We start from the raw sequence: 57671 nt of genomic DNA, 5'->3' as shown, positions 1-57671 counted from the left end.
AATTACTCGCTGACTGGTGTAGGTTTGGTTGCTGGCGCAGTTGACTGGTTAACTGCCGCATGACCGCCTGCCGAACCTTTTCCAGAGAACGGATAGGCAGGACGAACCCAATCACTGTGTCGGGCAGGTTCCGCGTGGTATGCCGGCGCCGGTGCTTTAGTCATTGGCGCTGTTGCATGGAACTTATAGCGAGGCTGCTCAGCAACGGTGGCTGCTTTTGTTACACTCGATACAGGTTCTTCCACAATCAGCTGCGCGCTGGTTGCGTTAACCGGTTCATCCTGAGCGCGCTGTGGCGCGCTGGTTTCCTGGACTGCGGAAACCGCCGGAGTAGAAACAGGTTCTGCCACATCTGCTTTCTCGGTTGCATCAGCGATGCTATCTGCCTGTTTGTTTTCTGCAACTGCTTCCGTAGCGACATCGTCAGCCACGACAGTTTCAGTCACTACAGCTTCAGCTACTGTGCTTTCAGTTGCAACAGGTTCAACGATCTGTGTGTCTTCCGCAGTCAGAGCAGTATCAGCAACCTTTGCTTCCTCAACGGCACTTACGGCAACCGCAGCGATAGCATCGTCGATAGCAGTGTTCTCGGTAACGGGCTCGACGACGGTTTCTTCGCCTGTAGCACTTACCTCGACATTTGCGACATTGCTATCCTGAATCACGTCGGCAGATTGTGCTGTCGCGGTTACAACAGCGTCTTCCTGAGTGACGGCTTCAGCAATCGCCACGTTTTCCACTGCGTTGGATTCCGCTGTATCGGCCTGTGTCGCCACTGTGGCTTCAACGACGGCAGGTAACAGCGGTGTTTCAATCGCTGCAACGTTTTCGCCCTGCGGTTGACCTTCAGCCAGCTGTGTCTGTGCAAGAGGATAGCTGACCCACACTTTTCCTGATGCCATTTCCGGTGATGCGGCGGCAAATTCCAACTGCATCGGAGACTGAGACGGGTAACGCTCATCACGATAGCGACGACGACGTTGACCGCTGACGCGCAGATGACGCGGCGAGCGACGTGAACGACGTGGCATACCGCCATTCTCGGCGTTGGCACGATTCGCGTCGTTTGGTTCGTTATCGATCTCGTTATTGTCTACCGCAGCATCGTTTGGCTTGACGTAAGATTGAACCTGCTCAGATGGAACAGCGGCAGGTGCTGTGCTATCGGAGAGGGTATCCGGCTGAGCGTCGGACTGAACGCGTACTTTCTGCGTCAGTTGGCGGCGTTGGCGACGCGGCATAACCTGAACCGGTTTATCCTGCTCGGCTGCGTTGTCATCGGAATCATCAACCGCTGGCTGAACTTTTGCCTCATTAGAAGCCTGACGGCGTTCGTCCTGACGACGACGCTGGCGCTCAGCACGTGGTTCACGGCGCGGCTGTTCTTCTGAACTGGTTTTCTCCGCGTTTTCTGCAACCACTTCCTCGTTCTGTCGCTTATTACGGCGCTGCTCATCACGCTGTTCACGATTGTCACGATTGTCACGATTGTCACGAGAACCACGATCGCGGCGATTATTACCCTGACGGCGTGAATTACGACGCTCAGAACGCTGGCCTTCAGCAGATTTCTCTTCTTCGGCCTTCTTCTCGTCAACGCTATCCGCTGCTTTTACCGCAGGTTCAGAAGCAAAGGCGCTTTTTAAGGCGCTGAAGAAACGGCTGATGAGGCCTGGTTGAGCGACTTCCGCTGGTTTCGCTGCAGCAGGCGCTGCTTTGGTTACCGACGGTGCGGTTTCCGCTGGCATTTCTGCCATGGTAAACGTTGCTAAAGCAGGTTGTTCTGGCTGTTTACGCTCAATCGTCTGTTCGTCTTGCTGTTGCTGTGTTTCCGTTTCCAAACGCTGAGGCAGCAGATAGCTGAGCGTTGGCTTTTCTTCGCCTTTACGGACGCGAACAACGGAGTAGTGCGGTGTTTGCATGCCGTCGTGTGGCACGATGACCGCACGCACGCCGCCTTGACGTTTCTCAATGGCGTTAACGGCATCACGCTTCTCGTTCAGCAGATAAGAAGCAATCTGGACTGGGACAATCGCGTGGACTTCTTTGGTATTTTCTTTCAGTGCTTCTTCTTCAATCAGGCGAAGAATGGACAGCGAAAGTGATTCATTGTCACGAATCGTCCCTGTACCGCTACAGCGTGGACAGACGTGATGGCTGGATTCACCCAGTGACGGACTCAGGCGCTGACGCGACATTTCCAACAGGCCGAAGCGGGAAATGCGGCCAATCTGAATACGTGCACGATCCTGACGTACGGAATCACGTAGGCGGTTTTCCACTTCACGCTGGTGACGAACCGGAGTCATATCGATGAAGTCGATAACGATCAGGCCACCGAGGTCACGCAGGCGCAATTGGCGAGCAATTTCGTCTGCGGCTTCAAGGTTGGTGTTAAATGCGGTTTCTTCAATATCACCACCGCGCGTTGCACGAGCGGAGTTGATATCAATTGCCGTCAGCGCTTCAGTGGTATCGATAACGATAGAACCGCCGGACGGCAGGCGAACCTCGCGCTGGAAAGCCGATTCGATCTGCGACTCAATCTGGTAATGGCTGAAAAGCGGGATTTCACCACTGTACAGTTTGATTTTGCTGCTGAAATCAGGACGGCCCAGCGCAGAAATGTGTTCTTTCGCCAGGTCGAGAATTTTGGGGTTATCAATCAGAATTTCGCCAATGTCCGGGCGCAGATAGTCACGGAAAGCGCGGACAATTACGTTACTTTCCTGATGGATCAGGAACGGTGCTGGGCGGCCTTCGGCGGCTTTTTTGATCGCGTCCCAGTGTTTCAGACGGAAAGCCAGATCCCATTGCAGGGCCTCTGCGGATTTGCCCACACCCGCAGTGCGAACAATGAGACCCATGCCATCAGGCAGTTGCAGCGAACCCAGCGCTTCTTTGAGCTCGGTGCGATCGTCGCCTTCAATGCGGCGGGAAATTCCACCGGCGCGCGGGTTATTCGGCATTAAGACCAGATAGCTACCCGCCAGGCTGATAAAGGTGGTCAGCGCTGCGCCTTTGTTGCCACGTTCTTCTTTGTCTACCTGAACAATGACTTCCTGACCTTCACGTAACACGTCTTTAATGTTAGGACGACCATGGGAAGCATAGTTGCTGGGGAAGTATTCGCGGGCGATTTCTTTAAGAGGGAGGAAACCATGTCTTTCTGCGCCGTAATCAACAAAAGCCGCTTCAAGACTGGGTTCGATACGAGTGATTTTACCTTTGTAGATATTTGCTTTCTTCTGCTCATGACCCGGACTTTCGATATCCAAATCATACAGCCGTTGACCATCAACCAAGGCAACACGCAACTCTTCCTGCTGAGTTGCGTTAATTAACATTCTTTTCATCTTCAACTTACTCGTTATTTTTACTTGCATTATTGATAGAGCTGCGGACAAAAGAACCGCATGACCGGAGTGAACCGATGGCCTCGTGGCTTATCGCAGGGACGTCAACCTCCCGGTTGTCGCCTGCATAGAGACGCATGTTTCGGTAGCCTGTGTTTCCTGATGGAAAACAGCGCATTTACTGAGGGAACAGCTTCTGAATAATGTCGCCAGATCTGATTCCATTTGCCGGCCAAGCTGCAATCCGCAGCCCGCTAACTGCTTGATTTCGCATTACGTCTTACGCCATTGCTGCGTGTGTGCGTCATCAGGCAAATTTAATAATTTCGCAATTTCCCCTTGTTTTATCGGAAATCCGCGTGGGAAACGCAAAAGCATTATTCCACTGCTGATACCGTTATAGCAAGGTGACTTTGCCTGTCTGTATAAAGATAGTTCTGTCGTGATCACCAAAACGGGCAGGGTTTGATGCTACAACGCAATTCACCCGTCACTTACCCGCGTTACTTACCCGATAGTGCAACAATATCTTCATAAGTCAGACACACAGTTAAGCACAGAAAAAGAAGTGGCGCTATCGGGTTGCTCTATTTAGAATCGCGCATCATGAAAACAGATAATCCTTCAGTACAATTTGTGACGATCTCCGCAGATGAAGCGGGGCAGCGCGTCGATAACTTTTTGCATACCCACTTAAAGGGTGTGCCTAAAAGCATGGTTTACCGTATCTTGCGTAAAGGCGAGGTAAGGATAAATAAGAAACGGGTCAAGCCTGAGTATAAATTGCTCGACGGCGATGTCATTCGTATTCCGCCTGTTCGGCAGGCAGAACGTGATGAAACGCCTGTTTCTGCGAGTCTTGGTAAAGTGGCGGCGTTGGCCGAGTGCATTATTTACGAAGATGACTACCTGCTGGTGCTGAATAAGCCCTCGGGTACCGCCGTGCATGGCGGAAGCGGTCTGAGCTTCGGCGTGATTGAAGGGCTACGTGCTTTACGCCCGGAAGCGCGTTTTCTGGAGCTGGTACACCGCCTCGATCGCGATACGTCAGGCGTTTTGCTGGTAGCAAAAAAACGCTCGGCTTTGCGTTCTCTGCATGAACAGCTGCGGCTAAAAGGCATGCAAAAAGATTACCTGGCGTTGGTTCGCGGACAATGGCAGTCCCACTGTAAGGTTGTTCAGGCGCCGCTGTTGAAAAACATTCTGCAAAGCGGTGAGCGCGTTGTGCGAGTTAACAGCGAAGGCAAGCCGTCGGAAACGCGCTTTAAGGTAGAAGAGCGTTTTGAGCATGCGACTCTGGTGAGAGCGAGCCCTGTCACCGGACGTACGCATCAAATTCGTGTGCATACTCAGTATGCTGGGCATCCGATAGCATTTGACGACCGTTACGGCGATCGCGAATTCGATGAACAACTGGCGGATACCGGGTTAAAACGTCTGTTCCTGCATGCGCAGGCGCTGCGTTTTGAGCACCCAAATACCGGCGAGACGTTGAGAATTGAAGCGCCATTGGATAGCGGACTGCGTCGCTGTCTTCAGGCGCTGCGCAAGACAAAAGCATAACGACGCGTACACCCTGTACGCCTTTATCTGTCGGGATAGCGCGTCATCGTGCTATCCCGATTTGTATTACGCTGTCAAAGGATTAACGCCTTCCTTTTGTAGCATCCGAATCAGCGCGATCAGCGGCAACCCAATGAGCGTATTAGGATCGCGCCCGGATAATCGCTCAAAAAGGGCAATGCCCAGTCCTTCGCTTTTGAAACTGCCCGCGCAGTTCCACGGCTGCTCTTTCTCCAGATAGCCGTCAATTTCCTTTTCCGTTAGCGTCCTAAAATGCACATCAAATGGCTCTGCGATGCTCTGTATTTCCTGAGTCGCACTATTGAAAAGCGCTAAACCGGTAAAAAAGGAAACGCATTTCCCACTGGCCTGCTGTAACTGTCGTGTTGCATTACCCTTATTATGGGGTTTGCCCGTGATGGCATTCCCCAGAACGCAAACCTGATCGGAGCCGATAATCAGGTGGTTGGGGTAGTACGTGGCCAACGCTCGGGCTTTGCTTTCAGCAAGGCGGATCACGAGATCGACGGCGTTTTCATCAGGGTGCGGGGTTTCATCGATGTCTGGCGACGCGCAAATAAAAGGGATCGCCAGCTTTTCCAATAAGGCCCGGCGATACGGTGAGGTTGAGGCAAGAACGATCTGCTGCATAATTTTTTGATAAACCGTAGCGTAATGATGAAAGGCATTTTAAACTGTGCGCCGCTCTGGAAGCGAATATTGGTGAAAGGTGGTGCATCACTGCCTTTTTCTTTGACTCTATGTCGTTACGACGTTAATATGCGCGCCCTATGCAAAAGGTAAAATTACCCTTAACCCTTGATGCGGTCCGCACTGCTCAGAAGCGTTTAGATTACGTTGGTGTCTATTCGCCGGAACAAGTAGAGCGTGTAGCCGAATCAGTGGTGAGTGTGGATAGTGATGTTCAGGCCTCTTTATCTTTCAATATTGATAATCAGCGTCTGGCAGTGATTGACGGTAACGCCGATGTTACGGTCACACTGATGTGTCAACGTTGCGGAAAGCCGTTTGAACATCAAGTCCATGCGACATTCTGTTTTAGCCCGGTCGTCAATGATGAGCAGGCCGAAGCGTTACCGGAAGCGTATGAGCCGATCGGCGTTGATGAGTTTGGCGAAGTCGATCTGCTGGCAATGATTGAAGATGAAATTATTCTGATGTTGCCTATCGCCCCGGTGCATGATTCTGAACACTGTGAAGTGTCCGAAGCGGACATGGTGTTTGGCCAACTGCCTGAAGAGGCGGAAAAACCAAATCCGTTTGCCGTATTAGCCAGTTTAAAGCGTAAGTAATTAAGGAGTAAGGTCCATGGCCGTACAACAAAACAAACCTAGCCGTTCCAAACGTGGTATGCGTCGTTCACACGATGCGCTGACTACCTCTTCTGTATCCGTAGATAAAGTTTCTGGCGAAACTCACCTGCGTCACCACATCACTGCGGATGGTTACTACCGCGGTCGCAAGGTCATTGCTAAGTAATTCTTGCGAATTATTTGCAAGGCAATACCTTGACACGCCTAACTCTGGCGTTAGATGCGATGGGCGGGGATTTTGGTCCCTGCGTAACAGTGCCTGCTGCATTGCAGGCACTGGCTTCTAATCCAGCTCTCAATTTGTTATTAGTCGGCGATCCTGCTGCGATTACACCATTACTTGCCAAAGTCGATTCTGATTTACTTTCCCGCTTAGAGGTTGTTCCGGCGGAGTCGGTTATTGCTAGTGATGCGAGGCCGTCGCAGGCTATTCGTGCGAGCCGTGGTACCTCAATGCGCATAGCGCTTGAGTTGATTAAAGACGGCAGGGCACAAGCCTGTGTGAGCGCAGGCAACACGGGTGCGCTTATGGGGCTGGCTAAGCTCCTGATTAAGCCACTTGACGGTATTGAACGGCCTGCATTGGTATCGGTCTTACCACACCAGCAGCACGGAAAGACCGTCGTGTTGGATCTGGGGGCGAATGTTGATTGCGATAGCACGATGCTGGTTCAGTTTGCCGTGATGGGTTCAGTGATGGCGGAAGAAGTGCTGGAACTGAAGAACCCTCGGGTCGCGTTGTTGAATATTGGTGAAGAAGAAAGCAAAGGGCTGAGCACTATCCGTGAAGCAGCGGCACAGCTAAAAGAGGCACCATCAATAAATTATATCGGTTATCTGGAAGGCAACGACCTGTTGACCGGGAAAACGGATGTGATGGTCTGTGACGGCTTTGTGGGTAATGTCACACTGAAAACGGTGGAAGGCGTGGTAAGGATGTTTCTGTCACTGCTGAAATCGCCAGCCTCAGGCCCAGGGCAAAAACAAAAGCGGTCCTGGTGGTTGAAATGGCTGGGACGTTTGTTACAAAAGCGCTTATCAAAGCGTTTCGGCCATTTGAACCCCGATCAATATAATGGCGCATGCCTGCTAGGATTGCGGGGAACTGTAATCAAAAGCCATGGTGCAGCAAACCAGAGAGCGTTTGCGGTTGCTATTGAACAGGCAATGCAGACGGTACGGCGGCAGCTTCCCGACCGGATTGCCGCCCGTCTAGAAGCGGTATTACCCAAGAGTGACTAAGCGTACATGTATACAAAAATAATCGGAACGGGCAGTTACCTGCCTGAACAAATCAGGACGAACGCTGATTTAGAAAAGATGGTGGAAACGACGGACGAATGGATCGTCACACGTACTGGAATCCGTGAGCGCCGAATTGCTGCGCCGGATGAAAACGTTGCGACCATGGGATACCGTGCCGCGCAGAAAGCGCTGGAAATGGCAAATGTCGATCCTTCTGAAGTCGGTCTTCTGATTGTTGCGACAACATCATCGAGCCATGCTTTCCCGAGTTCTGCCTGCCAGATTCAGCAGCTGTTAGGGATCAAAGATACAATTGCCTTCGATCTGGCCGCTGCCTGTGCCGGTTTTACCTATGCACTGAGCGTTGCCGATCAATACGTTAAAAATGGTGCGGTGAAATACGCACTGGTGATCGGTTCCGATACGCTGTCTCGGACATTGGATCCTGAAGATCGCGGCACGCTGATTTTATTCGGTGATGGCGCAGGCGCGGTACTGTTAACGCCATCAGAGCAGCCGGGTATTCTTTCTACTCATCTGCATGCCGATGGTCGCTATGGCGAACTGCTGGCGCTGCCGCATCAGGATCGTAACCATACGGATACACCTGCTTACCTGACGATGGCGGGTAACGAAGTCTTTAAAGTGGCCGTGACTGAACTGGCGCATATCGTTGAGGAAACGCTGCAAGCGGCTCAACTGGACAAAAGTGAATTAGACTGGCTGGTGCCTCATCAGGCTAACCTGCGAATCATCAGCGCCACGGCGAAAAAGCTGGGTATGGGGATGGACAAGGTGGTTGTGACGCTGGATCGTCATGGTAATACCTCCGCGGCCTCTGTACCTTCAGCGCTGGATGAAGCCGTGCGCGATGGGCGTATTAAACCAGGGCAACTGGTGCTGCTTGAAGCCTTCGGTGGCGGTTTTACCTGGGGTTCCGCGCTGGTTCGTTTTTAATTAAACAGGATTGTGATATGACGCAATTTGCAATGGTGTTTCCCGGTCAGGGATCGCAGACGGTAGGTATGTTGGCTGAACTTGCGGCAGAACACCCCATCGTCACTGAAACGTTTGCTCAGGCTTCTGAAGCGTTAGGTTATGACTTATGGCAGCTCACCCAGCAAGGGCCAGCTGAAGAGTTGAATAAGACCTGGCAGACGCAGCCTGCGTTACTGACCGCTTCTGTTGCTATCTGGCGTGTCTGGCAGCAGCAGGGAGGAAAAACGCCTGCTCTGATGTCTGGTCATAGCCTTGGTGAATATTCCGCACTGGTTTGTGCTGGCGTTCTGGATTTCCAACAGGCTGTCCGTTTGGTTGAACTGCGTGGCAAGCTGATGCAGGAAGCGGTACCGGAAGGAACGGGCGCGATGTATGCCATTATCGGGCTTGATAACGACGCTATTGCCAAAGCGTGTGAAGAATCTGCGCAGGGGCAGGTGGTCTCTCCGGTAAACTTCAACTCACCGGGTCAGGTGGTGATTGCGGGCAATAAAGACGCCGTTGAGCGTGCTGGTGCAGCGTGTAAAGCAGCGGGTGCGAAGCGTGCACTGCCGCTGCCTGTCAGCGTCCCGTCACACTGTGCGCTGATGGAGCCAGCCGCGAAGAAACTCGCGGTTGCGCTGGAGTCCGTGGCGTTTAATGCTCCGGTCATCCCGGTTGTCAATAATGTTGATGCAAGCATCGAAACAACACCGGAAGCGATTCGCGATGCGCTGGTACGCCAGCTGTATTGCCCAGTGCGCTGGACGGACTGTGTTGAATTTATGGCCTCTCAGGGCGTTGAGTCACTGTTAGAAGTCGGGCCAGGTAAAGTATTGACTGGCTTAACCAAACGAATCGTCGATACCCTGACAGCAGCTGCGGTGAACGATCCTGCTTCTCTATCAGCGGCGATTGAGAAATAAGAACGGAGAAGACAATGAGTTTTGAGGGGAAAATTGCACTGGTTACCGGTGCAAGCCGTGGTATAGGGCGTGCCATCGCCGAGACGCTGGTTGCCCGCGGGGCAAAAGTCATTGGTACCGCAACCAGCGAGAAAGGTGCAGAGGCGATTAGCAGCTGGCTGGGTGATAACGGTAAAGGTTATATGCTGAATGTTGCTGATGCAGCATCAGTAGAAAGCGTATTGGCAGAAATTCGCGCGGAATTCGGGGAAGTTGATATTCTTATCAATAACGCTGGTATCACGCGTGATAACCTTCTGATGCGTATGAAAGATGATGAGTGGCACGATATTCTGGATACCAATTTGACGTCGGTATTCCGTCTGTCTAAAGCAGTAATGCGTGCCATGATGAAGAAACGTTTTGGCCGTATCATTACCATTGGTTCTGTTGTGGGAACGATGGGTAATGCAGGACAAGCTAACTACGCGGCAGCGAAGGCGGGGCTGATTGGGTTCAGCAAATCCCTCGCGCGTGAAGTGGCTTCTCGTGGTATTACGGTTAACGTCGTCGCGCCTGGATTTATCGAAACAGATATGACTCAGGCATTGACAGAAGAACAGCGAGCAGGCATTTTGACGCAGGTTCCAGCTAACCGACTCGGTGATGCTAAAGAAATCGCCAGTGCTGTTGTATTTTTAGCCTCTGATGAAGCTGCTTACATTACTGGCGAAACATTGCATGTCAATGGCGGCATGTATATGATCTAAAAAGCTCGAAAACTATTTGCATTATTTGCGGTGATAACCGCAAAATAGCACAAAATCGTGGTTCGACCAGCCGAGATTTTGTTGCATCTTTTCAAACATTTTATACACTACGAAAACCATCGCGAAAGCGAGTTTTGATAGGAAATTTAAGAGTATGAGCACTATCGAAGAACGCGTTAAGAAAATCATCGTTGAACAGCTTGGTGTTAAGCAGGAAGAAGTCGTAAACAATGCTTCTTTCGTTGATGACCTCGGCGCTGATTCTCTTGACACTGTTGAGCTGGTAATGGCTCTGGAAGAAGAATTTGATACTGAGATTCCAGACGAAGAAGCTGAAAAAATCACGACTGTTCAGGCAGCCATTGATTTCATTCAGGCTAACCAGCAGTAAGCGAACATATCTAGGCGGTCATTCGACCGCCTAAGTTTTTTTGTCCCGCAGTGTCTTTTTTTCCCTCCCTGGAGGATAAGCGTGTCTAAGCGTCGAGTAGTTGTGACCGGACTGGGCATGTTATCTCCTGTCGGCAATACAGTTGAGTCTACCTGGAGTGCTCTTCTTGCCGGTCAGAGTGGTATCAGCCTGATCGACCATTTCGATACTAGTGCCTATGCAACGCGTTTTGCTGGCTTAGTAAAGGATTTTAATTCTGAGGAATTCATTTCGCGTAAAGAAGCTCGCAAAATGGATGCCTTTATTCAATACGGTGTTGCTGCTGGCGTTCAGGCCATGCAGGATTCCGGTTTGGAAGTAACGGAAGAGAACGCGCCGCGTATCGGTGCGGCGATTGGTTCCGGCATCGGCGGTCTGGGTCTTATTGAAGAGAACCACACAGCGCTGGTGAACGGCGGTCCGCGTAAAATCAGTCCGTTCTTCGTGCCGTCAACCATCGTCAATATGGTGGCTGGGCATCTTACTATCATGTACGGGCTGCGTGGCCCGAGTATCTCTATTGCTACGGCCTGTACGTCTGGCGTGCATAATATTGGTCAGGCAGCTCGCATCATTGCTTACAACGATGCGGATGTGATGTTGGCCGGCGGCGCAGAAAAAGCCAGTACGCCATTGGGCGTTGGTGGATTCGGTGCTGCTCGTGCGTTGTCTACGCGCAATGACGATCCTCAGGCGGCAAGCCGTCCGTGGGATAAAGATCGTGATGGTTTTGTACTAGGTGACGGTGCTGGCATCATGGTGTTGGAAGAGTATGAACACGCGAAAAAGCGCGGTGCGAAAATCTATGCAGAAGTTGTTGGATTTGGCATGAGCAGCGATGCGTATCATATGACGTCTCCGCCAGAGAACGGTTCGGGTGCAGCACTGGCGATGGAAAACGCCCTGCGTGATGCGGGTGTATCAACGAGCCAGATCGGCTATATCAACGCGCATGGCACCTCTACGCCTGCGGGGGATAAAGCTGAAACACAGGCGGTGAAATCCGTGTTTGGTGCGGATGCTAGCAGCGTGCTGGTGAGCTCGACAAAATCGATGACGGGTCACTTGCTCGGTGCGGCAGGCGCGGTGGAGTCTATCTTCAGTATTCTTGCTCTGCGCGATCAAGCCGTTCCGCCAACGCTTAATCTGGATAACCCAGATGAAGGCTGCGATCTGGATTTTGTGCCGCACGAAGCGCGCCAGGTCAGCAATATGGAATATGTGTTGTGCAACTCTTTCGGCTTCGGTGGAACCAACGGTTCTCTGATCTTCCGTAAGATTTGATTGCAATAGCGTCTTAAAAAAACCCGGTTTCCGGGTTTTTTTTTGCCTGCATAAAATCAGACACACCTGCTTGTCTGCAATGCAACTTTACTGGCAAGCTGACGATGATGAATGATGCGGAGCTTATTATGCTGTGGATTAATGGCCAGTTGCAGGAACAGCTTTCGGTGCTCGATCGGGCTACGCAGTACGGCGACGGCTGTTTTACGACAGCCAGAATCAGCGCTGGTGAGGTTGTCTGGCTTGATCGACATATCACGCGTCTGCAACAGGCTGCTACACGCTTGTTATTTCCGACGGTTGACTGGGAAAGTCTGATTGCGGAAATGAAACAGGCGGCATTGGGGCAGGCGGACGGCGTAGTGAAAGTGATGCTAACGCGCGGTGCTGGCGGGCGTGGTTATAGCCCTCAGGGCTGTATGCAGCCAACCCGAATTGTCATGCAGGCAGGCTATCCAGCGCACTATGTCGACTGGCGTGAGCAGGGCATTAGTCTGAATCTTAGCCCGGTGGCACTCGCTAAAAACCCGCTGTTGGCGGGGATAAAACATCTGAATCGGCTTGAGCAAGTGCTGATTCGTGCGCATCTTGACCAAACTTCAGCCGATGAAACCCTCGTGCTTGACACCTCTGGTGCGCTAGTGGAATGCTGTGCCGCTAATTTATTCTGGCGCAAAGGTAATCACGTCTATACGCCGGATGTATCTCAGTCTGGTGTGGATGGCGTGGCCCGGCAGCATATCATCGCCTCGCTGGCAGAGGCTGATTTCGTGCTACAGATCGTCAGTGAACCTGTGACCACACTGTCCGATGCGGATGAAGTGCTGGTCTGTAATGCATTAATGCCGATAGTCCCCGTGAATCAGGCGCATGTCTGGCGTTACCACTCCCGAGAGCTTTATCGATTCCTGAGTTCTGACTGCTAGTAGATGGTTGATTTATGAAGAAAAAGAAAGTTGGTTTGCTGATTATCGCTGCCGTTGTTCTGATGTTGTTGGTAGCGTGGCAGAAAATGCAGCGTTTTGCTGGTTCTCCATTGGCTATCGAAAAGGAGACGATTTTTACGCTTCCGGCCGGTACGGGAAGAGAAGGGCTGGAAACACTGCTTCTCGATCAGAAAATTATCACTGATGGCGCATTTTTCCCCTGGCTGCTGCGTCTCGAACCCGAGTTGGCAAAATTCAAAGCAGGTACGTATCGCTTTACTACGGGTATGACCGTACGCGAGATGCTGGCATTACTGTCCAGCGGAAAAGAAGCGCAGTTCTCCATCCGTTTTGTCGAAGGTTCACGTCTGAAAGAGTGGCTCACCACGCTGCAACAGGCACCTTACATCAAACACGCACTGGCCGATAAAACAGAGCAGGACATCGCCACTCAGTTGGAAATCAACGATAAGACGAATCCGGAAGGCTGGTTTTATCCAGATACCTACGCCTACACGGCGGGTACGAGCGATAGCGCCCTGTTGCAGCGTGCGCATCAGCGCATGAAAAAAACGGTGGATGAGGTATGGAAAGGGCGCGAAGACGGATTGCCGTATAAGACGCCAGACGAATTGCTGACGATGGCATCAATCATTGAAAAAGAAACGGCCATCAATGAAGAACGTACTCAGGTCGCTTCCGTTTTTATCAATCGGTTACGGCTTGGCATGCGCTTGCAAACCGACCCCACTGTGATTTATGGCATGGGGGATGACTATAAAGGCGTGATAACCCGTAAAGCATTAGACACACCGACGCCTTACAATACCTATATTATTTCCGGCTTGCCGCCTACGCCAATCGCGATGCCGGGAAAAGCCTCATTAGATGCGGCTGCGCATCCAGCCAAAACGTCATACCTGTATTTTGTGGCGGATGGAAAAGGCGGACACAGCTTTACCACTAACCTTGCAGATCATAATCGTGCTGTGAGGGTATACCGCTCAGCGTTAAAGGAACGGGATGAACAGTAAATTTATCGTCATTGAAGGGTTGGAAGGGGCGGGGAAGACCACCGCGCGTAATATCGTGGTAGAAACACTGCGGTCACATGGCGTGAAAGAGGTGGTGTTCACGCGAGAGCCCGGCGGTACACCGCTGGCAGAGAAGCTACGTGAGCTTATCAAGCAAGGTATGACCGATGAGAAGGTCACCGACAAAGCGGAAGTCCTGATGTTGTACGCTGCCAGAGTTCAACTGGTGGATAACGTCATCAAGCCTGCGTTGGCTAACGGACAATGGGTTATTGGCGATCGTCACGATCTTTCTTCACAGGCTTATCAGGGAGGGGGGCGTGGGATCGATCAGCAACTGCTGAGTTCACTGCGCGATACCGTGCTGGGGGATTTTCGTCCTGACCTGACGCTCTATCTTGATTTGCCGCCCGCCATCGGTTTGCAGCGTGCCCGTCAGCGAGGTGAACTGGATCGGATTGAGCAGGAATCGCTGGCGTTTTTTGAACGTACTCGTTCCCGCTATCAGGAACTGGCAGCGGAGGATGACAGCATCCTGACGATTGATGCTTCACAATCGATTGATGCCGTCAGTGCGGATATTCAGGCAGCACTACAGCAGTGGTTGCAGCAACAAGGGTTGCAGCCTGTTGCGCAGGGGCAGGGCTGATGGATTGGTATCCGTGGCTGAATGCATCCTATCGACAGCTTATTGGCCAATATCAGGCGGGCAGGGGGCATCATGCGGTGTTGCTGCATGCGCTGCCGGGCATGGGTGATGAGTCGCTGATTTATGCGCTGAGCCGTTGGCTGATCTGCCAGCAGCCTGATGGGATGAAAAGCTGCGGCAAGTGTCACTCTTGTAACCTGATGACCGCAGGAACGCACCCAGACTGGCATGTGTTAAGCCCGGAGAAAGGCAAGCAGAGTCTGGGTGTTGATCCGGTGCGTGACGTCGTGGAAAAAGTGTATCAACACTCCCGACAAGGCGGCGCAAAAGTGATCTGGCTGGCTGCCGCTGAGCAACTGACAGAAGCGGCTGCGAATGCACTGCTGAAAACGCTGGAAGAACCGCCACAGAATACCTTCTTTTTATTTGGCTGCCGTGAACCGGCCCGTCTGTTGGCCACATTGCGCAGCCGCTGCCTGTATCACTATCTGGATGTCCCGAGTGAGACACAGAGCGTGCTGTGGCTGAATGCTCGCCATCGCCATGACAGCAAGGCATTGCGCACGGCATTGAGATTGCAATCGGGCGCGCCGCTAGCCGCCGAGGCGCTATTACAGCCAGATCAGTGGAAGCAGCGCATCGGGCTATGCCAGACATTCTCTGCTGCGTTGATTTCACGGGATCAGCTTTCGCTGATTGCGCCGCTGAATCATGACGATGCGGATACCCGCATTCACTGGCTGGCCTCGCTACTGTTGGATGCCATGAAATGGCAGCAGGGAGCGAGCGAGCATTGGGTGAATCAGGATCAGATCGAACTGGTTGAGCGTCTGGCGCGCGAGCCTGCTGCACATTTGCAGTATGAGCTGCAACAGTGGCTGGCCTGCCGACAAAAATTGCTGACCGTCACGGGTGTCAATCGTGAGCTATTGCTAACGGAACGCCTGCTTGATGGGGAACGCACGTTTGCGTCGTCGGTTAAGCGTGACAGCCATCCTTTTTCTATTTAATTACTATCGAGTAAATATCATGTTGTTAGTGGATTCCCACTGTCATCTTGACGGTCTGGATTATCAGTCATTGCATAAAGATGTCTCCGACGTACTGGAGAAAGCGAAACGTCGCGATGTCGGCTTCCTGTTGGCGGTGGCGACTACGTTGCCCGGCTATCGTGCCATGCTGGAGTTAATCGGCGAGCGCGATAACGTGGCGTTTTCCTGCGGCGTTCATCCGCTTAATCAGAAAGCCCCTTATGATTATGTCGAGCTGCGTGAGTTAGCCAGCGCCAGCCGCGTGGTGGCGATGGGGGAAACGGGTCTGGATTATTTCTATCAGCAAGAGACGAAAGCCCAGCAGCAAGAATCGTTTCGTGAACATATTCGTATTGGCAATGACCTGAACAAGCCGGTCATCGTGCATACGCGTGCCGCCCGTGAAGATACGTTGGCGATTCTGCGTGAGGAACAGGCGGAGAAATGCAGCGGTGTTCTGCACTGCTTTACCGAGGATTTAGTGACGGCGAAAGCGCTGTTGGATATGGGATTCTATATCTCGTTTTCTGGCATCGTGACGTTCCGTAATGCAGAGGAACTGCGTGACGTTGCACGCTATGTGCCGCTGGATCGGATGCTGATTGAAACGGATTCCCCTTGGTTAGCGCCGGTTCCGTTCCGGGGTCAGGAAAACCAGCCTGCGTATGTGCGCGATGTCGCGGAATACCTTGCCGTGCTGAAAGGCACATCGCTGGAAACCCTCGCTGCCGCTACGACAGAAAACTTCTCCCGCCTGTTTCACATCGATCCGGCTCGGTTGACCGCCGCGCAATAGTGGCTGAGAATAGCCGAGTTTTTTTTATCCGTGTAATTAATAGCGCTGCATAATCCCCTTGATCAGGTTTTTCCTCTTCAAGGGGACATGTTTTTTAGCGAGATATCACAAAAAAGTGCAATATCTGTTCGAACTCAGCCTGTTGGCTTGTGGAAACGTGATAGCAATCAAACATTGTGGGCGCTATTTATTTTACTCTGCGTAAAAATTAAAGGGGGCTAAGACACCCCAACTCGCAAAGGCCATCCTCCCCGTCTTTGCTTATATGAAGTATCAGAAGTAAAAGCACTATTACTCAGGAGCACACTCAATTATGTTCAAGAATGCATTCGCAAACCTGCAAAAAGTAGGTAAGTCGCTAATGCTGCCCGTATCCGTACTCCCTATCGCAGGTATCCTGCTGGGTGTCGGTTCGGCCAATTTTAGCTGGTTGCCTGAAATTGTCTCCAGCGTCATGGCACAGGCCGGTGACTCGGTGTTTGCCAACATGCCGCTGATTTTTGCTATTGGTGTTGCCCTGGGCTTCACTAATAACGACGGTGTTTCCGCACTGGCGGCGGTGGTGGCTTATGGCATCATGGTCAAAACCATGGCTGCGATTGCGCCGCTGGTTCTTAATCTACCGGCTGCCGAGATTACTGCGAAGCACCTGGCGGATACCGGTGTTCTGGGCGGGATCATTGCCGGTGCGATTGCCGCGTATATGTTTAATCGCTTCTACCGCATTCAACTGCCTGAGTATCTGGGCTTCTTTGCCGGTAAACGTTTTGTGCCGATTATTTCCGGTCTGACGGCGATTGTTACCGGAGCGGTGCTGTCTTTCATATGGCCACCGGTCGGTAGCGCTATCCAAACGTTTTCACATTGGGCAGCAAATGAGAATCCGATGTTGGCATTCGGTATCTATGGGGTCGTTGAACGTTCTCTGGTACCGTTTGGTTTGCACCATATCTGGAACGTACCTTTCCAAATGCAGGTTGGTGAGTTCACCAATGCGGCGGGTCAGGTTTTCCACGGTGATATCCCTCGTTACATTGCTGGTGACCCGACTGCAGGTAAATTGTCCGGCGGCTTCCTGTTTAAAATGTACGGTCTGCCGGCTGCAGCGATTGCTATTTGGCACTCAGCTAAGCCAGAAAACCGGGCGAAAGTGGGCGGCATCATGATCTCCGCGGCGCTGACCTCGTTCCTGACGGGTATCACTGAGCCGATTGAATTCTCATTCATGTTTGTTGCGCCGATCCTGTATGTGATCCATGCGATTCTGGCGGGTCTGGCGTTCCCAATCTGTATCCTGCTGGGTATGCGCGATGGTACGAGCTTCTCTCACGGTCTGATCGACTTCGTGGTACTGAGCGGTAACGGTAGCAACCTGTGGCTGTTCCCGATCGTTGGTCTGTGCTATGCGCTGATTTACTACACTATCTTCCGTGTTCTGATTGCGAAACTGAACCTGAAAACGCCAGGCCGTGAAGATAGCTCCTCTGAGCAAACGTCACAGGACAGCACTGAAATGGCTGCCGCACTGGTTAGCGCGTTTGGTGGTAAAGAAAATATCACTAACCTGGATGCGTGCATCACCCGTTTGCGTGTTAGCGTAGGTGATGTGGCTAAAGTTGATCAGGCTGGCCTGAAAAAACTGGGCGCAGCGGGCGTGGTTGTAGCAGGTTCCGGCGTTCAGGCCATTTTCGGTACCAAATCCGACAACCTGAAAACCGATATGGACGACTACATCCGTAACCACTGATGTGTTGTTGGGGAGTGGTAAAAAGGGGCGAAAGCCCCTTTTTTATGGTCGCAACAAACGCGCATTTTCCATTATAAGGCTAGCGTGCCGATCATTTTTCTGGGTGTCGTATTTTGACCAACCGCACCAGAAATAGACGAAGAAGGTTGAAAGAAATGGAATATGTCACTCATACTGCCTACATGACGTCGTTCAATGCCAGCTTTAACAAGGAAATCAATCATGGCTGAAGAAACCATTTTTAGTAAAATCATTCGCCGGGAAATCCCTGCCGATATCGTCTATCAGGATGAACTGGTCACCGCCTTCCGTGACATTGCTCCCCGTACGCCAACCCATATACTGATTATCCCGAATGTCCTGATCCCGACCGTTAACGATACGGCGCCTGAGCATGAAGCGGCACTGGGACGGATGGTGACGGTTGCGGCGAAGATTGCACAGCAGGAAGGTATTGCAGATGACGGTTATCGTCTGATCATTAACTGCAACCGACACGGCGGGCAGGAAGTCTATCACATCCACATGCATCTGTTGGGTGGCCGCGCATTAGGGCCTTTGCTGGCAAACTAGATCTTATAGACCAGGTTCTATAGAACGAGGTTCGATGGTCATGGGTAGACTATCGTGCGAGAAAACCATCATGCGAGAACATCATGCGTAACCCGATGCTTTTTCTATCCGCGTGCTTGATAGCCGGACTACTGGCGGGCTGTAGCGCGCCAAAGGTGCTGACCATCAATGAACGGCAAACGCTGGTATTGGATGCCCCCGTGCTGTCGGCGGGCATTACGGCGGGGAATCCGTCGCTGGATTCAGAAAAGGGTCGGCTGCGTGCTTCTTCCGTCGTCAGCAACGACGCCTCACAGGCGGTGACCGTGCATTACCGCTTCTATTGGTATGATGAAAACGGGCTGGACGTGCTGCCGTTCGAAGACGTGCAGTCCATTGAACTCCCGCCACAGACGGAAATGACGGTGCTTTCAACGCGCAGCAGTCCCACTGCGCGTCAGGTTCGCCTTCATCTGTTTTTGTAATGGTGTGCAGAGAGAGAAAATATGAAAAAGTATCTAGGTGTGATACTGGCGGCATTGGTACTGACAGGGTGCCCCAGCCGCCCACCGGAACCGACTGAGCCGCCTGCGACGATTGAGCCCGTTGAGCCTCAAGTGCCAACTACGCCAACTACGCCAACGCCGCCGCCGGGGGAATCTGTCCCGCAACCGCCGAAAATCCAGACGCTGAACTGGGAAGCCAGCATTAATCCGCTGGTGGCACAGATGCTGAAAGCCGATGGCGTCACGCCGGGCAGCATACTGCTGGTGGATAGTGTGAAAAACAATACCAACGGTTCCCTGCCGATCGCGAAAGCGACAGGTGCGCTGTACAGCGCGTTATCTTCAGGCAAGGCGTTTACGCTGGTACCGCGCGAGCAGTTGGCCGCTGCGAAGCAAACGCTGGGTCTGTCGGTTGACGACAGCCTGGGATCGCGCAGCAAGGCGATTGGCCTGGCACGTTATGTCAGCGCGCAGTATGTGCTGTACAGCGACGTCAGTGGTGATGTGAAATCGCCGCAGATCGACATGCAACTGATGCTGGTGCAGACCGGCGAAATTGTGTGGTCCGGTAATGGCGCCGTTCAGCATTAAGCAGGCAGGTATCCAGCAACAACTGACTGCGGCGATCCAGAAGTATTTTCCTGCCGTGGAGATAGCGGATATTCGCTTTGAGTTGGTTGGCGGATTGAGTAGTAAAAGCTGGCGTATCCGCGGGCCGGGCATCGAATGGCTTGCGCGTCGACAGTCGCCAACCGAGCGAAAGATGGGCGTCGATCGCCAGCGAGAGTTCGCCCTGCTGCGGCAGATGTCCGCGATAGGACTTGCGCCACAGCCGCTGCTGTGGCGCGACGGTTGGCTTATTGTCGAATGGGTGCCGGGGCGCATTGCCACGTCTGATGAGTTCCTGATGATGCTGGCTAATGGTGAAGTGGCGCGTGTCTTGTCTCAGCTTCATCGTCTGCCGCGTAGCGGCCACCCCCTCGATCTCAAAATGCTATTCGCTCAGCACTGGCAACTGATGGATCCGCGCCGCCGTTCGCCCGCGCTGCTGCGCGCCCACCACTATTTTCAGCGAGCGCCGTTGCCCACGCCTTTGGCGCTGGCGCCTCTCCATCTGGATGTGCATGCTGAAAACTTGCTGATCACGCCACAAGGAACGATGCTGATTGACTGGGAATATGCCTCAGATGGCGATATTGCCTTTGAGCTGGCGCTCATTGTGCGAGCCAGCCAGATGGACAGTATGGCGCAAAGGTATTTTCTGCAGAGCTACCAGAGACATCGGCGAGGGTTTTCTGTGAGCCGCCTTCAGCAACAGATGGGGCAGTGGTTCCCTTGGGTCGATTATCTGGTATTGATGTGGTTCGAGATACGCTGGCAGCAAACGAAGAACCCTGAATTTTTAGCGGACATTCCCGCACTCTATCATCGGCTACAATCAGGCTATCGGCTACAGGCAGGCTGACGGTGTGGTTTTGGTCGTCGTGGTTATTTTACTCAGCAGTACACTCTAAAGAATGAGGTTTTTGTGGGTCCGGTAATGTTAGATGTCGCCAGCTATGAGCTGGATGCGGAAGATCGTGAAGTGTTGGAACACCCGCTGGTTGGCGGCGTTATTCTGTTTACCCGTAATTTTCATGATGCGGCGCAGTTACGTGAACTGGTACGCCAAATCCGCGCGGCGTCGCGCGAACGTCTTGTGGTGTCTGTGGATCAGGAAGGCGGGCGCGTTCAGCGTTTTCGAGACGGATTTACCCGCCTGCCTGCCGCGCAGGCCTTCGCAGCATTAAATAGCGAACCAGAAGCCTTGCGTCTGGCGGAAGAGGGCGGCTGGCTGATGGCGGCAGAAATGATCGCGATGGATATCGACATTAGCTTTGCGCCGGTGCTGGATATCGGTCACCAGAGTGCGGCAATTGGCGAGCGCTCATTTCATGCCAATCCAGAGACGGCGTTGGCAGTCGCGCAGAGCTTTATTCGCGGCATGCACAGCGCGGGTATGAAGGTTACGGGTAAGCACTTCCCCGGCCACGGTGCGGTCAGCGCCGATTCACATAAAGAAACGCCGCGCGATCCGCGTCCGCTTGCGGAGATCCGCGCCCACGACATGTCGATTTTTAAAGCGCTGATCCAGCGTCAGCAACTGGATGCGATCATGCCTGCCCATGTGATTTATACGGAGGCCGATCCCCACCCCGCTAGCGGTTCGTCCTATTGGCTTAAAACGATTCTGCGTGAAGAGCTGGGCTTTGATGGCATTATTTTCTCTGACGATCTTTCGATGGAAGGTGCCGCGGTGATGGGCAGTTACCCCGAGCGGGCGCAGGCGGCGCTGCAGGCGGGATGTGACATGATTCTGGTCTGCAATCATCGGGAAGGCGCCGTCAGCGTGCTGGATAACCTGTCCCCGGTCAAAGCGGAGCAACTAACGCGCTTATATCATCAGGGTTCGTTTTCTCGTCGGGAACTGCTGGATTCGCCGCGCTGGAAGCAGGCTAATCAGGCGCTCACATCACTCAGTGAGCGCTGGCAGGCGCATATACACTAAATAATTCGAGTTGCGTGACAAAACGTTAGCGTTTTGAACAACGCTCTGCGTTGACCCTTTAGGGCAAGGCCCATTTATGGCCTTGTAACGCGGCAACTGCGCGAATCCCCAGGAGCTTACTTAGGTAAGTGACTGGGGTGAGTAAGGACAAATCGGCTTAGCCGATTTGAACGCCGCTTGAGGCGGCCCTTCAGGGCGAGGCTCAGAAATGAGCCGAGTATTGCCAACGCACAAGCAGCTTGAAGTATGACGGGTATAAAAATGGCGAGAAATAGGCAACCCAGTCTGTGGTGAGGATGAAAGATGATTATCTATTTACACGGTTTTGACTCGACCAGTCCCGGTAACCATGAAAAGGTCTTGCAGCTTCAGTTTATTGATGAAGATGTACGGCTGATTAGCTACAGCACGCTGCATCCGCGTCATGACATGCAACATCTGCTCAAGCAGGTGGACAAGATGATTCAGCATTCTGACGACGATCGTCCGCTGATCTGCGGCGTGGGGTTGGGCGGTTTCTGGGCAGAACGGGTAGGTTTCCTGTGTGACATACGACAAGTCATCGTCAATCCTAACCTGTTCCCGCAGGAAAACATGGGCGGGAAAATCGATCGGCCAGAAGAGTATGTGGATATCGCCACCAAGTGCGTAGCGAATTTTCGTGAAAAGAACCGCGATCGCTGCATGGTGATGCTCTCCCGTCATGATGAAATGCTCGACAGCCAGCGCAGCGCGCAGATGTTGGGTGCGTATTACGAGATTGTCTGGGACGACATTCAGACGCATAAATTCAAAAGCATCTCCCCCCATTTGCAACGGATCAAAGCCTTCAAAACGCTGGGTTAAGCCTGCCTGCGCGATGATGTGTTAATCACCGCGAGTCGTTCCTTCTGATGCCTTCGTTTGGGGGGATCAGGAGGAATAACGTGATTTATTTACTTTCCTTAGTGCGAGTAGCGACGCATTTACGCACGATTCAGCATTTTTTCTTCACACAGACCTCCGCTAATTCACTGAAATAAAGATGGAATTTTCTTGGTAAAAACCTGGGTGACAAAATAAATTGATATATATCAATTTTGGTATGACCAAATAACTTAGCGTGCTATTCTTGCTGCAGATATCAGGCTTAACTTACGCGAACCCTATGTTATATAAGGATATTATTTTTTACTCTTTATTAACCATTGGTTCACATTTTAGGGGGTCATTTTGACATCACCAACCAAAAAAATTGTCATTGTCGGCGGGGGAGCTGGCGGACTTGAACTGGCTACAAGTTTGGGCCACAAGTTAGGACGCAAGAAAAAAGCGGAGATCACGCTGGTGGATCGTAACCACAGCCACCTGTGGAAACCACTGCTGCATGAAGTGGCGACCGGCTCGCTGGACGACGATATGGATGCGCTAAGCTATCTGGCGCACGCCCGTAATCACTATTTCCAGTTCCAACTGGGCATGCTGACGGATATCGACCGTGAGCAGCAGCAGATCCAACTGGCCGAAGTGTGTGACGAGCAAGGCGACGTTCTGGTTGCGGCGCGTCGTATCCCGTATGACATTTTGGTGGTGGCGTTAGGCAGTGCCTCAAATGACTTCGGTACGCCGGGCGTGAAAGATCACTGTATTTTCCTGGATAACCCGAAGCAAGCCCGCCGTTTCCATAATGAAATGCTGAATTTGTTCCTGAAATTCACGGCGAATCAGGATGAAAAAGAGCGAGTGAATATCGCGATTGTGGGCGGCGGTGCGACGGGCGTTGAACTGTCTGCGGAACTGCACAATGCGGTGAAACAGCTGCACAGTTACGGCTTTGACGGGCTGGATAACCAAACGTTGAACGTCACGCTGGTGGAAGCGGGTGAGCGTATTTTACCTGCGCTGCCGCCGCGTATTTCCGCGGCAGCACATCAGGAACTGAACAATATTGGTGTTCGTGTATTGACGAAAACCATGGTGACCAGCGCCGAAAGCGGCGGTCTGAATACGAAGGACGGTGAATTTATCGAAGCCGACCTGATGGTTTGGGCGGCGGGCATCAAAGCACCGGATGCGATGAAAGAGATTGCAGGTCTGGAAACAAACCGGATTAACCAACTAGTGGTTGAACCGACGCTACAGACGACGCGCGATCCTAATATTTTCGCCATCGGCGACTGTGCCTCCTGTCCGCAGGAAGGCGGCGGCTTCGTACCACCCCGTGCGCAAGCGGCTCACCAGATGGCATCACGCTGCCACAGCAATATCATCGCGTTGCTGAACGGACAGACGTTGAAACCTTACGTCTATAAAGATCACGGCTCGCTGGTTTCGCTGTCTAAATTCAGTACGGTTGGCAGCCTGATGGGGAACCTGATGCGGGGCTCCGTAATGGTAGAAGGGCGGATTGCACGTTTCGTGTATATCTCCCTGTATCGCATGCATCAGGTTGCCCTGCATGGCTATGTGAAAACAGGCCTGATGATGCTGGTTGGTGGGATCAACCGGGTGATTCGCCCGCGCCTCAAATTGCATTAATCCACAACGATTGACATCCTTCTGATACGGGCGTGAACGTGAGTTCATGCCTGTATTGTTTTTATCATCGGCTTACTTTGGCTCTCTCGAAAAAACGTGCCTCCCACCAGCGCATTCACAAGACGGTGTCCCTTAGCCGTACCTCTATTCGCTGTATTACTGAGTTCCTGAAATAACAGTATAAAATATCGTCCTATTAGCAATTCCAGTTAAGATAATTCCCAAATGACGCTTTTATGTTACGAATCTGACACTTTTGGTTAGTTAGTCTTATTGCGAGAGTGTGAAACATTGTGCAGACTTTCCACTGTTTACAGATGGCGTAGCACGCACGTCGAAAATTCTGAATGCTGACATTCAGAAGGAACCATCGGATTCATCGCGTTAAACGCGAGCTGGCGTAAAGCAAATCTTACGGCAGGATTGCAGGTGGGGAATGCGTGAGAATAGATTCGGGAGGTATCCTGTGAACAAATCAATGTTAGCGGGTGTAGGTATTGGTGTGGCTGCGGCATTGGGTGTGGCGGCGGTGGCGAGTATGGATGTATTTTCCTCTAAACCTCAGTTTGCACAGGTGCTAACAGCAACACCAATTAAAGAAACGGTTAAAACGCCTCGTCAGGAGTGCCGTAACGTGAGCGTGACGCATCGTCGTCCGGTACAGGATGAAAACCAGATTGCTGGCTCGGTGCTGGGTGCTGTCGCGGGTGGGGTTCTGGGTCACCAGATTGGTGGCGGACGCGGTAAAGATATCGCGACGGTAGCGGGCGCGTTGGCAGGTGGTTATGCCGGCAACCGTGTACAAAGCGGTATGCAGGAAAATGATACGTACACGACGCAGCAACAGCGCTGTCAGACGGTGTACGACAAATCACAAAAAGTTCTGGGTTATGATGTCACCTATAAAATCGGCGACCAGCAGGGTAAAATCCGCATGGATCGCGATCCTGGTCCACAAATTCCAGTAGACCGAAACGGGCAATTAATTTTGAACCAGCAGAGTTAACTGACCTCCAACGTCTACGTTTTTGCGCTGACACCATCGCTAAAAACCGCGAGACACCTGAAAAAGGTGCTCGCGGTTTTTTTTCATTATCCTATCTTGTTGTTTTCGATCCGCGCCATGCTCAGGGATAACAGCAAGGCGCCAACGGCACATCCGCCTGTGAGCCAAAGCGTGGTGAGTAGCCCTGCGCTATCCACAGCCTGACCACCAATCCATGACCCGAACGCAATGCCAACATTGAAAATGCCAACATACAGCGCGGCGGCGATCTCCACGGCGCGCGGCGCAGCCTTCATCATCCATGTCATCAACCCGACAGACACGCCGCCGTAGGCCAGTCCCCAGGCCAGCAGCGCCACGCCGCCGCCGATGTGTGAGGCACCGATGGTCAGGAACAGAATCGGGGTCAACAACAGCCCCAGTACGATCGCCATCAAGGCCAGCGCAGTGCGCCTTGCCGCGATGAGGCCCGCCAGAAAATTGCCGACGATGCCTGCCATGCCATAGGCGAACAGCAGTGCGCCAATCCAGCGCACATCGAATCCCGATACCGAGAGCAGCAGCGGGCGCACGAAGGTAAAGGCCATGAAGTGTCCGGCGACCAGTAACAGCGTCAGAATCAGCCCGACTTGCAGCTTACGGTTGGCTAGCTGCTCAGCGAATTGGTGCACTGTGACTGAATGGGTAACGGGCAGTGCAGGAATGACGGCGAGGTGGAACATCAGCACCAGCCCGCTAAAGATGGCCATACATCCAAAAGCCCAGCGCCAGCCGATAAGATCGCCAATCAGTGTACCGAATGGCACTCCGAGCACGGATGCTGCCGCGACGCCGCCAAAGATAATCGATGTCGCCAGTCCGATGGCGCGCTCGGGAACCAGTCGTGCAGCCAGACCGCCGGCAATCGCCCAGATGCCGCCCATGCAAAAGCCGACCAGTACACGCGCCGCCAGCATCCAGCCTATATCCGGTGCCAGTGCCGAGGCGATGTTGGCGATAGCCAGCAGCGTTAGCAGTCCGCATAGAATTCGGCGTCTATCCACGCCGCCGGATGCGATCACCACCAGTGGGGCGAACAGAGCCGCCAGCAGGGCGGGCAGCGAGATCATCAGACCCGCGGTTCCGGTAGAGGTATTCAACGTATCGGCAATCGGATTCAGCAGGCCGACCGGCAGCATTTCCGTTGTGACCACAGAGAAGGTCGCCAGGCCGACCGCGACGACGGCCAGCCAGAGATGCTGTGCAGCGGTGGCTATTGGGATAGATGGAGAGGTACTCATGGTTCAGTCCTTAACTTGGGAAACGAGTGATGTCACCGTCAGGCGGCATTGGCAAGATAAGCGGTGTTTGTCCGCAGACGCAGATAGCCCCACAGTGCGACCAGCAGCACCAACGCGCCAGCGCACAGTGCCACGGTGAACCCACCCCGTGCGCCTCCGTTATCGACAACGTGACCTGATACCGCTGCGCCGAGCGCCACGCCGATATTCAGCCCTGCCAGCAGCCAGGTCATGCCTTCGGTCAGACGGTGCTCGGGTACCAGACGCTCGACCAATGACATCGCCACGATCATGGTAGGAGCGAAGAACAGCCCGGCGATCAGGACGGCTAACGCCAGCGTGGGAATGCTGCCAACGAACAATAGAGGGAGCGTGGTGATTGCCGTAGCCAAACCGCCCAGCAACAGCAGGCGGTGCAGGGCAGTTCGTAGCTTGAGAGCGCCGAACAGCAGCCCGGCCAGACAGGAACCTACAGCATAAGCCGACAAGACCAGACTGGCCGCCGCTGGTTGACCACGCTGCGCGGCGAAGGCGACGCTGACGATATCCACGCTGCCCACGATGATGCCCATCGCGAGCATCAACAGCGTCAGCAGGCGTATGTTGGCCTGTTTAAACACCGAACCGGAACGCTCGTTGCTGGTACTCATTGCTGCCACAGGTGGCTCGGTGCTGCGTTGTGTCACCAGCGCAAACACGCCTATCACCAGCAAGATCGCGGCTGCCAGCGGGCCAGCCTGAGGAAACACCGCGACAGACAGCCCGACAGCTAGCGGTGGCCCGGCGATAAAGGTGGCTTCATCGAGCACGGTTTCCAGCGAGTAAGCGGTTTGCAAGCGGGTGTCTCCCCGATAGATCGCCGTCCAGCGTGCTCGCACCATCGCCGATAGGCTGGGCATGAAACCGGCCAGCAAAGCGCCAATGAACAAGGTCCACTCCGGGGCCTGCAACCAGGAACTGATGAGCAGAAGCAGCATGCCAATCACGCTGACGGCGGTGGCGATAGGCAGCACGCGGCCTTGTCCGTGACGATCGACCAGACGGGAGATCTGCGGCGACAGCAGCGCGTAGGTCAGGACAAAGGTGGCAGAGACTGCGCCAGCCAGCGCATAGCTGCCGCGCAGTTGCGACAACAGGGTGATAATGCCGATGCCTGTCATGGACAGCGGCATTCGCGCCAACAGGCCTGCCAGCGCAAAGCCTTTTGTGCCGGGCGCAGAGAAAAGTTCGCGATACGGGTTAACCATCTCGTTCTCCAAAGTGAATCCGCTTGCCACCATATCGCGGCACAGCGACAATACATACATAGCGTATGAATAAAAGCATATATTCATACGGAGTGAATGTAAATAATCATACGGAATGTATGTAAAGGAGTGTCGATGGTTCGCCGTACCCGTGCTGAAATGGAAGAAACCCGCGCTACGCTGTTGGCGACCGCCCGTAAGGTCTTCAGCGAACGCGGTTATGCGGATACCTCAATGGACGATCTTACCGCGCAGGCGAGCTTGACCCGTGGGGCGCTTTATCATCATTTTGGTGATAAAAAGGGATTGCTGGCGGCGGTAGTGGAACAGATCGATGCTGAGATGGATGAACGACTGCAGGTCATCTCCGACACCGCCGAGGATGTCTGGGACGGTTTTCGTCGTCGCTGCCGTGCCTATCTGGAAATGGCGTTGGAGCCGGAAATTCAGCGGATTGTGCTACGCGATGCCCGTGCCGTGCTGGGTGGTGCCTCACCGGATTCACAGCGTCATTGCGTTGAGTCGATGCAGCGGCTGATCGATAACCTTATCCGGCAGGGCGTAGTGGCTGAAGCCGATCCGCAGGCGTTGGCATTCTTAATCTATGGCAGTCTGGCTGAAGCGGCGTTCTGGATTGCGGACGGAGAGGATGGTAATGCGCGGCTGGCACAAGGCGTTGCCGCGCTGGAATTGCTGCTACGGGGGCTGTTAGTCAAGCCACGCTAGTTAATCAAAAATAAATAACACGATGGCCTGACGAGACGGATAGCTTACGTCTCGTCTTTGGCTTAACGGCGAAAGATAATTTCTGCCCAGCGCGCCAGTCCGGCGGTAACGGAACCAAAATCGTTACCGCTGGCGATAGGAATATCAGGGAGCAGTTGCTGAATAGCCTGACGCAGCAGGGGAGAACGTGCGCTACCGCCGGTCAGGTAGATCACTTCCGGACGGGTCTGACTGGTTTCTAACGCCAACGTCACCTGCTGCTGAATGCGAGTTAGCGGATTATCGATCGCGGCGTTAAGTTCATCCGCATGAATGCACGTTGCCAGACCTGATTCAATAAAGTGTAAATCGGCTGCCGTTTCCGACTGATTGGACAGCGCAATCTTGCTCTCTTCCGCCAGTTGGATCAGACGGTAGCTTAGGCGCTGTTGCCATACGGTCAGCAGTCTTTTTACCAGTTCGGGCTGACGCGCATCGCGGATCATTTCGTTGATTAACGTGCGGCTGGCGGTGCTATGAAACTCTTTTTGCGCCGGAATATCGTTAATCGCGACGGCATTCCACCAGGTCATAATCGGCAGTGCGATGCCTTTTTCCGTCTCGCTATTCATGCCAAGCAGCGGCATGAGCTGTTTGAACGCGAGCATGATGTCCAGATCGTTACCGCCAACGCGGCAGCCGCTGTGTCCTAACAGACTTTGCGCGCGTTCGTGCTGTTTATGCCACTCTGGCCCCATCAGCAGCATGGAACAGTCGGTGGTTCCGCCGCCGATATCCACGACCAGCACGCGTGTTTCTTTCGTCAATGTCGATTCGAAATCCAGCCCGGCGGCGACGGGCTCAAACTGAAAGACGACGTCTTCAAATCCGGCGCGGTGTGCCGCACGATCTAAGATGCCTTGCGCCTGCTGGTTGGCTTCTTCGCCGCCGATACTCTGGAAGTTAATCGGGCGGCCGATGACGGCCTGACGAATAGGCTGGGCAAGCTGGCTTTCTGCCTGCGTGCGGATATGCAGCATCATGGCGCAAACCAGATCTTCAAACAGCGCAATCTGCTGCGCTTTCAGTCCGACAGCCCCGAGGAAGGACTTCGGCGATTTAACAAACCACGTCTCTTCCGGGTCATCCATATAGTGGCGTAACGCCTCGCGCCCGAACTTCACGCTATCGGGCTGCACGCGAATGTCTTCCTCGCGGTTGTAGCTGATGGCGCGCTTGAGCAGCAACGCGTTCTCGCCTTCTGCGTTGACCTGATGGTGCCGCCATAACCACTCGCTCACGGCTTCACGCACGGGCGCGCACAGCAGAGAGGAAAGATAAGGAGACCCATTTTCCAGCGACAGGAGCCGTGGTGTACCTGAATCCATCACTGCCACGGAACAGTTCGCCGTGCCGTAGTCAAAACCGATAAACATCGTCGTGCCCCATGCCATGAAAATTTCCGGGAAAAACGTTTAACGTCGCACCGGCGACGGCCCGGAAAGGCGCCGCCAGAGATGACGGGCCATAAAAAGGTTGGCGACTTTACTGCGTTCCGGCAGGGCTTGTAAAGTCTGATGTATTGCCCGGCGATGGCATGAATTGCCACCATTCTGGCGCATATAGCAAGTTTTCTGCCCTTATTTTACCCTAAAATGGCAGCTTGCTTATCAACCGACGATTCCATCACCAGATGGTCTGAGAAGTGAAGATGACACGCAGCGAAATATTTTTTCTCAACGCGGGCTGGAAGATCTTGTTGAAGGATTTGGGTGTTCGGCCTGTGAATGTAATGCGCAGGGCTGGCCTGCCGGATGACTTACTGTCGAGAAGCGCCGTGGGGCTCTCTACGGCAGAATATTTTCGCTTTTGGCAGGGGCTTGAAGAGGAGGTCGGTGCACCGCTATTTCCTCTGGATATTGTGAAAAAGGTTTCCGCTGACTTTTTTGATCCTCCACTTTTTGCCGCGCTGTGCAGCACCAGCCTGATGCAGGCCGCTCAACGACTGGCAAAGTACAAGCAGTTGATGGCTCCGATGCGTCTGGATATCCGGGTAGGTCAGGATGGTAATATGACGCTGGCACCTGTCTGGCTGTATGCACAAAGCGAGGTGCCATTCTCATTGCAGATTGCGGAGCTTGCCTTTTTTATTCGTTTGGCGGAGCTGGGTACGCGTGAATCTGTCAATGCGCTTCATGTCGCTCTGCCTGTGCTCCCGCCGTCGCCGTATTCCCGCCATTACACCCATTTTTTTGGGTGTGACATTGTGTATGGCCCACAACCGTTAATTACCTTTTCATCAACCGACAGCCTGAGTCCATTCCTGACGGCCAGTGATGGAATGTGGAAGATTTTCGAGCCTGAACTTCGCCGTCGCCTGAGTGAACTGGATGAGAAGGCCAGTATTACCGAGCGTGTTCGGGCGCTGCTATTGGAATTACTGCCCGGTAATAGCGCAGGTGTCGATGTGGTTGCGGGCCGCCTGGCGATGAGCAGGCGAACACTCCAACGGCGCCTGGAAGAAGAAGGAGAAAACTTTCGCTCACTGCTGAACCGTACGCGTGAAAAACTGGCACGACATTATCTCGAGAGCACATCAATGCCCGCGGGTGAAATCGCTTTTCTTCTCGGGTTTGACGATCCGAACTCCTTTTACCGAGCGTTCCATGAGTGGACGGGCCAGACCCCGGACAGCGTTCGCAATACGGCGCGCTTACACTGACAAACCGCCTTACAGTAACAACGCCACGCTATTTGAATACCGGTTTTGATGATTGGCGCATAAGGCAAGTGACATGGCGCAATACGCTATCCCCGTGGTTGATAGTGTCGCCTACAGTACATCACAAGGACGATGATGAGCACATCGCGTGCGTCACCGTGTTATGTCAGCAATAAGGGCCAATGTATGAAATCAAAAGTTATTCTGGTGACTGGCGCCTCCTCGGGGATTGGTGAAGCGACCGTTATGCGTTTAAAGGCCGCCGGCCATACTATTTATGCTGCTGCTCGTCGGGTCGAGAGGATGCAGAAACTGGCAGAGGCGGGGATACGGGTACTGCCGCTGGATGTGACAGAGAGTGTCTCGATACAGACGGTGGTGGATACCATCATTGCCGAATGTGGGCGTATCGACGTTGTGGTAAACAATGCGGGTTATGGTTCCTATGGCGCTGTGGAAGAGGTGTCTCTAGAGGAAGGACGCGCCCAGTTTGAGGTGAACGTCTTTGGTGCAGTACAGCTAACGCAACGGGTACTGCCGCATATGCGGGCACAACGTTCTGGCACCGTGATTAACATTACCTCGATGGGCGGGAAGATTTATACACCTCTCGGTGCCTGGTATCACGGAACCAAATTTGCACTGGAAGCGATCAGCGACTGCCTGCGTCTGGAAGTGGAGCCTTTCGGTATTGATGTCGTGGTCATTGAACCGGGTGGCATTAAAACCGAGTGGGCAGATATTGCCGCCGCGAAACTGTTGGGGGTATCAGGGGACGGCGCCTATGCAAAACAGGCACAGGCGATGGCCGATTCCATGGTGAGTGAACGTAGCCGGAAACGCCAGTCTTCCCCGCATGTGATTGCTGACACTATCGCTCTGGCAGTGAGTGCTCGTCGGCCCAAAACACGCTATGCCGTCGGTTTTGGTGCAAAGCCGATAATGTGCATACGTCGGCTGCTATCAGACCGTGCCTTTGACCGCTTCATGCGTATGGCGACCGGTATTTCTCGCTCAACTAAATGAGATAAAAAGGAAATGAGATGAATTCCGACGTAGCGTGGCCTGCCACCGGCGTGACATGGCTACAGCACGGGAGCGGTTGGTATAAACGGGAACCTTCAGGTTCCCGTTTATACTCGTCAAAGCGAGTTACGCCGCCAGCGTATGCTGCGCCATGTTCCCCAGCAGTGAGCCGATAAACTCGATGCGCTGCGGACGGTCGCTCAAATCCTTCATGAATTTCAGGCGGGTTGGGCCATCAAGACGGTAGGTGCTCGGATCGCGCTGTAACAGGCCGATAAGGTGGGACGGATCGACGCGATTTTGCTCGCTGAATTCGATAAATCCACCTTTCTCATTGCCTTCAATACGGCGAATACCCAGCGCTTGTGCCTGCTGGCGCAGGGCGGCAATCTGCAACAGATAGCGGCTTGCATCAGGAAGGAGACCGAAACGATCAATCAGTTCGACCTTTAGTTCATCCAGCTCGTCGGTGGTTTTCGCACTGGCGATACGTTTATATAACGACAGACGCGTATTGACGTCGGGGATGAAATCATCGGGCAGCAGAGCAGGCAAACGCAGTTCGACGTCGGTCTGGCTGTTGATCAAATCTTCCAGCGATGGCTCCCTGCCTGCTTTTAAAGCATCGACGGCGCTTTCCAGCAGTTCCATATACAGCGAGAAACCGACGCTGGTCATCTGTCCGCTCTGGTCTTCTCCAAGCAGCTCGCCCGCACCGCGGATTTCCAGATCGTGCGTGGCCAGCGCAAAGCCTGCGCCGAGGTCTTCCAGCGAAGCGATCGCTTCCAGACGTTTCTGCGCATCGGTGCTCATCGCTTTAGGATTCGGCGTCAGCAGATAGGCGTAAGCCTGATGGTGGGAACGCCCCACGCGGCCCCGTAGCTGGTGCAGCTGTGCCAGACCGAAATGATCGGCACGTTCAATGATGATGGTGTTGGCGCTTGGAATATCGATCCCGGTTTCGATGATGGTGGTACACACCAGCACGTTAAAACGCTGGTGGTGGAAGTCGTTCATGACCCGTTCCAGTTCGCGTTCACGCATCTGGCCGTGGCCGATAGCGATGCGCGCTTCCGGCACCAGTTCCGCCAGTCGCTGAGTGGCTTTCTCGATATTTTCGACATCGTTATAGAGGTAATACACCTGCCCGCCGCGCAGAATTTCACGCAGGATGGCTTCGCGCACCACCAGATTGTCATATTCGCGCACGAACGTTTTCACCGCTAAACGACGGGCAGGGGGCGTGGCGATGATCGACAGATCGCGCATCCCGCTCATCGCCATGTTGAGCGTGCGCGGAATTGGCGTGGCGGTTAGCGTCAGGATGTCGACATCCGCCCGCATCGCTTTGATGCGCTCTTTGTGACGCACGCCGAAGCGGTGTTCTTCGTCCACAATCAACAGCCCTAAGTCGCGCCAGCGCACGTCGCTCTGCAACAGCTTATGGGTGCCGATCAGAATATCGACCTTGCCTTCCTGGGTTTCCTCCAGCACCTGAGTTTGCTCACGCGCACTGCGGAAACGGGAGATCATTTCAATCTTCACGGGCCAGTTGGCAAAGCGATCGCGGAAGTTGTCAAAATGCTGTTGCGCCAACAGCGTCGTCGGCACCAGTACGGCAACCTGTTTATGGTTTTCAACCGCCAGAAACGCGGCGCGCATTGCCACTTCGGTTTTACCAAAGCCGACATCGCCACACACCAGACGGTCCATCGCCAGCGGCTGGCACATGTCGCTCAGCACGGCGTTGATGGCCTGCGCCTGATCGGGCGTGGTCTCGAAGGGGAAACTTTCGCAGAAAAGCTGATACTGCGTTTTGTCATGCTTAAACGCAAAACCGCTTTTCGCCGCGCGCTGAGCATAAATATCCAGCAGTTCGGCGGCGACATCACGTACTCTTTCCGCCGCTTTTTGCCGCGCGCGTGACCACGCATCGCCACCCAGTTTATGCAGCGGTGCATTTTCATCGGCACCGCCCGCGTAGCGGCTGATCAAATGCAATGAGGAAACGGGGACGTACAGCTTGTCTTCGCCCGCATAGGTCAAAATCAGGTATTCGGCTTTGATGCCGCCCGCTTCCAACGTGGTCAGCCCGGCATAGCGACCCACGCCGTGTTCAAGATGGACGACGGGCTGCCCCGGCCGTAGTTCCGCCAGGTTGCGGATCAGCGTATCGGTATTGATCGTGCGGCGATTATCCTGACGACGGCGGCTAACGCGTTCGCCCAGCAGATCGCTTTCGCAGATTAAGGCGCGCTGGCGCAGCGTGTCGATAAAACCGTGCTCACTGGCACCGATGATCAGGTAAGTGCCGCGTTCCTGAGCCTGCTCCAGCGTGCTGATGAGCGTAGGGTTCAGTTTGATGCGTGCCAGCAGCTCTTGTAGCGTTTCGCGACGGCCTTCACTCTCAACGGAGAAAATGATCTGGCCTTCGGATTGTTCGATAAAGCGGCGCAGCGCATCCAGCGGGGATTTCTGCTGATGCTGAATCGCCAGCTCCGGCAGCGGCAGATAGGCCAGATTCACGTTAGCGGCTTTTTCCGGCAGCGTATCGGTTCTCAACTGCACGCGCGGCCACGCTTTCAGCTCCGTGAACAGACCGTCTACCCGTAGCCAGAGTGAGTCTGACGGCAGCAGCGGGCGCATAGGGTCGACGCAGCGGCTTTCAAAACGCTGCTGAATATCCTGCCAGAAGCGCTCGGCGCTCTGTTCGATATTCCCCGTGTTGACGATCAGCGTGTTGTTCGGGAAGTAGCTGAACAGCGATGGCAGCGGTTCACTGAAAAATAACGGCTGCCAGTATTCGATCCCTGCTGGCCAGACGCCTTTGCTGACCTGTTGGTAGATGTGCTCGGCATCACGCCGGACCTCGAACTGTTCGCGCCACTGGCTGCGAAAGAGCTCAATGGCGGTTTTATCCGTTGGGAACTCGTGCGCAGGCAGCAGATTAATGTGCGGCACTTCATTCAGCGTGCGCTGCGTATCCACATCGAACAGACGCAGACTGTCGATCTCGTCATCAAAGAAATCGATACGATAGGGCTCTTCGCTCCCCATCGGGAACAGGTCCAGCAGCGCGCCGCGCGTGGCATATTCACCGTGTTCCATGACCTGATCGACACTGCGATAGCCCGCCTGCTCCAACTGCGAACGCAGCTTATCGCGCGAGAGGCGCTGGCCTTTTTTCAATACCAACGCATGGCCGTGCAGGAAACTGTGCGGACAAACGCGCTGCATCAGCGTGTTGACCGGCAGAATCAGAACGCCGCGCGTCATGTTGGGAAGCTGGTAAAGAGTGGAAAGGCGGGTCGAAATAATTTCCTGATGCGGAGAAAAACTATCGTAGGGCAGCGTTTCCCAGTCAGGCAACGTGGTGACGTGCTGGTCGGTAAATTGCTGAATCTCATCGCGTAAGCGCAGGGCATTTTGCATATCAGGGGCGATAAGTACCACCAGCCCGGCGTGGCGTTCAATAATTTCTGCACATTCAACGGCGCAGGCAGCACCGGTTAACTGGCCCAGCAGGCGCTGCTCACCGGCTTTGGATGGCAGCGAATAACGGTAATTTTCAGGCATCATCTGATTATCGGGTCTCGCCTCCCTGCATCCGGCCAGGAATAAGAAAAAGCCGTAGAGTGAGGGTGTTAGGGTTCCATAAAGCAGTACTACCCTTTATTATCCTTGATCACTTTGCTTTGGCAACCTTATCCAGACGGATTTCATGTATCAACCTGTCGCTTTATTTATTGGCCTGCGCTACATGCGTGGGCGCGCATCAGACCGCTTCGGCCGGTTTGTCTCCTGGTTATCCGCCATTGGCATCACGCTGGGCGTGATGGCGTTGGTCACTGTGCTTTCCGTGATGAATGGCTTCGAGCGTGAACTGGAAGGCAATATTCTGGGTGTGATGCCTCAGGCAGTTATCTCTACGCCGCAAGGTTCGCTGAACCCGGCGTTGATTCCTGCTTCTTCCTTAGACTCGCTGGAGGGCGTGACGCGCATTGCGCCGTTGACGACGGGCGATGTGGTGCTGCAAAGCGCCCGTAGCGTCGCTGTCGGCGTGATGTTAGGGATCGATCCTGATGAGCAGGAGCCGCTGTCGCGCTATCTGGTTAACGTCAAACAGCAGCAGCTGAAATCTGGTCAATATCAGGCCATTTTGGGCGAGACACTGGCTGCACAGCTGGGCGTTAAAGCTGGCGATCAGATTCGTATGATGGTGACGAGCGCCAGCCAACTGACGCCGATGGGGCGTATTCCCAGCCAGCGTATCTTCACCGTTGCCGGCACCTTTGCCGCGAACAGCGAGGTGGATAGCTACCAGCTTTTGGTGAATCAGCAGGATGCCTCTCGCTTGATGCGCTACCCGGCGAACCACATTACCGGCTGGCGTTTATGGCTGGAAAAGCCGCTGTCGGTCGATACGCTGAGCACGCAAACGCTGCCGGAAGGCACGGTCTGGAAAGACTGGCGCGAACGTAAAGGCGAGCTGTTTCAGGCCGTGCGCATGGAGAAAAACATGATGGGGTTGCTGCTCAGCCTGATCGTGGCCGTGGCCGCTTTCAACATTATTACCTCGCTGGGTTTACTGGTGATGGAAAAACAGGGTGAAGTCGCCATTCTGCAAACGCAGGGGCTGACTCAACGCCAGATTATGGCGGTGTTTATGGTGCAGGGGGGCAGCGCTGGCGTCATTGGCGCGTTGCTAGGGGCACTGCTGGGGACGCTATTGGCCAGCCAACTGAATACGCTGATGCCAATTCTCGGCGTATTGCTGGATGGCGCTGCGTTACCGGTGGATATTGACCCCGCGCAGGTGGTGACTATCGCCATTTCCGCGATGGTGATTGCCCTCTTATCGACACTTTACCCGTCATGGCGCGCTGCCGCCGTTCAACCCGCTGAGGCTTTACGTTATGAGTGATTTACCGTTATTGCAGTGTAATAACCTGTCCAAACGCTATCAGGACGGCAAGCTGTCGACCGACGTATTGCGCGATGTCTCTTTTGAGATGAGCAGCGGGGAGATGATGGCGATCGTCGGTAGCTCTGGTTCTGGCAAAAGTACGCTGCTGCATGTGCTGGGCGGGTTGGATACGCCGACGTCAGGCGAGGTTATTTTTAAAGGCCAACCGCTGAGTACGCTTTCTGCGGCGGCAAAAGCGGATTTACGCAATCGCGAGCTAGGTTTTATTTATCAGTTTCACCATCTGCTACCGGATTTCACCGCGCTGGAAAACGTGGCGATGCCGCTGCTGATTGGCAAAGTGCCAACGTCGCAGGCGCAGGATAAAGCACGTGAAATGCTGGCGGCTGTTGGGCTTGAAGCGCGCAGCCACCACCGTTCGTCGGAGCTGTCCGGCGGCGAGCGGCAGCGTGTTGCCATTGCCAGAGCGCTGGTTAACAGCCCGTCGCTGGTGCTGGCGGACGAGCCGACCGGTAACCTCGATCAGCGCACGGCGGATACTATTTTCGAACTGCTGGGAGAGCTGAATGTCCGGCAGGGCACTGCGTTTCTGGTAGTGACGCACGACCTGCAACTGGCTAGCCGGCTGAACCGCCAACTGGAAATGCGCGACGGTCAGTTGCAACAGGAACTGACCCTGATGGGAGCGCGGCAATGACATTTCCTCCGCTCTCGTTGCTGATTGGCCTGCGATTTAGCCGTGGCCGTCGGCGTGGCGGCATGGTTTCGCTGATTTCGGTCATTTCGACGTTGGGGATCGCCCTCGGCGTGGCGGTGTTGATTCTTGGCCTGAGCGCGATGAATGGCTTTGAACGCGAACTGAATAACCGTATTCTCGCGGTAGTGCCGCACGGCGAGATCGCCCCGGTCAATCAGCCTTTCGACGGCTGGCAGGACATCCTGCCTAAAATCGAACAAGTGCCTGGCGTGGCAGCCGCAGCGCCTTATATCAATTTCACCGGTCTGCTGGAGAACGGTGCCAAACTTCAGGCGGTTCAGGTAAAAGGCGTCGATCCGCAGCAGGAGAAACGTCTCAGCGCGCTGCCTAATTATGTTCTCAATGATGCCTGGCAGCGGTTTCATGCGGGCGAACAGCAGGTCATCATTGGGCAAGGCGTGGCAAAGGCGCTGAATGTTGCGCAAGGGGACTGGGTCACGGTGATGATCCCGAACAGCGACCCGGAAATGAAGCTGATGCAGCCGAAACGTATCCGGCTGCACATTAGCGGCATTTTACAACTGAGCGGCCAGCTCGATCACGGTTTAGCGCTGATTCCACTTGCGGATGCCCAACAGTATCTGGATATGGGGCAGAGCGTAACGGGGATCGCCATCAAAGCTAACGACGTGTTCTCCGCCAATAAGCTGGTGCGCGATGCGGGCGAAGTCACGAAGGCTTATGTCACTATTCGCAGTTGGATTGGCACCTATGGTTATATGTACCGGGACATCCAGATGGTGAGAACCATCATGTATTTAGCGATGATCCTGGTGATCGGCGTGGCCTGTTTTAATATTGTTTCAACGCTGGTGATGGCGGTGAAAGACAAAAGCAGCGATATCGCGGTCCTGCGTACGCTGGGTGCATCAGACGGCCTGATTCGGGCTATCTTTATTTGGTACGGGCTATTGGCCGGGCTGCTGGGTAGCGTGATAGGCGCGGTGATTGGCGTGATCGCGACCTTGCAATTGACGCCGATTATTCACGGCATTGAGGCACTCATCGGCCATAAGCTGCTGTCCGGCGACATCTATTTTATTGATTTCCTGCCGTCGGAACTGCATCTGATGGATGTCTTTATCGTATTAGGAACCTCGCTGGTGTTAAGCCTGATTGCCAGCTGGTATCCGGCACGGCGCGCCAGCCGGATTGACCCTGCCCGCGTGTTGAGCGGACAGTAAGCCAAACCAACGCACATGCGGCTTGAGATATGACGGGGATAGTCCCTATCGTGTGGGAAAGCGATCACACCCTAAGGAGCAGTCATGTACTACGGTTTCGACATGGGCGGCACGAAAATTGAGCTGGGCGTGTTCGATGCGGCGTTGAACAAGGTGTGGCAAAAGCGGGTGCCGACACCGCGCACGCATTACGATGAGCTGCTCACTACGCTGGTTGATCTGGTGCATGAGGCCGACGCACAGGTCGGCGTTCAGGGGAAGATCGGTATTGGTATACCGGGAATACAAACGGGCGATAACGGCGCGCTATTTACCGCTAACCTGCCTGCGACGATGGGAAAACCGCTGCGTACAGATCTGTCGCAGCGTTTGCAGCGCGATATTCGCATCAACAACGATGCCAACTGTTTTGTGCTGTCGGAAGCCTGGGATGCGGAGTTTCGTTCCTATCCTGTCGTGCTGGGCCTAATTCTGGGGACGGGGCTGGGCGGTGGGCTGGTGATTAACGGGCGTCCGGTGGACGGACGCAACGGCATTGCTGGTGAGTTCGGTCATCTCCGCCTGCCGTCCGATGCGTTGGATATTATTGGCGTGGATATTCCCCGTGTGAAGTGTGGCTGTGGTCAGTTGGGCTGTATCGAGAATTATATTTCCGGTCGCGGTTTTGAATGGCTGTACGAGCATTTGTATGGCGAAGCCCTGCCTGCCGTGACTATCATCCGGCACTATCGTGGCGGCGAAGAAAAAGCGCTGGAGTTTGTCGATCGTTTTATGGATTTGCTGGCGGCCTGTCTGGGTAACCTGCTGACCCTGTTCGATCCGCATCTGCTGGTGTTGGGCGGCGGTCTGTCGAATTTTGATGAAATTTATCAAATTCTGCCGACGCGTCTTCCTTCACGGCTTTTACCGATTGCGAAGTTGCCACGCATAGAGAAAGCGCGTCACGGTGATGCGGGCGGTGTACGTGGCGCGGCGTTGCTACACTTAATGGATAACTAGCTGGAGAAAGTATGTATACGCGTCAACGATTAGGGCGGTTTCATAAGGGAAAGCGACTGCGGCAACAGCGTCTTCGTGCGCGTATTTTCCATCGTGATTATCTGGCCGCAAGCGAAGTGAAAAAACCGCGCGTGGTGGTACTGACGGGCGCTGGCATTTCAGCCGAGTCCGGCATTCGTACCTTTCGCGCAACCGATGGCCTGTGGGAAGAACACCGCGTCGAAGATGTCGCCACACCTGAAGGTTTTCAGCGTAACCCTGAGCTGGTGCAGGCGTTTTATAACGCCCGCCGTCGTCAGCTACAGCAGCCGGAAATTGTACCGAATGCTGCGCATCTGGCATTAGCGAATCTGGAAGCGATGCTGGAAGATAACTTCCTGCTGATTACGCAAAACATCGATAACCTGCATGAACGTGCCGGTAGCAAGCGCGTCATTCATATGCACGGTGAATTACTGAAAGTACGCTGTAGCCAAAGTGGACAGATCGTTGAATGGACGGACGATCTCGCCGTTGGCGAACGCTGCCACTGCTGTCAATTTCCCGCGCTTTTACGCCCGCATGTAGTGTGGTTTGGTGAAATGCCGCTGCACATGGACAAGATTTACCATGCGTTGTCGCAGGCTGATTACTTTATTGCGATTGGCACATCGGGGCATGTGTATCCCGCTGCTGGCTTTGTCCATGAGGCCCATTCACACGGTGCCTACACGCTGGAGCTGAATCTGGAACCCAGCCAGGTAGAAAGCCAGTTTGATGAAAAAATTTACGGCCCCGCCAGCACCGTCGTGCCCGAGTTTGTCGCGGCCTGGCTGACGCGCGGTCAAAGCATCAAGTTTTAAACGTCAGTAAAAAGAGAAAACGTCATGAATTGTGTGAGGACGGCGTTTTCTCTTGCCTATCGTTGCCGCAGCAACACTCGTCAAGCTGATCGAACGGCAACATGGCGGTGTGGTTAAAGAAACAGTATTCACTCTCGCTACAGCGCGTATGCGCGGCGGTATCTGTCGGCGAGTCCGCCTGCGAATGTGGCGGCTGTTGGCTGTCATGGCGTGACGATGTTCCATGGTGTGGCCGTGTGCCATGAAGAGATAAGGTTCGTCGGAAAAAGCCCAGCATAGCGTTACCCTCACGGTATCTCATCACGATAGGCATGAGATAATTGTGTTAATGAGAGTGATTCTCATCAATGTAAGCTAAGCGTAGTTGATAATTCGATGATGGGGGAATGACAATTGTCAAAATGTATATACTCGTCATACTTCAAGTTGCATGTGCGTTGGCTGCGTTCACTCACCCGAATCACTTACTTGAGTAAGCTCATCGGGATTCCTTCCCTTGCCGCGTTATTCGGCCTTATGGCCTCTCCCCTCCGGGGTCAGCGCAAGCGCTGTTCAAAAACGCCTTGCCGTTTTTGTCCTGAAACTTGAATTATTTAGAGTATAACCACCGTTGTTCTATTCGCCCGTCACGGTTGATCTTACAAAGCCTTAGCATAATCAGGCTGAGCAGTCAGAATGTCCGTCTGGCTTCGGCTGCCAGCTCTTTCAGATAATTCAGATCGCACAATTCCACCTGATGGCCCCGATAGGTAATGTAGCCTTGCCGCTTCCAGTCGGACATTAATCGGCTCAATGTTTCACTGCGCATCCCTAATGACGTTGCGAGCTGCCCTCGGCTCACCGGTAATGTCAGTTGCTGCGTTTGCTGAATGTGGTGCTGCCGCAGCAGATAATCAGCCAGACGCTGCGGTGCGGAACTGGACGTCAGCCAGTCAATTTGGTTGATCGTCGAGTAGAGTTTCTTGCCCAGATAGTTGAGTAAACGTAGCGCCAGCTCCGGGCGCTGCAAACAGAACTGGTGAATATCCTGCCGTGGAATCATCAGCGTGTGGCCGTCGCTCAGCGCGCGGATATTCATCGGGAAGCGGCCGTGATCCATAAACACCGCCGCGATGGCGACAAATTCACCGCGTTCAAACTGACCGAAAATTTTTTCATCCCCGCCATAGGTATGACGAAAAGCCTGCAACTTTCCCGTTTCAACCAGCAAACAGTGCTGCATTTTGTCGCCTTCGCGAAACAGCACGTCATCCTGCCGGAAAAACAGGCGTTCGCTTTTTGCCAAGAGTTCGCACACCACATCGCTGGGTTCACCGCGCATCCAGTCATGCTGAAACAGCACCTCGCCGTATTCATCGGGCGATAGCGCCTTTTTGACAAATGTCATTTGCCCTCCCAGAGGCTGGTATTACCATAAAGCTAGTAAATGAAAATAATAATCACTTGCATGGATTCAGCAAGCAAAATCACGGTGCGCTGAATCGAGAATAGCGGAGAGTTTCCATGAAAGAAAATGCCCTTCCAGCGGCACAGGCGCTGGTTCTCCATGAATTGATTACCCCAACCGAACAGGGGATCGCCAGTCGCGTGTTGGCCCGTACCGACGGCGGCAATGTGACGTTGTTTGCCTTCGATCAGGGGCAGGGCTTGAGCGAACACAGTGCGCCTTATGATGCACTGGTTATGGTGCTTGAAGGTGAATTATTGCTGACGATCGGGGGTGAACCCGTCGTCGCGCAGCCTGGTACGTTGGTGCGTATGCCAGCCAATATCCCACATGCCGTTGATGCGCAGCAATCGTCGCGCATGTTGCTGACGATGTTGAAGACGCTGAAAACACCGAATGAAGGAGTGACAGTATGAGCGATCATGAAGCAGGACATAAATTTTTAGCCCGGTTGGGGAAAAAACGTCTGCGCCCCGGCGGCAGGAAAGCAACCGAGTGGCTGCTCAGTCAGGCTGGGTTCCGGCAGGACAGCGTCGTGCTGGAAGTCGCCTGCAATATGGGCACGACGGCGATGGAAATCGCACGCCGTTTTGGCTGTCAGGTCATCGGCGCGGATATGGATAAAGTGGCGTTACAGAAAGCGCAGGAGAATGTCGCGGCGAACGGTCTGGCATCGCAGGTCACGATTATGCAGGCAAATGCGCTGGAACTGCCGTTTCCCGATAATCACTTCGACGTGGTGATTAACGAAGCCATGCTGACAATGTATGCCGACAAGGCCAAGAGCCGCATTATTGCCGAATATTATCGCGTGCTGAAACCGGGCGGCCGCTTGATTACCCATGACATCATGCTGCTTTCCGAGAAGGATACCGGGGCATTGCAGGCGGTGGAGCAGATGCATAAAGCGATCAACGTACATGCGCAGCCGATGCTGCGTGAGCGCTGGGTGACGCTGTTTCAGGAATGTGGTTTTAGCAAAGTCAGCTACGATAACGGCGCCATGACGCTGCTGACGCCGCAGGGGCTGATTTATGATGAAGGGCTGGCAGGCGCGGCACGCATCGTAAAAAATGCGCTGAAGAAAGAGAACCGCGACATGTTCTTCAACATGTTTCATACCTTCCGCCGCAATCGGAACCAGCTTAACTATATTGCGGTATGCAGCACGAAGTAGCGGTCGTATTCATTTTGATTGCGTCGCGGTAACAAGGAAAAAGCGTGTAAGGCAGGCGAAATCGTTTAACATACGTGACAATACGTTATCTTAACTGCGCTTTTTTATTGCGCTGGATCCCTTGTTACGGTGAACAATGCAGCCATTATCGCCGGGTGATATCCCGCTAAAGCACGCGACGCAGTTGCCTCACTACAGCCAGCTAAAACAACAGCAGTACAGACGCGATCGTCGGAGTCTGGTACTGCTGTTGGCGTTTCTCGCGCTTACGCTGGTCGTCAGTTTGTGTGCCGGGGAACGCTGGATTTGGCCGACGGCCTGGCTGGATGACGCTCAGCAACTCTTTGTCTGGCAACTGCGTTTTCCCAGAACACTGGCTGTGATGCTGGTGGGAGCCAGTCTGGCGATGTCGGGTACCGTGATGCAGGCCGTCTTTGATAATCCGTTGGCGGAACCGGGACTGCTGGGCGTGGCGAACGGTGCAGGCGTGGCTTTGGTGCTGACGGTACTACTGGGTCAGGGATTGCTGCCCGTCTGGATGTTAAGCCTGAGTGCAATTGCTGGCGCGCTGCTGATTACCTTTCTGTTGCTCCATTTTGCCCGTCGTTATATTTCCAACACCCGTTTATTACTCATCGGCATTGCGCTCGGGATTATCTGTAGCGCGGTGATGACCTGGGCCGTCTATTTCAGTACCAGTCTCGATTTACGCCAATTGATGTACTGGATGATGGGCGGCTTCAGCGGCATTGACTGGCGGCACGGCTGGCTGATGTTGGCGCTCTTGCCGCTGCTACTGTGGTTAAGCCGCCAGGGCGCGATACTGAACGGGTTGACGCTGGGTGAGATTCAGGCGCGTCAGTTGGGCATTCCCGTCTATCGCTGGCGCACGATTCTCGTGCTGGTAATGGGCGTACAGGTCGGGCTGAGCGTGGCGCTGGCTGGCATCATCGCGTTTATTGGCTTGGTGATCCCACACATGTTACGGCTGTGCGGGTTGACCGATCAGCGCTATTTATTGAGCGGCTGTGCGTTGGCCGGCGGTGGTGTTCTGCTGCTGGCGGATACGGTCGCGCGCGTTGCGCTGAGTTCAGCCGAGTTGCCGATAGGCGTGGTTACCGCTACGCTGGGATCGCCATGGTTTATCTGGCTGTTATTACGTAATCGGTTGTAGCGGTATGTCTTGTTTTATCCATTCTTATTGATCATTAAAGGGAGCAAAACGATGAGCACTGAAATCTACGCTATTCCGCTGACCACTATCGACGGGAAAGCGACAACGTTTGAGGCGTTTAAAGGGCAAGTTGTGTTAGTCGTCAACGTCGCCTCTCAATGCGGCCTGACTAAACAATATGAAGCTTTGGAAAAACTCTACGAGACCTATCGCGAAAAAGGTCTGGTCGTGTTGGGATTCCCCTCCAATGAATTTGCAGGGCAGGAACCGGGCTCAGAAGAAGAAATTCAGGAGTTCTGCCGTGGAACGTTTGGCGTGCAGTTCCCGATGTTCAGCAAAATTGAAGTGAATGGCGAGAATCGTCATCCGTTGTACCAGCTGTTGATTCGTGAACAGCCGGAAGCCAACGGGACCTGGAAAAGTGACTTTTTTGCGCGTTTGGTCAATAAGGGACGTAAGCCTAAGAACCCGGAAGACATTCTGTGGAATTTTGAAAAATTCCTGGTGGACCGCGAAGGGCGTGTGATTGATCGTTTTGCGCCGGATATGGCACCTGACCATGACACTATCGTGAAAGCGATCAACGATGCGCTGGCAAAATAATTGACGCAGCAGATTTCCCCGGTATTACAGTTGCGGCAGGTGAGCGTCGTGCCGCGTTTGTCGCCGACGAATGCGGAGTGTCGTCGCGGTGAGTTGTTGCACATCATTGGCCCGAACGGAGCCGGAAAGAGCACGTTGCTGGCAAGAGCGGCGGGTTTGCTGGCGGGAGAAGGCGAAGTCTATCTGGCCGACACGCCGCTGTCGCAGTATACGGCAGCGGACTTAGCCGTACGACGTGCTTATCTGGCGCAGCAACAGCCTCCACTGGCGCTGATGCCGGTATTCCAGTACTGGCAATTGCATCAGCCGCCGCTGGCTCAGGAATATGCGGTCGAAAAGGTGGTGCATTTTCTGGCGGAACGTCTGATGTTAACCGACAAGCTGGCTCGCCCACTCACACAGCTGTCGGGAGGCGAGTGGCAGCGCGTTCGGCTGGTGGCGGCGCTATTGCAGATTTGGCCGACCCTCAATCCGCATGCGCGTCTGCTGCTGCTGGATGAACCGACCAATAGCCTCGATGTGGCGCAGCAGGTGGCACTGGATGCGTTATTGAGTGAACTCTGCCGTTTTGGCATCACGGTCATGGTTTGCGCACACGATCTGAACCACAGCGCCCATCATGCGGATCGCGTGTGGCTATTGTCAGAAGGCGCGTTGGTGGCACAGGGCGAGACGGCGGAGGTCATGCTGCCGGAGGTGCTGTCCCCCGTGTTCGGTGTCGCGTTTCAACGGCACGTGGTTGATGGTAGAAACTGGATCATCACTCGCAGCGCCTAGCGCAGTGAGAAAATGACGGCGTCAGAAAATAGGAAAAATCGCCTTTACTTGCCAGTGACCCCGATTAAACGCTAAATTAATCCAATACCTAGTATTTTCAAACGCTAGAGGTCTATGGCCTCGGCGGTTTTATGGTAATCGCGATGATACGTTTACGACATGCTTTGATCCTCGCCAGCCTGATTTTGGTCGGCTGTAGCAGTAGTCGGCATAATAATCCGCCGCCGAATGCGCGCCTGAGCGATTCGATCATGGTGATGGTGCAGCTAAACGATCAACTGGGGCAATGGTATAGAACGCCTTATCGCTATGGCGGACTGGATCGTAACGGCGTCGATTGCTCCGGCTTTGTTTACCTGACATTTCGCGATAAGTTTGGCATGCAACTGCCGCGCACCACGGAAGAACAAACCGAACTGGGCGAGCGCGTTGACCGCGATAATCTGTTACCGGGTGATTTGGTTTTTTTCAAAACCGGCAGCGGCAGCAGTGGGTTGCACGTCGGTATTTATGACAAAGACGACCAGTTTATTCATGCCTCCACCAGTCAGGGCGTAATTCGCTCGTCACTGGATAACGTGTACTGGAAACGGGCTTACTGGCAGGCCCGCCGCATCTAATTTTCCTTCCTTTGTTTTGCTGACGGCACGGAGCTATCCACTTATGTCCTCTCTGCGTTTATTGATCTCTGCTTCTTACGATCCCTGGTTTAATCTGGCCGTTGAGGAGTGCATCTTTCGTCAGATGCCCACTACGCAGCGGGTGTTGTTTTTATGGCGCAATGCGGAAACCGTGGTCATTGGTCGCGCCCAGAACCCGTGGAAAGAGTGCAATACGCGGCGGATGGAAGAGGATGGTATCAAGCTGGCACGGCGCAGCAGCGGCGGTGGGGCGGTCTTTCACGATCTCGGGAATACCTGCTTTACCTTCATGGCGGGCAAACCGGAGTACGATAAAAGCGTCTCAACGCAGATCGTGCTGGATGCGCTTAGTTCGCTGGGATTAAAGGCGAGCGCCTCGGGTCGTAACGATCTGGTGGTGGAAACCGCAGACGGCGTGCGCAAGGTGTCCGGTTCTGCCTATCGCGAAACGAAAGATCGCGGCTTTCATCATGGCACGCTGCTGCTGAACGCAGACCTCAATCGTTTAGCCGATTACTTGAACCCAGACATTAAAAAACTACAGGCAAAAGGGATTACGTCTGTGCGTTCTCGTGTTGCCAATCTGGTGGAATTGCTGCCCTCTGTCGATCATCAGGTGATCTGCCAGACGGTGACGCAGGCCTTCTTCGATTATTTCGGCGAACAGTGTGAACCGGAAATCATCTCGCCTTCCGCCTACCCGGACCTACCGGGATTTAGCGAACAGTTTGCACGTCAAAGTAGCTGGGAATGGAATTTCGGTCAGGCACCGGATTTCTCGCATTTACTCGATAACCGATTTACCTGGGGCGGCGTTGAATTACATTTTGATGTGGAGCGGGGCGTGATTGTCCGCACGCAGGTTTATACCGATAGCCTGAACCCCGCGCCGTTAGAAGCACTCGCCTGCGCATTACAGGGAACGGCATATCGCCCGGAAAATATGGCGGCTGCGTGTCAGGCACTGATTACCGCTTTCCCCGAACAGCAAAACGAATTGCAGGAACTGGCCGCTTGGCTGGAGCAGAGTTTACGCTAAAACGTGAAAGTCGCTGCTAAATACGTCCTGTTGCATAGCAGAAAGACGCTTTTCGTGCGTTATGCGGATAAGCGTTGTAGATTCATCTATAATAATAACGTAATGTGATTATTATAGTTCGCTATGCAGTACAGGATCATGCGCATCCATCTTGCTGTTGATTACACCAGTGACTACGTTTTTTGGCCGATATTCAGGTTGGATGGAACGCTGCTGGCTGTTGAAATGATAAGCCATTTTAATGGTCTTTCGGGCAAGCTGAGCATGCCTGCTGATATTCTCCTCATGCAATTAAGTCCGCGCCAAAAGCAGGATTTGGTTCATGAACAGCTGCTTTTTATCAAAGAAAAATCCGCATGGTTTGTCGATAACCGTATTCAATTGGTTCTGAAGGTGGGGCGTGAAATAGCAGAAATTTTAATCAATTCTGAGGTGCTGCGCGGCGAAATCAACCGTCTTGATTTTGTCCTGTTGGAAATTAATGAATTTTTCCCGCAACTCTCGCAGGGAAAAGAAAACGCCATGTTGCTGAATCTGAGTCAGGCCTTTCCTTTATGGCTGGATAATTTTGGTTCTGGAAAGACAACGCTTAAACCTTTACATGATGGCTTGGTGCAAGGTGTGAAGCTGGATCGTCAGTTTATTAGGCAACTGTTATCGCGTCCGGCAAATACGCTGATGATGGAGCCACTGCTGCGGACGATTAAAAACAGCTATTCAGGCATCAGTATTGTCGCTAAGGAGATCGATACCGTGGCGATTCTGAACAAAATGAGACTACTGAACATTGATGCTGTTCAGGGGCAAATGTGGCCTGCCGTACATTTTGACGAACTTGAGCCACACACGGTGCTTATTGGCTAATTCAATCGGTCTAACTACTTTTCGGACGTGAGGGGGGTTTGGATCTCGCTTGTGAAACGAATACCCTTATGTTTCCTCCGTGTTAATTTCATTACCATCCCTCTACACTTTCTGCATACCCGTTAGTCGATGTGTGGTGAGCGTGTGGCTCTCTTCACCTGAACAGGGTGGTATTCGGGAGACAGGATGCAGCAGACACCGTTATTCAAAAATCACTATTTTCACCAACTGCCGGGGTTCTATACCGCGCTACAGCCTACGCCGCTACATGGCGCTCGCCTGCTTTATCGCAGCGAGGGATTGGCCATGGAGCTCGGGTTGTCTTCCGACTGGTTTACGCCAGAACAGGATGACGTCTGGAGCGGCGAGCGTTTGCTGCCGGGAATGGCGCCGCTGGCACAGGTTTATAGCGGGCATCAGTTTGGTATGTGGGCCGGCCAACTGGGCGACGGGCGCGGCATCCTGCTGGGAGAACAGCAACTGGCGGATGGTCGCAGTATGGATTGGCACCTGAAAGGCGCAGGGCTGACGCCGTATTCGCGTATGGGGGATGGTCGTGCCGTGCTGCGTTCAGTCATTCGCGAATTTCTGGCCTCGGAAGCGATGCACCATCTGGGGATTCCCACTACGCGGGCGCTGACGATTGTCACCAGCACACATCAGGTTCAGCGTGAGCAGGAGGAAAAGGGCGCCATGCTGCTGCGCGTGGCGGAAAGCCATGTGCGGTTCGGCCATTTTGAACACTTCTACTATCGCCGTGAGCCGGAAAAGGTGCGTCAACTGGTGGAGTATGTGATTGCCCGCCATTGGCCGCAGTGGGAGAACGATGAGCATCGCTATGAACTGTGGTTCGGTGATGTGGTGGAACGTACTGCCCGTCTGATTACACATTGGCAGTCGGTGGGTTTTTCACACGGCGTGATGAATACGGATAACATGTCGATTCTGGGTCTGACCATCGACTACGGCCCTTATGGCTTTTTAGATGCCTATCAACCCAACTTTATTTGTAACCACTCCGATCATCGCGGGCGCTATGCGTTTGATAATCAGCCTGCCGTAGGGCTGTGGAATCTACATCGTCTGGCGCAGGCACTGTCGGGGTTGATGGACACTGAAACGCTGGAGCGTGCGCTTGCCCGCTATGAACCGGCACTGATGCAGCACTATGGCACGCTGATGCGCGCTAAGTTGGGCTTGTTTACCGCGAGCGCGCAGGATAATGACGTGCTGGTCGGGCTGTTACGTCTGATGCAGCAGGAAGGCAGCGACTACACCCGCACGTTCCGTTTGCTGGCAGACAGTGAAAAACGGGCCTCGCACTCGCCGCTACGTGATGAGTTTATCGATAGGGCCGCGTTCGATAGCTGGTTTGCGACTTATCGCCAGAGGCTGATACAGGAAGAACAGGGTGATGAGGAGCGTCGTCAACTGATGAATGTGACGAACCCGAAATACGTTTTGCGTAATTATCTGGCGCAAATGGCGATTGAACGGGCAGAAAATGATGACATTAGCGTGCTGACACGTCTACATCAGGCGTTGTGCCGACCGTTTGACGAACAGCCGGATAAGAACGATCTGGCGGCGTTACCGCCAGAGTGGGGCAAACATCTGGAGATTTCCTGCTCTAGCTAAGCCAGAGCAGGAATGATAGCTATTGCCGCAGATAAACCTGCGGAAGGGGGTAGTCCGGGTGTGAACCGACGCTGAGGTCGGCGCGATACCAGCGGGTCAATGTCTCTGCCTGTAGCACCTGCGCAGGCGTACCCTGTGCGACCAGCTTCCCTTCGTGCAACAGCAGGATACGATCGGCATACAGCGCCGCCAGATTCAGGTCGTGCAGAACGCAACACACGGCTAACGGCTGTTCACGCGTAAGCTGTTTGAGCAACCGCAAGAGGTGTTGTTGATGGTACAAATCCAGCGCCGACGTGGGTTCATCGAGAAACAGCCAGCCTGGCGTCGGTTCTGGATGCCACAGCTGCGCCAGCACGCGAGCGAGCTGTACACGCTGCTGCTCTCCGCCTGAAAGGTGGCGATAGTCTCGCGCCGCCAGTTCCAGACAGCCCGTTTGTGCCATGACCTGCTGAATGACGTCATCATTTTGCGGATAGCGCCCATGCGGGGAACGCCCCATCGCGACGACATCCCGCACGCTAAACGCAAACGCCATGCCGCTATGCTGGCGCATCACCGCGCGTGTTTTTGCCAGCGCGCCGGGCTGCCAGTGTGAAAACGGCTGTCCGGCTAACAGGCATTCACCGTCATCGGGCGTCAAATAACCGGTCAATAAACGGAGCAGGGTAGACTTCCCCGCGCCGTTAGGGCCGATAATCGCGACGATTTCCCCACAGTGCAGCTCCAGAGAAACATCATCCGTCAGATAGCGACCGTTGGTCTGAAAGCGTAGATGACGCGCGACTAACGTCCGGTCGAGCGCTGAGTCAGTCATTACTACGTCCTTTATGCTGAACGATCAGCCATAAGAAATACGGCCCGCCAATCAGGCTACTTAACAGCCCGACGGGCATTTCTGCCGGAGCAAGCAGCGTACGCGCCAGCGTATCGGCAAACAGCAGCAGACAGGCACCGCCGAGGATAGAACCGGGAATGAGCCAGCGATGATCGGCACCCACGTGCAAACGCATCAGGTGAGGGATAATGAGCCCGATAAACCCGATCACGCCGCTGACCGCCACGGCGACACCCACCAGCAGTGAACTCAGTAGCAGCAGCACGTACTTGGTCTGCTTTACGTTGATGCCAAGGTAATGCGCCTCTTCATCTCCCAACTGCAATACATTCAGACGGCGCGCGTAGTATAGCGTGGCAAGCATACCGGGAATCGCCAGTGTGCTGGTAACCAACAGCATTGGCCACTGAGCCTGTCCGAGACTGCCCATACCCCAAAGCGAGAACTGGCGCAATTGTTGGTCGGTGCTGATGTAGGTTAAGACGCCGATCAGCGCAAGGCACAGTGCATTAAGCGCGATACCTGCCAACAGCAGTCGCGTTAATCCACCCTGTTCGGAGCGGCTGAGGATAAAAATGATAACGGTAATCGCCAGACTACCCGCGAAAGCGGCAAACATCGGGCTGTAAAGCGCCAGCAGAGGGGGAAGACCGAGCGGTAGCACTATAGTGAGCGCTACGCAGAGTGCTGCGCCGCTGCTGATGCCAAGTAGACTGGGATCGGCGAGTGGATTGCGAAACAGTCCTTGCATAATCGTGCCGGAACAGGCCAGCGCGCCGCCGACGAGTATCGCCAGTAGCACGCGGGGGACGCGGATGTTCAGCCAGATATGCCAGAGCGGGTCGTCAAAAGGTGTCTGCCATAGCGTCTTGAGTGACAACGTCAACGCCCCCATGTTGGCGGCACCCACCATCAGTACCGCCATGAGCAACAACAGCGCGATCAACCAGGTGCGCGGATGAAACCGTGACGTCATTTGATCGCTTCGGCTGTCTGACGCAGCGTTGCCATCAACGCTGGCGTTTCGAGCGTAAAGCCCAGCATTGCCATATCATCGACGACCAGCAGACGCTTGTGTTTGCCCGCAGGAGTCAGTTCTAGCCCGGGTAATTTCCAGACTTGCGCTTCACCGCCCAATGTCTTCAGCCCCTGGCTGGAGATCAGAATCAGATCTGGCGCGCTGGCAATGACGCCTTCCTGAGACAGTTGTTGGTAACGTTCAACATTCTGCATGGCATTCTGTAACCCTGCGTGGCGAATGATCGTGTCTGGCGGTGTATTTTTGCCTGCGCCCATCGCACTCATACCACCATGGTTGAGAATAAACAGCGTCTTGACAGGCAATGGTGCGGTTTTGACTGCCGCCAACTGCTGCTGATAGGTTTCCGTCAGTTTTTTACCTTCGGTGTCTTTACCCAACGCCTGTGCGATGGCGCTAATTTTTTGCGGAACCGCATCCAGCGCTGGCTGAGCGGAAACGTGAACCACTTTGGTGCCGCTGTCCGCAACCTGCTGTAAGACGAGAGAAGGCTGAGACAAATCGCTGGCAAGGACTAGCGAAGGTTTCATCGCCAGAATGCCTTCGGTATTGAGGTGGCGCATGTAACCTACATCAGGCAGTTTCTTCACGGATTCCGGGTGTAGGCTGGTGCTATCACGTGCAACCAGATCTTTCTCCGCGCCCAGCGCATAGATGATTTCCGTGACGTCGCCGCCGATAGACACGATTCGTTCGGCAGCAGACACCCCCAGCGGGAGTGTCAATAGCAGAGGGAATAGCCAGTTTTTCATGCGGCGAGATCCTTATGCGGTTTCAGGGCATCGATTTGGTTACGCCATTGTTGTTGTTCCGGCGTTCCTTCGGTACGTTGCCCGAAGAGTTGTGCAATTTGAGAGCCGTCTGCGGCATAGAGCTCAAGGCTGGTCACGACACCATCGACCGTCGGTTTACGCGTCACCCAGCTTTCAGCAATCGCACTTTCGATCAGATGCAGAGTGAAATCTTTATTAAAGATGTTAATCCATTCCGCGTGTTGCTCCATGCGCTCTACGCGCTCGAGCGTACCGGTGAATATTTGTACACAGCCACGGTTGCCGACAAATACCATGATTTCGTTCTGATCTTCACGCGCGGCAAACAGGATCTGTGACAGCGCATCGTTGTCTACCCGGTAAGCCAAATCGTCAGCGACCGAGTTAAACGCCTGCTGGCGCGTCAGGTTATAGCGTTTGAGCAGGATAAAGAAATCATGCACATCCTTCATCGCACGCCAGTCTGCTTCAAACTGAGGATTATGGGCAATCGCCTGTTCGGCCGCTGTCCCATTGCCTGCCGGACGAAGTGCTACCGCGGGGTTTTCGTTGCTGGTGAATTTTTCAATGAATAGCTGCCAGGCGGCCATGTCCGTAGTGTCGGTTGTGTAGACCTTCAGAATCGCATCGCCCTGATGATCGAAGAATTGAATGCTTTGACGCTCTCCGCGCGCGGTGTTTTCACGCAGCGCAAAGGCTGAAGCCCATTGAGAGAGGAACAAACGCAGATCCAATCCGCGCGGGTTGAGGATAAGGCCAGCATGTCCATCCAGCGTCTGGTTTTGATAATAGCCCGTATGCTCATGCACGGCGTACTCGTTGCGCGTGATCGACTTGGTATTACCAACCTGCTCCAGCGCGCTTAACCAGACTTTGGCATCACCCTGCAGGCGCTGTGCATCGTGTCCGACACGGGCGTGAGTCAGTTCCGCTTCGCTGATGCCGAGTAGCGCAGCCAGATCGCGGGCATATTTACGCGGATGTTCAACTTTAGCCTGGAGGTATTGTTGGTAAATAGACGTCTGCATCTCGTTCGTTCCCTTAATCGTTGTCGTATTGATTATAGCAATGAATGAGAATCATTTTCATGTAACAAAAACGCAACCTCAAGTGAAGTTTTCTTAATAAGTGGAATCAGAGAAATCGTAAGAGGAATTTACGTACTGCGAGAGTGTGGGAGAGGCGGTGGGAAAGGGAAAAACAGCTGGCACACGACCAGAGAAGGTGAGTGTGCCAGCGCGTATCGGATTAGAAACGGCTGTCGACGGCGTCTGCCAGACGAGCCAGCAGCGTTTCGGTGTCCTGCCAGCTCAGACAAGGATCGGTAATGGATTGCCCGTACGTCAATGCCAGAGGATTGAGCGCCGGCTGGTTGCCTTCAATTAAGAAACTTTCCGCCATGATGCCCGCGATGGCGCGTGAGCCGGCGCGAATTTGCTGACAGATGTCATCGGCCACGTCGAGCTGGCGACGATGCTGTTTCTGACAGTTGGCATGACTGAAATCGATCACCAGATGCTCGGGCAGCGAGAATTCACGCAGATGAGCGCAGGCGGCAGCGATATCTTCCGCGTGGTAATTCGGCGTTTTCCCGCCGCGCATAATAATGTGGCCAAACGGATTGCCTTGCGTTTTGTAGACCGACATGAAGCCCTGCTTATCCGGCGAGAGGAACATATGTTGGGCACGGGCGGCGCGAATGGCGTCGACGGCGATACGTGTGTTGCCGTCTGTACCGTTCTTGAAGCCGACAGGGCAGGATAGCGCCGAGGCCATTTCCCGGTGAATCTGGCTTTCGGTGGTTCTTGCACCAATCGCCCCCCAACTGATCAGGTCAGCAATATATTGACCGGTGACCATATCGAGGAATTCCGTCGCGGTCGGCAACCCGAGTTGATTGACGTCCAGCAGCAGGCGGCGTGCAATCTCCAGCCCTTCGTTTACCTGAAAGGTACCGTTGAGTGCCGGATCGGAAATGAGTCCCTTCCAGCCGACGACCGTGCGCGGTTTTTCAAAATAGGTGCGCATGACGATTTCCAGCCGGTCCTGATACTGCGTGCGTAGCATAGTCAGACGGCGTGCATAATCTAACGCACTGTCGGTGTCATGGATCGAACATGGGCCAATCACGACGAGAAGACGTGGATCGTGACCGGTTAGAATGGCTTCAATTTTCTTGCGTGACGAGGTGACATTTTCGGCAACGGCAGGGGTGATCGGGAGTCTGGCGAGTAACGTTTGGGGCGTAACCAGACTCTCGATGCGCGCGCTCCGCAGTTCATCTGTTTGTAGCATGTTTTGTCTCTGAATACGGTCAAGTCGAAAACCTGTCATCACCGAAAAAGCGTGGACATCGCGGTGTTTTCAGACAAGGTTTCCAACTAAAAGGTTGCTTCGCAACGGCGAAATGCCGGGAAGTGATGGAGCACACAATAAACGAAATGCCGCACATTACAACCGCATTAGGACAAAAAAATCTATCATGTACTAGTACATTCTTCGACTCATGCCGAGAATGTCGATGATTTTGGCGGAAATTTCCTCAACGGAATAATTAGTGGTATTGAGATATTTAACCTGGTGCTTGCGAAATAGCGCTTCAACTTCGCTGAGCTCCATGCGGCACTGGCGTAGCGACGCATAGCGGCTGTTTCCCCGGCGTTCTTCCCGAATGGCCGCCAGCCGTTCTGCATCAATGGTGAGCCCGAAGAGCTTGTGCTGGAAGGGTTTCAACGCATCCGGCAGGCGCAGGTTGTCCATATCATCAGCAATAAAAGGGTAGTTAGCGGCACGAATACCGAATTGCATCGCCAGATAAAGGCTGGTCGGTGTCTTACCACAGCGTGACACGCCCAGCAGAATGACCTGTGCCTGATCGAGGTTGCGTAGCGAGATGCCGTCATCGTGCGCCAGCGTATAGTCGATGGCAGCGATACGGGCGTCATATTTGCTCAGATTATTGGCGGTCAAACCGTGAGTGCGGTTAGCCACTGGCGTAGGCGGCGTGTTCAGTTCTTCCTGCAGAGGCGCAACCAGCGCTTGTACGATGTCCTGGCAAAACCCTTCGCTGCTGGTAATAATGTTACGCACGGTCGGGGTGACGATGGAATAAAACACCAGCGGGCGCACGCCGGTTTGCTGATACAACGTATTGATTTGTTCACACACGGCTTTGGCGCGCGCTTCACTTTCAACGAAAGGTAAGGTATAGCTAACCGTGTTCACGGGGAATTGGGACAACACCGCATGACCCAGTACCTCTGCCGTAATGGCCGTACCGTCCGAGACATAAAATACGCTTCTTTCCACATAACCCCCTTGTGATATTTCCGACAGCTCGAACACGTTAACCTCGTCAAAAATTGTGTTTTACGAACACTTTTATTAAAACACCATTTCATTATCTTTATGATAAAGAATACTAATCTTCTACGATATTGGATTTTTACTGTGTTAAGCAATCATTCGCCGTGAAATCAGTTTTTTTTCATAGGTTGATCGATTCACCTGTCCATGTTCATCAAAACGCTATGCTAACCTGATTGCGTTGAGGCGATTCTCAACCGAACTCTTTCATACCCTAATTGTATGCAGAAAGGATTATTTTCGATGTCCAATAACGGCCCTGATTTGCGTAATGTCCTTTGGTATAACCAGCTCGGTATGCACGACGTTGAAAGGGTGGGGGGCAAAAATGCCTCTCTGGGTGAAATGATCACCAACCTTTCAGGATTGGGCGTAGCCGTTCCCAACGGCTTTGCGACAACGGCGCAGGCGTTTAATGATTTTCTTAATCAAAGCGGGATTAACCAGCGCATTTATGAGCTGCTCGATCGCACCGACATTGACGATCTGAATCAACTGGCCAGCGCCGGTACGCAGATCCGCCAGTGGATTATTGATACGCCATTCCAGCCGGAGCTGGAGAAGGCCATCAGCGACGCCTATCAGCAACTGGCCGATGGCGAGAAAGACGCCTCGTTTGCCGTGCGTTCTTCTGCCACGGCGGAAGACATGCCTGATGCGTCCTTTGCTGGCCAACAGGAAACTTTCCTGAATGTGCAGGGCATTGATGCCGTGATGGTCGCGGTGAAGCACGTGTTTGCGTCGCTGTTTAACGACCGCGCGATCTCCTACCGCGTGCATCAGGGCTATGACCACCGCGGCGTAGCGCTGTCGGCGGGCGTGCAGCGCATGGTGCGCTCCGATCTGGCTTCCGCGGGCGTGATGTTTACCATTGATACAGAATCCGGTTTTGATCAGGTGGTGTTCATCACGTCGGCTTACGGTTTGGGTGAAATGGTGGTGCAGGGAGCGGTGAACCCGGACGAGTTCTATGTCCATAAGCCGACCTTGCAGAACAACAAACCTGCGATTGTGCGCCGTAACATGGGATCGAAAAAAATCCGTATGGTGTATGCCGCGAGCCAGGAACATGGCAAGCAGGTGCGGATTGAAGATGTGCCGGCAGAACAAACGACGCGTTTCAGCCTGACGGATGACGAAGTGCAGGCGCTGGCGCGTCAGGCACTGCTGATTGAAAAACACTACGGCCGCCCGATGGACATCGAGTGGGCGAAAGATGGCCACACCGGCAAACTCTATATTGTGCAGGCACGCCCGGAAACGGTGCGTTCCAACGGCCAGGTCATGGAGCGTTACCACCTGCCAGCCAGCGGTACCGTGCTGGTGGAAGGCCGTGCGATCGGCCACCGTATTGGTGCGGGTGAAGTTAAAGTGATTCAGGACATCAGCGAGATGCACCTGATCAACGCTGGCGATGTACTCGTTACTG

The 57671-nt window shown here is 53.8% G+C and carries 55 protein-coding genes (1 of these 55 cut by a window edge); 41 read left to right on the top strand and 14 right to left on the bottom strand.

The window, feature by feature from the left end:
• Positions 1-2: 2 nt before the first annotated feature.
• Positions 3-3356, bottom strand: a complete 3354-nt coding sequence (gene rne, locus WCT94_RS07090; protein WP_336868789.1) for a ribonuclease E — start codon at positions 3354-3356, stop codon at positions 3-5.
• A 606-nt stretch (positions 3357-3962) separates the two neighbouring features.
• Between rne and rluC the strand changes: the two genes are divergently transcribed.
• Positions 3963-4919, top strand: a complete 957-nt coding sequence (rluC, locus tag WCT94_RS07085) for a 23S rRNA pseudouridine(955/2504/2580) synthase RluC (RefSeq protein WP_336868788.1) — start codon at positions 3963-3965, stop codon at positions 4917-4919.
• A 66-nt stretch (positions 4920-4985) separates the two neighbouring features.
• On the opposite strand, the gene WCT94_RS07080 is transcribed toward rluC, so the two are convergent.
• On the bottom strand, positions 4986-5570 hold the full coding sequence (locus tag WCT94_RS07080; RefSeq protein ID WP_336868787.1) for a Maf family protein: 585 nt from the start codon (positions 5568-5570) through the stop codon (positions 4986-4988).
• A gap of 140 nt (positions 5571-5710) precedes the next feature.
• Between WCT94_RS07080 and yceD the strand changes: the two genes are divergently transcribed.
• The 22 genes from yceD (at position 5711) to WCT94_RS06970 (ending at position 25177) form a co-directional block, all read left to right on the top strand.
• Positions 5711-6232 (top strand): 23S rRNA accumulation protein YceD, encoded by a 522-nt coding sequence (gene yceD, locus WCT94_RS07075; RefSeq protein WP_263057603.1) that lies wholly within the window; start codon positions 5711-5713, stop codon positions 6230-6232.
• Between the two features lie 16 nt (positions 6233-6248).
• Positions 6249-6419 (top strand): 50S ribosomal protein L32, encoded by a 171-nt coding sequence (gene rpmF / locus WCT94_RS07070; protein ID WP_011093369.1) that lies wholly within the window; start codon positions 6249-6251, stop codon positions 6417-6419.
• A 29-nt stretch (positions 6420-6448) separates the two neighbouring features.
• Positions 6449-7495, top strand: coding sequence for a phosphate acyltransferase PlsX (gene plsX / locus WCT94_RS07065; protein ID WP_336868784.1), 1047 nt, complete (start codon positions 6449-6451; stop codon positions 7493-7495).
• 6 nt (positions 7496-7501) lie between these two features.
• Complete coding sequence (locus WCT94_RS07060; protein ID WP_336868782.1) at positions 7502-8455, top strand: beta-ketoacyl-ACP synthase III; 954 nt, start codon at positions 7502-7504, stop codon at positions 8453-8455.
• Between the two features lie 17 nt (positions 8456-8472).
• Positions 8473-9402: an ACP S-malonyltransferase gene (fabD, locus tag WCT94_RS07055; RefSeq protein ID WP_336868781.1), complete on the top strand. Its 930-nt coding sequence runs from the start codon at positions 8473-8475 to the stop codon at positions 9400-9402.
• A 14-nt stretch (positions 9403-9416) separates the two neighbouring features.
• Entirely contained in the window at positions 9417-10151 is a 735-nt protein-coding gene (gene fabG / locus WCT94_RS07050; protein WP_336868780.1) for a 3-oxoacyl-ACP reductase FabG, read from the top strand.
• 154 nt (positions 10152-10305) lie between these two features.
• Complete coding sequence (acpP, locus tag WCT94_RS07045; RefSeq protein WP_005970506.1) at positions 10306-10542, top strand: acyl carrier protein; 237 nt, start codon at positions 10306-10308, stop codon at positions 10540-10542.
• A gap of 81 nt (positions 10543-10623) precedes the next feature.
• Complete coding sequence (gene fabF / locus WCT94_RS07040; RefSeq protein ID WP_336868778.1) at positions 10624-11865, top strand: beta-ketoacyl-ACP synthase II; 1242 nt, start codon at positions 10624-10626, stop codon at positions 11863-11865.
• Positions 11866-11993: 128 nt separating this feature from the next.
• The gene (gene pabC / locus WCT94_RS07035) at positions 11994-12791 is read left to right on the top strand and encodes an aminodeoxychorismate lyase (protein ID WP_336868777.1); all 798 of its coding nucleotides are present in this window, start codon (positions 11994-11996) and stop codon (positions 12789-12791) included.
• A gap of 14 nt (positions 12792-12805) precedes the next feature.
• Positions 12806-13825 (top strand): endolytic transglycosylase MltG, encoded by a 1020-nt coding sequence (gene mltG, locus WCT94_RS07030; RefSeq protein WP_336868775.1) that lies wholly within the window; start codon positions 12806-12808, stop codon positions 13823-13825.
• Entirely contained in the window at positions 13815-14474 is a 660-nt protein-coding gene (gene tmk / locus WCT94_RS07025; RefSeq protein WP_336868773.1) for a dTMP kinase, read from the top strand. Before mltG ends, tmk begins: the two co-directional genes overlap by 11 nt.
• On the top strand, positions 14474-15484 hold the full coding sequence (gene holB, locus WCT94_RS07020) for a DNA polymerase III subunit delta' (RefSeq protein ID WP_336868771.1): 1011 nt from the start codon (positions 14474-14476) through the stop codon (positions 15482-15484). The genes tmk and holB overlap by 1 nt, the downstream gene beginning before the upstream one ends.
• Positions 15485-15503: 19 nt before the next feature.
• The gene (locus WCT94_RS07015; protein WP_336868770.1) at positions 15504-16301 is read left to right on the top strand and encodes a metal-dependent hydrolase; all 798 of its coding nucleotides are present in this window, start codon (positions 15504-15506) and stop codon (positions 16299-16301) included.
• 313 nt (positions 16302-16614) lie between these two features.
• Positions 16615-18048 (top strand): PTS glucose transporter subunit IIBC, encoded by a 1434-nt coding sequence (gene ptsG, locus WCT94_RS07010; RefSeq protein ID WP_336868769.1) that lies wholly within the window; start codon positions 16615-16617, stop codon positions 18046-18048.
• A gap of 222 nt (positions 18049-18270) precedes the next feature.
• Entirely contained in the window at positions 18271-18621 is a 351-nt protein-coding gene (gene hinT, locus WCT94_RS07005; RefSeq protein WP_336868767.1) for a purine nucleoside phosphoramidase, read from the top strand.
• 83 nt (positions 18622-18704) lie between these two features.
• A complete protein-coding gene (locus WCT94_RS07000; RefSeq protein WP_336868766.1) occupies positions 18705-19085 on the top strand; it encodes a YcfL family protein in 381 nt (126 codons plus the stop codon).
• A 21-nt stretch (positions 19086-19106) separates the two neighbouring features.
• Positions 19107-19697: a penicillin-binding protein activator LpoB gene (lpoB, locus tag WCT94_RS06995; protein ID WP_336868765.1), complete on the top strand. Its 591-nt coding sequence runs from the start codon at positions 19107-19109 to the stop codon at positions 19695-19697.
• Positions 19678-20571: a thiamine kinase gene (thiK, locus tag WCT94_RS06990; RefSeq protein WP_336868763.1), complete on the top strand. Its 894-nt coding sequence runs from the start codon at positions 19678-19680 to the stop codon at positions 20569-20571. Before lpoB ends, thiK begins: the two co-directional genes overlap by 20 nt.
• Before the next feature lie 63 nt (positions 20572-20634).
• Positions 20635-21654, top strand: coding sequence for a beta-N-acetylhexosaminidase (gene nagZ / locus WCT94_RS06985; protein ID WP_336868761.1), 1020 nt, complete (start codon positions 20635-20637; stop codon positions 21652-21654).
• Between the two features lie 303 nt (positions 21655-21957).
• Positions 21958-22500 carry an alpha/beta hydrolase YcfP gene (gene ycfP / locus WCT94_RS06980; protein WP_015840698.1) on the top strand — a complete coding sequence of 181 codons (543 nt, stop codon included), beginning with the start codon at positions 21958-21960 and terminating at the stop codon, positions 22498-22500.
• A 366-nt stretch (positions 22501-22866) separates the two neighbouring features.
• The gene (locus tag WCT94_RS06975; RefSeq protein ID WP_180777881.1) at positions 22867-24171 is read left to right on the top strand and encodes an NAD(P)/FAD-dependent oxidoreductase; all 1305 of its coding nucleotides are present in this window, start codon (positions 22867-22869) and stop codon (positions 24169-24171) included.
• A 466-nt stretch (positions 24172-24637) separates the two neighbouring features.
• A complete protein-coding gene (locus WCT94_RS06970; protein ID WP_100016671.1) occupies positions 24638-25177 on the top strand; it encodes a glycine zipper 2TM domain-containing protein in 540 nt (179 codons plus the stop codon).
• An 86-nt stretch (positions 25178-25263) separates the two neighbouring features.
• Here the strand turns inward: WCT94_RS06970 and WCT94_RS06965 are convergent, their stop codons facing one another.
• Together WCT94_RS06965 and WCT94_RS06960 are read right to left on the bottom strand one after the other, a co-directional pair.
• Positions 25264-26457 (bottom strand): MFS transporter, encoded by a 1194-nt coding sequence (locus WCT94_RS06965; protein ID WP_336868758.1) that lies wholly within the window; start codon positions 26455-26457, stop codon positions 25264-25266.
• A 38-nt stretch (positions 26458-26495) separates the two neighbouring features.
• Positions 26496-27704, bottom strand: coding sequence for an MFS transporter (locus WCT94_RS06960; protein ID WP_336868757.1), 1209 nt, complete (start codon positions 27702-27704; stop codon positions 26496-26498).
• A gap of 135 nt (positions 27705-27839) precedes the next feature.
• On the opposite strand from WCT94_RS06960, the gene WCT94_RS06955 reads away from it, so the two are divergent.
• Positions 27840-28430, top strand: a complete 591-nt coding sequence (locus WCT94_RS06955; RefSeq protein WP_336868756.1) for a TetR/AcrR family transcriptional regulator — start codon at positions 27840-27842, stop codon at positions 28428-28430.
• A 62-nt stretch (positions 28431-28492) separates the two neighbouring features.
• Here WCT94_RS06955 and yegD read toward each other — a convergent pair whose 3' ends face one another.
• The gene (gene yegD, locus WCT94_RS06950; RefSeq protein WP_336868863.1) at positions 28493-29845 is read right to left on the bottom strand and encodes a molecular chaperone; all 1353 of its coding nucleotides are present in this window, start codon (positions 29843-29845) and stop codon (positions 28493-28495) included.
• 275 nt (positions 29846-30120) lie between these two features.
• On the opposite strand from yegD, the gene WCT94_RS06945 reads away from it, so the two are divergent.
• Together WCT94_RS06945 and WCT94_RS06940 are read left to right on the top strand one after the other, a co-directional pair.
• Positions 30121-31131, top strand: coding sequence for an AraC family transcriptional regulator (locus WCT94_RS06945; protein WP_336868755.1), 1011 nt, complete (start codon positions 30121-30123; stop codon positions 31129-31131).
• 186 nt (positions 31132-31317) lie between these two features.
• The gene (locus WCT94_RS06940) at positions 31318-32157 is read left to right on the top strand and encodes an oxidoreductase (protein ID WP_336868753.1); all 840 of its coding nucleotides are present in this window, start codon (positions 31318-31320) and stop codon (positions 32155-32157) included.
• A gap of 126 nt (positions 32158-32283) precedes the next feature.
• Here the strand turns inward: WCT94_RS06940 and mfd are convergent, their stop codons facing one another.
• Positions 32284-35736: a transcription-repair coupling factor gene (mfd, locus tag WCT94_RS06935; protein ID WP_336868751.1), complete on the bottom strand. Its 3453-nt coding sequence runs from the start codon at positions 35734-35736 to the stop codon at positions 32284-32286.
• A 142-nt stretch (positions 35737-35878) separates the two neighbouring features.
• Here mfd and lolC point away from each other — a divergent pair, with 142 nt between their 5' ends.
• From lolC to cobB, 5 genes are all read left to right on the top strand, one after another.
• On the top strand, positions 35879-37081 hold the full coding sequence (lolC, locus tag WCT94_RS06930; RefSeq protein ID WP_336868749.1) for a lipoprotein-releasing ABC transporter permease subunit LolC: 1203 nt from the start codon (positions 35879-35881) through the stop codon (positions 37079-37081).
• Positions 37074-37781, top strand: a complete 708-nt coding sequence (gene lolD / locus WCT94_RS06925) for a lipoprotein-releasing ABC transporter ATP-binding protein LolD (RefSeq protein WP_039504846.1) — start codon at positions 37074-37076, stop codon at positions 37779-37781. The genes lolC and lolD overlap by 8 nt, the downstream gene beginning before the upstream one ends.
• The gene (lolE, locus tag WCT94_RS06920; protein WP_336868748.1) at positions 37778-39025 is read left to right on the top strand and encodes a lipoprotein-releasing ABC transporter permease subunit LolE; all 1248 of its coding nucleotides are present in this window, start codon (positions 37778-37780) and stop codon (positions 39023-39025) included. The genes lolD and lolE overlap by 4 nt, the downstream gene beginning before the upstream one ends.
• A gap of 84 nt (positions 39026-39109) precedes the next feature.
• Positions 39110-40024, top strand: coding sequence for an N-acetylglucosamine kinase (nagK, locus tag WCT94_RS06915; protein WP_336868746.1), 915 nt, complete (start codon positions 39110-39112; stop codon positions 40022-40024).
• Positions 40025-40035: 11 nt separating this feature from the next.
• Positions 40036-40866 carry a Sir2 family NAD+-dependent deacetylase gene (gene cobB / locus WCT94_RS06910; protein ID WP_336868745.1) on the top strand — a complete coding sequence of 277 codons (831 nt, stop codon included), beginning with the start codon at positions 40036-40038 and terminating at the stop codon, positions 40864-40866.
• Positions 40867-40888: 22 nt separating this feature from the next.
• Here the strand turns inward: cobB and WCT94_RS06905 are convergent, their stop codons facing one another.
• Both WCT94_RS06905 and WCT94_RS06900 read right to left on the bottom strand, forming a co-directional pair.
• Positions 40889-41143, bottom strand: coding sequence for a hypothetical protein (locus WCT94_RS06905; RefSeq protein ID WP_336868743.1), 255 nt, complete (start codon positions 41141-41143; stop codon positions 40889-40891).
• Between the two features lie 393 nt (positions 41144-41536).
• The gene (locus WCT94_RS06900) at positions 41537-42253 is read right to left on the bottom strand and encodes a Crp/Fnr family transcriptional regulator (protein WP_336868741.1); all 717 of its coding nucleotides are present in this window, start codon (positions 42251-42253) and stop codon (positions 41537-41539) included.
• 116 nt (positions 42254-42369) lie between these two features.
• Between WCT94_RS06900 and WCT94_RS06895 the strand changes: the two genes are divergently transcribed.
• The 9 genes from WCT94_RS06895 (at position 42370) to WCT94_RS06855 (ending at position 50226) form a co-directional block, all read left to right on the top strand.
• On the top strand, positions 42370-42729 hold the full coding sequence (locus tag WCT94_RS06895; protein WP_336868739.1) for a cupin domain-containing protein: 360 nt from the start codon (positions 42370-42372) through the stop codon (positions 42727-42729).
• Entirely contained in the window at positions 42726-43490 is a 765-nt protein-coding gene (locus tag WCT94_RS06890; protein ID WP_039471582.1) for a class I SAM-dependent methyltransferase, read from the top strand. The genes WCT94_RS06895 and WCT94_RS06890 overlap by 4 nt, the downstream gene beginning before the upstream one ends.
• Positions 43491-43626: 136 nt before the next feature.
• Positions 43627-44664: a vitamin B12 ABC transporter permease BtuC gene (btuC, locus tag WCT94_RS06885; RefSeq protein WP_336868738.1), complete on the top strand. Its 1038-nt coding sequence runs from the start codon at positions 43627-43629 to the stop codon at positions 44662-44664.
• Between the two features lie 51 nt (positions 44665-44715).
• On the top strand, positions 44716-45267 hold the full coding sequence (locus WCT94_RS06880; RefSeq protein WP_336868736.1) for a glutathione peroxidase: 552 nt from the start codon (positions 44716-44718) through the stop codon (positions 45265-45267).
• Entirely contained in the window at positions 45268-46044 is a 777-nt protein-coding gene (gene btuD, locus WCT94_RS06875) for a vitamin B12 ABC transporter ATP-binding protein BtuD (protein ID WP_336868735.1), read from the top strand.
• A 143-nt stretch (positions 46045-46187) separates the two neighbouring features.
• Entirely contained in the window at positions 46188-46664 is a 477-nt protein-coding gene (locus WCT94_RS06870) for an NlpC/P60 family protein (RefSeq protein WP_220467019.1), read from the top strand.
• Positions 46665-46707: 43 nt separating this feature from the next.
• Positions 46708-47724, top strand: coding sequence for a lipoate--protein ligase A (locus tag WCT94_RS06865; protein WP_336868733.1), 1017 nt, complete (start codon positions 46708-46710; stop codon positions 47722-47724).
• A gap of 138 nt (positions 47725-47862) precedes the next feature.
• Positions 47863-48588 carry an EAL domain-containing protein gene (locus WCT94_RS06860; RefSeq protein WP_336868731.1) on the top strand — a complete coding sequence of 242 codons (726 nt, stop codon included), beginning with the start codon at positions 47863-47865 and terminating at the stop codon, positions 48586-48588.
• Between the two features lie 186 nt (positions 48589-48774).
• Complete coding sequence (locus WCT94_RS06855) at positions 48775-50226, top strand: protein adenylyltransferase SelO (protein ID WP_336868730.1); 1452 nt, start codon at positions 48775-48777, stop codon at positions 50224-50226.
• 19 nt (positions 50227-50245) lie between these two features.
• Here the strand turns inward: WCT94_RS06855 and WCT94_RS06850 are convergent, their stop codons facing one another.
• The 6 genes from WCT94_RS06850 to ppsR all read right to left on the bottom strand — a co-directional run bounded on the left by WCT94_RS06850 (position 50246) and on the right by ppsR (position 56185).
• Positions 50246-51043, bottom strand: a complete 798-nt coding sequence (locus WCT94_RS06850) for a heme ABC transporter ATP-binding protein (protein WP_336868728.1) — start codon at positions 51041-51043, stop codon at positions 50246-50248.
• Positions 51036-52040: a FecCD family ABC transporter permease gene (locus WCT94_RS06845; protein ID WP_336868727.1), complete on the bottom strand. Its 1005-nt coding sequence runs from the start codon at positions 52038-52040 to the stop codon at positions 51036-51038. The genes WCT94_RS06850 and WCT94_RS06845 overlap by 8 nt, the downstream gene beginning before the upstream one ends.
• Entirely contained in the window at positions 52037-52855 is an 819-nt protein-coding gene (locus WCT94_RS06840; protein WP_336868726.1) for a heme/hemin ABC transporter substrate-binding protein, read from the bottom strand. Before WCT94_RS06840 ends, WCT94_RS06845 begins: the two co-directional genes overlap by 4 nt.
• The gene (locus WCT94_RS06835) at positions 52852-53904 is read right to left on the bottom strand and encodes a hemin-degrading factor (protein ID WP_336868725.1); all 1053 of its coding nucleotides are present in this window, start codon (positions 53902-53904) and stop codon (positions 52852-52854) included. The genes WCT94_RS06840 and WCT94_RS06835 overlap by 4 nt, the downstream gene beginning before the upstream one ends.
• Positions 53905-54124: 220 nt before the next feature.
• Positions 54125-55171: a 3-deoxy-7-phosphoheptulonate synthase gene (locus WCT94_RS06830; RefSeq protein WP_336868724.1), complete on the bottom strand. Its 1047-nt coding sequence runs from the start codon at positions 55169-55171 to the stop codon at positions 54125-54127.
• Between the two features lie 192 nt (positions 55172-55363).
• On the bottom strand, positions 55364-56185 hold the full coding sequence (gene ppsR / locus WCT94_RS06825; RefSeq protein WP_336868722.1) for a posphoenolpyruvate synthetase regulatory kinase/phosphorylase PpsR: 822 nt from the start codon (positions 56183-56185) through the stop codon (positions 55364-55366).
• Positions 56186-56485: 300 nt separating this feature from the next.
• On the opposite strand from ppsR, the gene ppsA reads away from it, so the two are divergent.
• Positions 56486-57671, top strand: partial view of a phosphoenolpyruvate synthase gene (gene ppsA / locus WCT94_RS06820; RefSeq protein WP_336868721.1) — the start only. Its footprint extends 1193 nt past the window's final position; only the first 1186 of its 2379 coding nucleotides appear in the window; the start codon lies at positions 56486-56488; its stop codon lies off the right edge, out of view.

The sequence above is a fragment of the Pectobacterium sp. 1950-15 genome, from assembly GCF_037136835.1.
Lineage (GTDB): Bacteria > Pseudomonadota > Gammaproteobacteria > Enterobacterales > Enterobacteriaceae > Pectobacterium.
This window is presented reverse-complemented; position numbering and strand designations above follow the sequence as displayed.

What these genes read in the sequence shown, in the direction of transcription:
- WCT94_RS06965 (WP_336868758.1), bottom strand. Translation starts at nt 26,457, where the DNA reads ATGAGTACCTCTCCATCTATCCCAATAGCCACCGCTGCACAGCATCTC.
- WCT94_RS07060 (WP_336868782.1), top strand. Translation starts at nt 7,502, where the DNA reads ATGTATACAAAAATAATCGGAACGGGCAGTTACCTGCCTGAACAAATC.
- WCT94_RS06860 (WP_336868731.1), top strand. Translation starts at nt 47,863, where the DNA reads ATGCGCATCCATCTTGCTGTTGATTACACCAGTGACTACGTTTTTTGG.
- holB (WP_336868771.1), top strand. Translation starts at nt 14,474, where the DNA reads ATGGATTGGTATCCGTGGCTGAATGCATCCTATCGACAGCTTATTGGC.
- rpmF (WP_011093369.1), top strand. Translation starts at nt 6,249, where the DNA reads ATGGCCGTACAACAAAACAAACCTAGCCGTTCCAAACGTGGTATGCGT.
- WCT94_RS07000 (WP_336868766.1), top strand. Translation starts at nt 18,705, where the DNA reads ATGCGTAACCCGATGCTTTTTCTATCCGCGTGCTTGATAGCCGGACTA.
- WCT94_RS06855 (WP_336868730.1), top strand. Translation starts at nt 48,775, where the DNA reads ATGCAGCAGACACCGTTATTCAAAAATCACTATTTTCACCAACTGCCG.
- fabD (WP_336868781.1), top strand. Translation starts at nt 8,473, where the DNA reads ATGACGCAATTTGCAATGGTGTTTCCCGGTCAGGGATCGCAGACGGTA.
- nagK (WP_336868746.1), top strand. Translation starts at nt 39,110, where the DNA reads ATGTACTACGGTTTCGACATGGGCGGCACGAAAATTGAGCTGGGCGTG.
- WCT94_RS06880 (WP_336868736.1), top strand. Translation starts at nt 44,716, where the DNA reads ATGAGCACTGAAATCTACGCTATTCCGCTGACCACTATCGACGGGAAA.
- fabG (WP_336868780.1), top strand. Translation starts at nt 9,417, where the DNA reads ATGAGTTTTGAGGGGAAAATTGCACTGGTTACCGGTGCAAGCCGTGGT.
- pabC (WP_336868777.1), top strand. Translation starts at nt 11,994, where the DNA reads ATGCTGTGGATTAATGGCCAGTTGCAGGAACAGCTTTCGGTGCTCGAT.
- WCT94_RS06870 (WP_220467019.1), top strand. Translation starts at nt 46,188, where the DNA reads ATGATACGTTTACGACATGCTTTGATCCTCGCCAGCCTGATTTTGGTC.
- lolE (WP_336868748.1), top strand. Translation starts at nt 37,778, where the DNA reads ATGACATTTCCTCCGCTCTCGTTGCTGATTGGCCTGCGATTTAGCCGT.
- WCT94_RS06890 (WP_039471582.1), top strand. Translation starts at nt 42,726, where the DNA reads ATGAGCGATCATGAAGCAGGACATAAATTTTTAGCCCGGTTGGGGAAA.
- WCT94_RS07015 (WP_336868770.1), top strand. Translation starts at nt 15,504, where the DNA reads ATGTTGTTAGTGGATTCCCACTGTCATCTTGACGGTCTGGATTATCAG.
- WCT94_RS06840 (WP_336868726.1), bottom strand. Translation starts at nt 52,855, where the DNA reads ATGAAAAACTGGCTATTCCCTCTGCTATTGACACTCCCGCTGGGGGTG.
- WCT94_RS06905 (WP_336868743.1), bottom strand. Translation starts at nt 41,143, where the DNA reads ATGCTGGGCTTTTTCCGACGAACCTTATCTCTTCATGGCACACGGCCA.
- yceD (WP_263057603.1), top strand. Translation starts at nt 5,711, where the DNA reads ATGCAAAAGGTAAAATTACCCTTAACCCTTGATGCGGTCCGCACTGCT.
- WCT94_RS06960 (WP_336868757.1), bottom strand. Translation starts at nt 27,704, where the DNA reads ATGGTTAACCCGTATCGCGAACTTTTCTCTGCGCCCGGCACAAAAGGC.
- WCT94_RS06850 (WP_336868728.1), bottom strand. Translation starts at nt 51,043, where the DNA reads ATGACTGACTCAGCGCTCGACCGGACGTTAGTCGCGCGTCATCTACGC.
- WCT94_RS06945 (WP_336868755.1), top strand. Translation starts at nt 30,121, where the DNA reads ATGACACGCAGCGAAATATTTTTTCTCAACGCGGGCTGGAAGATCTTG.
- WCT94_RS06900 (WP_336868741.1), bottom strand. Translation starts at nt 42,253, where the DNA reads ATGACATTTGTCAAAAAGGCGCTATCGCCCGATGAATACGGCGAGGTG.
- ptsG (WP_336868769.1), top strand. Translation starts at nt 16,615, where the DNA reads ATGTTCAAGAATGCATTCGCAAACCTGCAAAAAGTAGGTAAGTCGCTA.
- WCT94_RS06955 (WP_336868756.1), top strand. Translation starts at nt 27,840, where the DNA reads ATGGTTCGCCGTACCCGTGCTGAAATGGAAGAAACCCGCGCTACGCTG.
- mfd (WP_336868751.1), bottom strand. Translation starts at nt 35,736, where the DNA reads ATGATGCCTGAAAATTACCGTTATTCGCTGCCATCCAAAGCCGGTGAG.
- ycfP (WP_015840698.1), top strand. Translation starts at nt 21,958, where the DNA reads ATGATTATCTATTTACACGGTTTTGACTCGACCAGTCCCGGTAACCAT.
- tmk (WP_336868773.1), top strand. Translation starts at nt 13,815, where the DNA reads ATGAACAGTAAATTTATCGTCATTGAAGGGTTGGAAGGGGCGGGGAAG.
- WCT94_RS06845 (WP_336868727.1), bottom strand. Translation starts at nt 52,040, where the DNA reads ATGACGTCACGGTTTCATCCGCGCACCTGGTTGATCGCGCTGTTGTTG.
- btuC (WP_336868738.1), top strand. Translation starts at nt 43,627, where the DNA reads ATGCAGCCATTATCGCCGGGTGATATCCCGCTAAAGCACGCGACGCAG.
- cobB (WP_336868745.1), top strand. Translation starts at nt 40,036, where the DNA reads ATGTATACGCGTCAACGATTAGGGCGGTTTCATAAGGGAAAGCGACTG.
- WCT94_RS07080 (WP_336868787.1), bottom strand. Translation starts at nt 5,570, where the DNA reads ATGCAGCAGATCGTTCTTGCCTCAACCTCACCGTATCGCCGGGCCTTA.
- WCT94_RS06940 (WP_336868753.1), top strand. Translation starts at nt 31,318, where the DNA reads ATGAAATCAAAAGTTATTCTGGTGACTGGCGCCTCCTCGGGGATTGGT.
- rne (WP_336868789.1), bottom strand. Translation starts at nt 3,356, where the DNA reads ATGAAAAGAATGTTAATTAACGCAACTCAGCAGGAAGAGTTGCGTGTT.
- mltG (WP_336868775.1), top strand. Translation starts at nt 12,806, where the DNA reads ATGAAGAAAAAGAAAGTTGGTTTGCTGATTATCGCTGCCGTTGTTCTG.
- hinT (WP_336868767.1), top strand. Translation starts at nt 18,271, where the DNA reads ATGGCTGAAGAAACCATTTTTAGTAAAATCATTCGCCGGGAAATCCCT.
- lpoB (WP_336868765.1), top strand. Translation starts at nt 19,107, where the DNA reads ATGAAAAAGTATCTAGGTGTGATACTGGCGGCATTGGTACTGACAGGG.
- lolC (WP_336868749.1), top strand. Translation starts at nt 35,879, where the DNA reads ATGTATCAACCTGTCGCTTTATTTATTGGCCTGCGCTACATGCGTGGG.
- WCT94_RS06835 (WP_336868725.1), bottom strand. Translation starts at nt 53,904, where the DNA reads ATGCAGACGTCTATTTACCAACAATACCTCCAGGCTAAAGTTGAACAT.
- rluC (WP_336868788.1), top strand. Translation starts at nt 3,963, where the DNA reads ATGAAAACAGATAATCCTTCAGTACAATTTGTGACGATCTCCGCAGAT.
- WCT94_RS06865 (WP_336868733.1), top strand. Translation starts at nt 46,708, where the DNA reads ATGTCCTCTCTGCGTTTATTGATCTCTGCTTCTTACGATCCCTGGTTT.
- lolD (WP_039504846.1), top strand. Translation starts at nt 37,074, where the DNA reads ATGAGTGATTTACCGTTATTGCAGTGTAATAACCTGTCCAAACGCTAT.
- WCT94_RS06830 (WP_336868724.1), bottom strand. Translation starts at nt 55,171, where the DNA reads ATGCTACAAACAGATGAACTGCGGAGCGCGCGCATCGAGAGTCTGGTT.
- thiK (WP_336868763.1), top strand. Translation starts at nt 19,678, where the DNA reads ATGGCGCCGTTCAGCATTAAGCAGGCAGGTATCCAGCAACAACTGACT.
- WCT94_RS06895 (WP_336868739.1), top strand. Translation starts at nt 42,370, where the DNA reads ATGAAAGAAAATGCCCTTCCAGCGGCACAGGCGCTGGTTCTCCATGAA.
- acpP (WP_005970506.1), top strand. Translation starts at nt 10,306, where the DNA reads ATGAGCACTATCGAAGAACGCGTTAAGAAAATCATCGTTGAACAGCTT.
- yegD (WP_336868863.1), bottom strand. Translation starts at nt 29,845, where the DNA reads ATGTTTATCGGTTTTGACTACGGCACGGCGAACTGTTCCGTGGCAGTG.